Annotated in this window: 44 protein-coding genes, 1 tRNA gene and 1 riboswitch (1 of these 46 running past the window's edge); of the genes, 17 read left to right on the forward strand and 28 right to left on the reverse strand. The window is 45.6% G+C overall.

What is annotated here, in order from left to right; genetic code table 11:
* Positions 1 to 257: 257 nt before the first annotated feature.
* Positions 258 to 1,202, reverse strand: coding sequence for a 23S rRNA pseudouridine(955/2504/2580) synthase RluC (gene rluC / locus QTO06_RS15015; protein ID WP_009707033.1), 945 nt, complete (start codon positions 1,200 to 1,202; stop codon positions 258 to 260).
* A gap of 638 nt (positions 1,203 to 1,840) precedes the next feature.
* Here rluC and rne point away from each other — a divergent pair.
* Together rne and QTO06_RS15025 are read left to right on the forward strand one after the other, a co-directional pair.
* On the forward strand, positions 1,841 to 4,930 hold the full coding sequence (gene rne, locus QTO06_RS15020) for a ribonuclease E (protein WP_331408736.1): 3,090 nt from the start codon (positions 1,841 to 1,843) through the stop codon (positions 4,928 to 4,930).
* 324 nt (positions 4,931 to 5,254) lie between these two features.
* Positions 5,255 to 6,814, forward strand: coding sequence for a SulP family inorganic anion transporter (locus QTO06_RS15025; RefSeq protein WP_005439600.1), 1,560 nt, complete (start codon positions 5,255 to 5,257; stop codon positions 6,812 to 6,814).
* Positions 6,815 to 6,894: 80 nt separating this feature from the next.
* Here the strand turns inward: QTO06_RS15025 and QTO06_RS15030 are convergent, their stop codons facing one another.
* Entirely contained in the window at positions 6,895 to 7,344 is a 450-nt protein-coding gene (locus QTO06_RS15030) for a low molecular weight protein-tyrosine-phosphatase (RefSeq protein WP_331408737.1), read from the reverse strand.
* 117 nt (positions 7,345 to 7,461) lie between these two features.
* On the opposite strand from QTO06_RS15030, the gene cobO reads away from it, so the two are divergent.
* The gene (cobO, locus tag QTO06_RS15035) at positions 7,462 to 8,067 is read left to right on the forward strand and encodes a cob(I)yrinic acid a,c-diamide adenosyltransferase (RefSeq protein WP_331408738.1); all 606 of its coding nucleotides are present in this window, start codon (positions 7,462 to 7,464) and stop codon (positions 8,065 to 8,067) included.
* 123 nt (positions 8,068 to 8,190) lie between these two features.
* Here the strand turns inward: cobO and QTO06_RS15040 are convergent, their stop codons facing one another.
* The 3 genes from QTO06_RS15040 to apbC all read right to left on the reverse strand — a co-directional run bounded on the left by QTO06_RS15040 (position 8,191) and on the right by apbC (position 12,367).
* Entirely contained in the window at positions 8,191 to 10,278 is a 2,088-nt protein-coding gene (locus tag QTO06_RS15040) for an AsmA family protein (protein WP_331408739.1), read from the reverse strand.
* Between the two features lie 189 nt (positions 10,279 to 10,467).
* Complete coding sequence (gene udk, locus QTO06_RS15045) at positions 10,468 to 11,109, reverse strand: uridine kinase (protein WP_005439612.1); 642 nt, start codon at positions 11,107 to 11,109, stop codon at positions 10,468 to 10,470.
* Between the two features lie 181 nt (positions 11,110 to 11,290).
* Complete coding sequence (gene apbC / locus QTO06_RS15050) at positions 11,291 to 12,367, reverse strand: iron-sulfur cluster carrier protein ApbC (RefSeq protein WP_331408741.1); 1,077 nt, start codon at positions 12,365 to 12,367, stop codon at positions 11,291 to 11,293.
* Positions 12,368 to 12,583: 216 nt separating this feature from the next.
* Between apbC and metG the strand changes: the two genes are divergently transcribed.
* Positions 12,584 to 14,644 carry a methionine--tRNA ligase gene (metG, locus tag QTO06_RS15055; protein WP_331408743.1) on the forward strand — a complete coding sequence of 687 codons (2,061 nt, stop codon included), beginning with the start codon at positions 12,584 to 12,586 and terminating at the stop codon, positions 14,642 to 14,644.
* 214 nt (positions 14,645 to 14,858) lie between these two features.
* On the forward strand, positions 14,859 to 15,665 hold the full coding sequence (locus tag QTO06_RS15060) for a hypothetical protein (protein ID WP_331408745.1): 807 nt from the start codon (positions 14,859 to 14,861) through the stop codon (positions 15,663 to 15,665).
* 87 nt (positions 15,666 to 15,752) lie between these two features.
* Here the strand turns inward: QTO06_RS15060 and fadR are convergent, their stop codons facing one another.
* Complete coding sequence (fadR, locus tag QTO06_RS15065; RefSeq protein WP_331408746.1) at positions 15,753 to 16,592, reverse strand: fatty acid metabolism transcriptional regulator FadR; 840 nt, start codon at positions 16,590 to 16,592, stop codon at positions 15,753 to 15,755.
* A 639-nt stretch (positions 16,593 to 17,231) separates the two neighbouring features.
* Between fadR and nhaB the strand changes: the two genes are divergently transcribed.
* Both nhaB and dsbB read left to right on the forward strand, forming a co-directional pair.
* Positions 17,232 to 18,818: a Na(+)/H(+) antiporter NhaB gene (nhaB, locus tag QTO06_RS15070; protein WP_199460083.1), complete on the forward strand. Its 1,587-nt coding sequence runs from the start codon at positions 17,232 to 17,234 to the stop codon at positions 18,816 to 18,818.
* An 86-nt stretch (positions 18,819 to 18,904) separates the two neighbouring features.
* The gene (dsbB, locus tag QTO06_RS15075; protein ID WP_331408747.1) at positions 18,905 to 19,441 is read left to right on the forward strand and encodes a disulfide bond formation protein DsbB; all 537 of its coding nucleotides are present in this window, start codon (positions 18,905 to 18,907) and stop codon (positions 19,439 to 19,441) included.
* Positions 19,442 to 19,524: 83 nt separating this feature from the next.
* Here the strand turns inward: dsbB and QTO06_RS15080 are convergent, their stop codons facing one another.
* Entirely contained in the window at positions 19,525 to 20,133 is a 609-nt protein-coding gene (locus tag QTO06_RS15080; RefSeq protein WP_331408748.1) for an SEC-C metal-binding domain-containing protein, read from the reverse strand.
* Positions 20,134 to 20,586: 453 nt separating this feature from the next.
* On the opposite strand from QTO06_RS15080, the gene dusC reads away from it, so the two are divergent.
* The gene (dusC, locus tag QTO06_RS15085) at positions 20,587 to 21,546 is read left to right on the forward strand and encodes a tRNA dihydrouridine(16) synthase DusC (RefSeq protein WP_331408749.1); all 960 of its coding nucleotides are present in this window, start codon (positions 20,587 to 20,589) and stop codon (positions 21,544 to 21,546) included.
* A gap of 88 nt (positions 21,547 to 21,634) precedes the next feature.
* Here dusC and QTO06_RS15090 read toward each other — a convergent pair whose 3' ends face one another.
* From QTO06_RS15090 to yfbV, 6 genes are all read right to left on the reverse strand, one after another.
* Entirely contained in the window at positions 21,635 to 23,095 is a 1,461-nt protein-coding gene (locus QTO06_RS15090; protein WP_038889862.1) for a diguanylate cyclase, read from the reverse strand.
* A gap of 113 nt (positions 23,096 to 23,208) precedes the next feature.
* On the reverse strand, positions 23,209 to 25,035 hold the full coding sequence (gene malZ / locus QTO06_RS15095; RefSeq protein WP_331408751.1) for a maltodextrin glucosidase: 1,827 nt from the start codon (positions 25,033 to 25,035) through the stop codon (positions 23,209 to 23,211).
* A gap of 140 nt (positions 25,036 to 25,175) precedes the next feature.
* The gene (locus QTO06_RS15100; RefSeq protein WP_331408752.1) at positions 25,176 to 25,970 is read right to left on the reverse strand and encodes an ABC transporter ATP-binding protein; all 795 of its coding nucleotides are present in this window, start codon (positions 25,968 to 25,970) and stop codon (positions 25,176 to 25,178) included.
* Complete coding sequence (locus QTO06_RS15105; protein WP_009707270.1) at positions 25,967 to 26,902, reverse strand: ABC transporter permease; 936 nt, start codon at positions 26,900 to 26,902, stop codon at positions 25,967 to 25,969. Before QTO06_RS15105 ends, QTO06_RS15100 begins: the two co-directional genes overlap by 4 nt.
* 55 nt (positions 26,903 to 26,957) lie before the next feature.
* The gene (locus tag QTO06_RS15110) at positions 26,958 to 27,923 is read right to left on the reverse strand and encodes an ABC transporter substrate-binding protein (protein ID WP_331408781.1); all 966 of its coding nucleotides are present in this window, start codon (positions 27,921 to 27,923) and stop codon (positions 26,958 to 26,960) included.
* 315 nt (positions 27,924 to 28,238) lie between these two features.
* The gene (yfbV, locus tag QTO06_RS15115; RefSeq protein ID WP_005439638.1) at positions 28,239 to 28,691 is read right to left on the reverse strand and encodes a terminus macrodomain insulation protein YfbV; all 453 of its coding nucleotides are present in this window, start codon (positions 28,689 to 28,691) and stop codon (positions 28,239 to 28,241) included.
* 345 nt (positions 28,692 to 29,036) lie between these two features.
* On the opposite strand from yfbV, the gene QTO06_RS15120 reads away from it, so the two are divergent.
* Both QTO06_RS15120 and pta read left to right on the forward strand, forming a co-directional pair.
* On the forward strand, positions 29,037 to 30,233 hold the full coding sequence (locus QTO06_RS15120) for an acetate kinase (protein WP_005439639.1): 1,197 nt from the start codon (positions 29,037 to 29,039) through the stop codon (positions 30,231 to 30,233).
* 139 nt (positions 30,234 to 30,372) lie between these two features.
* Positions 30,373 to 32,538 (forward strand): phosphate acetyltransferase, encoded by a 2,166-nt coding sequence (gene pta / locus QTO06_RS15125; protein WP_199435853.1) that lies wholly within the window; start codon positions 30,373 to 30,375, stop codon positions 32,536 to 32,538.
* A gap of 71 nt (positions 32,539 to 32,609) precedes the next feature.
* Here the strand turns inward: pta and QTO06_RS15130 are convergent, their stop codons facing one another.
* From QTO06_RS15130 to moaA, 12 genes are all read right to left on the reverse strand, one after another.
* Complete coding sequence (locus QTO06_RS15130) at positions 32,610 to 33,884, reverse strand: MgtC/SapB family protein (RefSeq protein WP_331408756.1); 1,275 nt, start codon at positions 33,882 to 33,884, stop codon at positions 32,610 to 32,612.
* 136 nt (positions 33,885 to 34,020) lie between these two features.
* Positions 34,021 to 34,965 carry a glutathione S-transferase family protein gene (locus QTO06_RS15135; RefSeq protein ID WP_331408758.1) on the reverse strand — a complete coding sequence of 315 codons (945 nt, stop codon included), beginning with the start codon at positions 34,963 to 34,965 and terminating at the stop codon, positions 34,021 to 34,023.
* A gap of 185 nt (positions 34,966 to 35,150) precedes the next feature.
* The gene (gene oppF, locus QTO06_RS15140; protein WP_038889854.1) at positions 35,151 to 36,143 is read right to left on the reverse strand and encodes a murein tripeptide/oligopeptide ABC transporter ATP binding protein OppF; all 993 of its coding nucleotides are present in this window, start codon (positions 36,141 to 36,143) and stop codon (positions 35,151 to 35,153) included.
* The gene (locus QTO06_RS15145; RefSeq protein WP_010449362.1) at positions 36,140 to 37,111 is read right to left on the reverse strand and encodes an ABC transporter ATP-binding protein; all 972 of its coding nucleotides are present in this window, start codon (positions 37,109 to 37,111) and stop codon (positions 36,140 to 36,142) included. The genes oppF and QTO06_RS15145 overlap by 4 nt, the downstream gene beginning before the upstream one ends.
* Before the next feature lie 30 nt (positions 37,112 to 37,141).
* The gene (gene oppC / locus QTO06_RS15150) at positions 37,142 to 38,044 is read right to left on the reverse strand and encodes an oligopeptide ABC transporter permease OppC (RefSeq protein ID WP_020196374.1); all 903 of its coding nucleotides are present in this window, start codon (positions 38,042 to 38,044) and stop codon (positions 37,142 to 37,144) included.
* A 15-nt stretch (positions 38,045 to 38,059) separates the two neighbouring features.
* Positions 38,060 to 38,980, reverse strand: coding sequence for an oligopeptide ABC transporter permease OppB (gene oppB, locus QTO06_RS15155; RefSeq protein WP_005433208.1), 921 nt, complete (start codon positions 38,978 to 38,980; stop codon positions 38,060 to 38,062).
* 108 nt (positions 38,981 to 39,088) lie between these two features.
* The gene (locus QTO06_RS15160) at positions 39,089 to 40,720 is read right to left on the reverse strand and encodes an ABC transporter substrate-binding protein (RefSeq protein ID WP_009707278.1); all 1,632 of its coding nucleotides are present in this window, start codon (positions 40,718 to 40,720) and stop codon (positions 39,089 to 39,091) included.
* Between the two features lie 561 nt (positions 40,721 to 41,281).
* Positions 41,282 to 41,737, reverse strand: a complete 456-nt coding sequence (moaE, locus tag QTO06_RS15165; RefSeq protein WP_331408759.1) for a molybdopterin synthase catalytic subunit MoaE — start codon at positions 41,735 to 41,737, stop codon at positions 41,282 to 41,284.
* Between the two features lies 1 nt (position 41,738).
* Positions 41,739 to 41,996, reverse strand: a complete 258-nt coding sequence (gene moaD, locus QTO06_RS15170) for a molybdopterin synthase sulfur carrier subunit (RefSeq protein WP_331408761.1) — start codon at positions 41,994 to 41,996, stop codon at positions 41,739 to 41,741.
* Positions 41,996 to 42,472 (reverse strand): cyclic pyranopterin monophosphate synthase MoaC, encoded by a 477-nt coding sequence (gene moaC / locus QTO06_RS15175; protein ID WP_005439664.1) that lies wholly within the window; start codon positions 42,470 to 42,472, stop codon positions 41,996 to 41,998. Before moaC ends, moaD begins: the two co-directional genes overlap by 1 nt.
* Positions 42,473 to 42,498: 26 nt before the next feature.
* The gene (gene moaB, locus QTO06_RS15180; RefSeq protein WP_005433210.1) at positions 42,499 to 43,011 is read right to left on the reverse strand and encodes a molybdenum cofactor biosynthesis protein B; all 513 of its coding nucleotides are present in this window, start codon (positions 43,009 to 43,011) and stop codon (positions 42,499 to 42,501) included.
* Between the two features lie 101 nt (positions 43,012 to 43,112).
* Complete coding sequence (gene moaA / locus QTO06_RS15185; protein ID WP_331408763.1) at positions 43,113 to 44,102, reverse strand: GTP 3',8-cyclase MoaA; 990 nt, start codon at positions 44,100 to 44,102, stop codon at positions 43,113 to 43,115.
* A riboswitch (molybdenum cofactor riboswitch) is annotated at positions 44,091 to 44,224 on the reverse strand. Its footprint overlaps the gene before it by 12 nt.
* A 175-nt stretch (positions 44,225 to 44,399) precedes the next feature.
* On the opposite strand from moaA, the gene QTO06_RS15190 reads away from it, so the two are divergent.
* Entirely contained in the window at positions 44,400 to 45,293 is an 894-nt protein-coding gene (locus tag QTO06_RS15190; protein ID WP_005439666.1) for a YvcK family protein, read from the forward strand.
* Positions 45,294 to 45,390: 97 nt separating this feature from the next.
* Here the strand turns inward: QTO06_RS15190 and luxU are convergent, their stop codons facing one another.
* From luxU to uvrB, 3 genes are all read right to left on the reverse strand, one after another.
* Entirely contained in the window at positions 45,391 to 45,735 is a 345-nt protein-coding gene (gene luxU / locus QTO06_RS15195) for a quorum-sensing phosphorelay protein LuxU (protein WP_331408764.1), read from the reverse strand.
* A complete protein-coding gene (gene luxO, locus QTO06_RS15200) occupies positions 45,732 to 47,135 on the reverse strand; it encodes a quorum-sensing sigma-54 dependent transcriptional regulator LuxO (protein ID WP_005439670.1) in 1,404 nt (467 codons plus the stop codon). Before luxO ends, luxU begins: the two co-directional genes overlap by 4 nt.
* Before the next feature lie 325 nt (positions 47,136 to 47,460).
* On the reverse strand, positions 47,461 to 49,491 hold the full coding sequence (gene uvrB / locus QTO06_RS15205; protein ID WP_331408765.1) for an excinuclease ABC subunit UvrB: 2,031 nt from the start codon (positions 49,489 to 49,491) through the stop codon (positions 47,461 to 47,463).
* Between the two features lie 559 nt (positions 49,492 to 50,050).
* Between uvrB and QTO06_RS15210 the strand changes: the two genes are divergently transcribed.
* The 6 genes from QTO06_RS15210 to rsxD all read left to right on the forward strand — a co-directional run.
* Positions 50,051 to 50,126 (forward strand) — tRNA-Asn (locus QTO06_RS15210).
* 374 nt (positions 50,127 to 50,500) lie between these two features.
* Positions 50,501 to 52,798, forward strand: a complete 2,298-nt coding sequence (gene pflB / locus QTO06_RS15215; RefSeq protein ID WP_331408766.1) for a formate C-acetyltransferase — start codon at positions 50,501 to 50,503, stop codon at positions 52,796 to 52,798.
* Between the two features lie 312 nt (positions 52,799 to 53,110).
* A complete protein-coding gene (gene rsxA, locus QTO06_RS15220) occupies positions 53,111 to 53,689 on the forward strand; it encodes an electron transport complex subunit RsxA (protein ID WP_331408767.1) in 579 nt (192 codons plus the stop codon).
* A 3-nt stretch (positions 53,690 to 53,692) separates the two neighbouring features.
* Complete coding sequence (gene rsxB, locus QTO06_RS15225; RefSeq protein ID WP_005439677.1) at positions 53,693 to 54,286, forward strand: electron transport complex subunit RsxB; 594 nt, start codon at positions 53,693 to 53,695, stop codon at positions 54,284 to 54,286.
* A gap of 8 nt (positions 54,287 to 54,294) precedes the next feature.
* Positions 54,295 to 56,937, forward strand: a complete 2,643-nt coding sequence (rsxC, locus tag QTO06_RS15230; protein WP_331408768.1) for an electron transport complex subunit RsxC — start codon at positions 54,295 to 54,297, stop codon at positions 56,935 to 56,937.
* Positions 56,937 to 57,671 carry the 5' portion of an electron transport complex subunit RsxD gene (gene rsxD / locus QTO06_RS15235; RefSeq protein ID WP_331408769.1) on the forward strand. 312 nt of this gene lie beyond the right edge of the window, so the window shows 735 of its 1,047 coding nt (coding positions 1-735); it begins with the start codon at positions 56,937 to 56,939; the stop codon falls past the right edge of the window. The genes rsxC and rsxD overlap by 1 nt, the downstream gene beginning before the upstream one ends.

The raw sequence follows: 57,671 nt of genomic DNA on the forward strand, positions 1-57,671 counted from the left end.
ATCGGGAATCGGGAATCGGGAATCGGGAATCGGGAATCGGGAATCGGCTTCATTTTGTCTTTCTAGAGACCAACTCTGTCAACTCCGGTTAGAACTTAGTTTCTTTAACTTGCCCTACAACGAAGCGCTTCCGAGTATTAGAGCGCTGCATTCCGAACGCCCTTGCACTTCAACTCGACGATCAAAAAAGCCGATGTCTTAACATCGGCTTTTACATAGCTTTTTGTAGCCCCCTAAGGATGTAGATACGCTTGCCTCTACTTTTTACGTAAACCCGCTAAGACTTTCTCTAATTTCGCTTCCATCGGCGCGTTGATTTCCATCCACTCATCATTCGACGGGTGCTGGAACTTGATGTTCGCTGCGTGTAGGAACAAACGGTTCAAACCAACCTGACCTGTGTACGCATCAAAACGGCGATCGCCATAACGGTCATCCCATGCAATCGGATGTCCCGTGTATTGAGTGTGCACACGAATCTGGTGAGTACGTCCAGTAATTGGACTTGCTTGAATTAACGTTGCTTGTTCGAATTTCTCCAATACTTTAAAACGCGTCTCAGACGGTTTGCCGTTTGGGTTCACTCGTACAATGCTGTTCACTTCGTTTTTAAGCAGTGGCGCATTAACGACTTTGCAGCTGTTTTTCCACTCACCCATGACAAGCGCGAAGTAGAACTTCTTCACTGTCTTTTCACGGAACTGTGCTTGTAAATGACGTAACGCAGAACGCTTCTTCGCAACCAGCAATATGCCAGATGTATCACGGTCGATACGGTGAACGAGTTCAAGAAAGCGAGCTTGTGGTCGTAATGCTCGAAGTGCTTCAATCGCACCAAACTTTAATCCACTGCCGCCGTGCACTGCTGTGCCAGATGGCTTGTTGAGAATCAATAGATGATCATCTTCAAAAATGATCTTGTCTTCCAACTCTGCCACTTTGTTTAGCTTCGTGCTCGGCGCGACGTCGTCCTCTTTCTTTTCTACCGTAACCGGAGGAATACGGACAAGATCGCCTGCTTTTAGTTTGTACTCTGCCTTAATGCGCTTTTTGTTTACGCGCACTTCCCCCTTGCGCACGATTCGGTAAATCATGCTCTTTGGGATGTCTTTTAATTGGTTACGCAAGAAATTATCAATGCGTTGACCCGCCATATCTTCGTCGATATCAACGAACTGGACTTGTGTTCTTATTTCGCTCATGGGCGGTATTGTAAACTCAAATCTGTACGACTTCACATTATTCTTGCTGCAAAAGAAACACTTGTTGTCATAAATAGTTCCAAAACACGCCAAGCTTTTGTTTAGATTATTAAAAGTCTTTATCAACTTCTCTATTTGTTTCTCGTCTTTCTCAGTTTGCGAGACTCAAGTGCTTATGAAACAGCCAGTTATAAATTACAAAATTTGAATTTAGCGCCAAATTTTCCATCGTTTGCGCTAAAGCAGATTGCTGATATCAACCTGCGCTGCTATAGTTCACAGCTGCTAAGGAAGGTTTGGTTACATTTTGTTCATTACCAATCATTTATCCCCAAGCAATGTGAGTAGGTTGTTGAATGTCAGGTGCAGCATTGGCGTAAGACACATTGAGTTCAACACACTTGTCACTCTACTCCTCGCATATTCACGTTGAGTATCTACCGCCCGACATAGCGGGTCACAAGTTTCCGTTTCCAACGAAACCCAAAAGAATTTGTGATGACTGAAGTGCCCTAGAGCATCCCCTTCCAGCCGGGAGGCTGCAAAATATAAGCCATGGGATCAGGCACCGTGAAAGAGCGAAACAAAAGTGACAAGTTACAAAGAAATATAAAAGAAAAGACAACGAGAAATTTTCAATGAAAAGAATGTTAATTAACGCAACTCAAAAAGAAGAGTTGCGTGTCGCTCTGGTTGATGGCCAGCGACTTTTCGATCTTGATATCGAGAGTCCAGGTCATGAATCTAAAAAAGCGAATATCTACAAAGGACGTATCACACGTATCGAACCAAGCTTAGAAGCCGCATTTGTTGATTACGGTGCTGAGCGTCACGGTTTCCTCCCTCTCAAAGAAATTGCCCGCGAATACTTCCCAGAAGGTTACACGTATCAAGGTCGCCCAAGCATTAAAGAAGTGCTGACTGAAGGTCAAGAAGTAATCGTACAAGTGGAAAAAGAAGAACGTGGTAGCAAGGGCGCAGCTCTTACTACTTTCATCTCTCTTGCGGGTAGCTATCTTGTTCTTATGCCTAATAACCCTCGTGCCGGCGGTATTTCTCGTCGTATCGAAGGTGATGAGCGCACTCAACTAAAAGCCGCTTTAAGCACGCTAGAACTGCCGCAAGGTATGGGTCTAATCGTACGTACTGCTGGCGTAGGTAAGAGTGCAGAAGAACTTGAGTGGGACTTGAACGTACTACTTAACCACTGGGGTGCGATTAAGGGCGCGGCAGATTCTAACCCTGCTCCTTTCCTAATCCACCAAGAAAGTAACGTTATCGTTCGTGCGATCCGTGACTATCTACGTCGTGATATCGGTGAAATCCTAATCGACAGCAACACCATCTATGAGCGTGCACGAGAGCACATTCAATTGGTACGCCCAGATTTCATCAGCCGCGTTAAAAAATACGAAGGCGAAGTACCGCTATTTAGCCACTACCAAATCGAAAGCCAAATTGAATCAGCTTTCCAACGTGAAGTGCGCCTACCATCAGGCGGTTCTATCGTAATCGACCCAACAGAAGCTCTAACTTCTATCGATATCAACTCTGCTCGTGCAACAAAAGGCGGCGATATCGAAGAAACAGCGCTTAATACTAACTTAGAAGCAGCAGACGAAATCGCTCGTCAATTGCGTCTACGTGACCTTGGTGGTCTGGTTGTTATCGACTTTATCGATATGACGCCAGTTCGTCACCAACGTGAGGTAGAAAACCGTCTACGTGAGGCCGTTCGTTTAGACCGTGCTCGCGTTCAGATTGGGCGCATTTCTCGCTTTGGTCTTCTAGAAATGTCTCGTCAGCGTTTGAGCCCTTCTCTAGCAGAAGCAAGCCACCATATTTGTCCTCGTTGTACGGGTACAGGTGTGGTTCGTGACAACGAGTCTCTAGCACTTTCTGTTCTTCGTTTAATTGAAGAAGAAGCACTTAAGGACAACACAGCACAAGTACTTGCTGTAGTACCTGTGCCAATCGCGTCTTACCTTCTAAACGAAAAACGTCGCTCTGTGAACCACATTGAACGCACTCAAGAAGTGAAGATCACGGTTGTTCCTAACTCTGATATGGAAACACCACACTTCGAAGTGATTCGCGTACGTGAAGGTGAAGAGTTCGATCTGCTTTCTTACCTACTTCCTAAGAAACTGGAAGCAATGAAAGAAGCAGAAGGCAAAGAGCCTGCAGAAGCTGACATCAAACCTAAACGTATTGAAGAACCAGTTCTAAAAGGTTTCGCTGCACCAGCTCAAACTGCGCCAGCTCCTAGTGCGACTTCTAAGCCTGCTCCGGCAGCGAAGAAGAAAGAAGTGGTTCAAGAAGAAAAGCCTGGTCTATTTAGTCGTCTATTTAAAGCGATTGGTAGTTTCCTATTCGGTGGTTCTGAAGAAGTAAAAGAAGAGCCTAAGAAAGAAGAAGAGAAGAAACCAAACCGCGATAACAAACGCAACAAACGTGACCGCAACGACCGTCGTCGTAACAACAACCAACGCGATAATCGCGAAGGTCGTGACAACCGCGACAACAAGCGTCGTCGTAAGCCACGTGAAGAGCAAGCGACTGAGCAAAACGAAGCGCAGCAACAACCTAACAAGCAGCAAAATCGTAACCAGAAGCGTAAGCCAAAAGCTCAGCAAGCTGAAAAAGCACAAGAGCCAAAAGCAAATGCTAAGGTAGCGGAAAAAGGCCTGCAGCTTGCTGCTGAAGCACGCACTGGTTCAGAAGCGAAGCCTGAAGAAAGCAAAGCGAAGCCAAACGCAAAAGCAGAGAAAGTGAAAGAGCGTCGTCAACGTCGCAAACTAAACAAATCTGTACGTGTGAAAGACCAGCAAGCGGCTGAGCAAGCTGAACAGGAAACACCAGTACAAGCAATTGAAGCGGTTGAAGCACCTGTTGAGAAGCCAGTAGAGGCGGCAGCAGAAGCGCAACAAGACAAAGCTGAATCGAAACAACGTCGCAACCGTCGTTCACCACGTCACCTACGTGCAAGTGGTCAACGTCGTCGTCGTGGTCGCGATCGTCGCCCTAACCCATTCCGCCTGCGTAAAGGTGGTGTAGCCTCTCCTGAGATGGCTATGGGTAAAGTGATGCCACGCTACATTCCAAAACCAGCGCCTAAAAAGGAAGAGCGAGTGAAGGAAGAAGTGGCAGTAGCAGCGACATCTGTGCCTGCAATGCAAGGTGGTTTTGCTTGTCCAGAAATGGCGATGGGTAAAGTGATCATTCGCCGCGAGCAACCAGCAGTAGTTGAAGCGCCAGTGGTTGAAACCCCAGTGGTTGAACCAAAAGCTCAACAACCTGCAGAAACAAAAGTTGAAGCTCCAGTTGTAGAAACACCAGTAGTTGAAACAGCAGTAGTCGAGCAAGCTGAAACTGTAGCAGCAGAATCGACACCAGTTGAGCCAATCATTGAACCGGTTGAAGCACCTGTCGTTGAAGTTACAGAAGCAGCTCAGGAGCCAGTAGTTGAAGCGGTAGAAGAAACTGTAGAGCAAGTTGCAGTAGAAGCACCAATCGCTACACCAGCTCCTAAAGCAGAAGTTATCAAAGTAGCTGCTAAGCCTCGCGCTAGCGCTCCGATGACTAAAGCACCAGGTCCTCAAGAGCTTCGTGAAATCACGGTTTCAGCAGCGCCGTTTAAAGCAGACCGCTACGCTCCAAAAGGCGCAGGTAGTCAAGTTGCAACAAACCGTGCATCAGCACAGATGACAAAACCAAACTTTAGCTAAGCTAGAATTTGTCCTCGCGAACGCGAGAGTGAAACGAAAGGCTGCCAATTGGCAGCCTTTTTTGTTGCTGTGAGTGTTAACTATAATTGTTCATATTAATATCAACGACTGATCACATTTGTGCGTCAATATCCCCTTCATTGTTGAACTTAATCACACTTTTCGGTAGCATTCGCCGACTTAAGTTTTCGACACCATTCTGCTGCTGCTCTTTTTTACTACTGTTTGTGCTGATAAAAGTGAAGACACTTTACCCATCAGCGCTCGTGCAAATACGAATATGTGTCGGGAGAAATTCATCGCCAAGAGAACTCAATACAAAACATGTTCGAATTTCCTCAATTTTCTAAGCACTCCGTAAAAAACGATGTGCTATCAGGTCTTACGGTTGCGCTAGCACTGGTTCCTGAAGCTGTAGCATTTGCATTCGTTGCTGGTGTAGACCCTATGGTTGGTCTGTACGCAGCCTTTATCGTCGGTCTTATCACCTCTATCTTCGGTGGCCGTCCAGGTATGATTTCTGGTGCAACAGGCGCTATGGCTGTTGTAATGGTGTCACTTGTTGCGACTCACGGAGTTCAGTACCTATTCGCGGCGATCATGTTAGCCGGTATTCTTCAGGTCGCAGCGGGTCTATTCAAGCTGGGTAAGTTCATTCGAATCGTCCCTCATCCAGTAATGATCGGTTTTGTAAACGGTCTGGCTATCGTTATCTTCCTAGCTCAGTTAGGTCAGTTTAAGGCACCAGACATCAACGGCATGCTGACTTGGCTACCACAAGACCAAATGCTACTAATGCTGGGCCTAGTTGCGCTGACAATGGGTATCATTCACTTTTTACCAAAAATCACCACAGCTGTGCCATCTTCACTGGTTGCGATCGTAACAGTAACGGCTCTAGTGGTTGGTTTAGATCTAGAAACACGTACGGTAGTCGATTTCCTACGTACTATGTCTGGTGACGAAGCAGCGACTTTGGCGGGCTCTCTTCCGACCTTCTCAATTCCAGCCGTTCCTTTCACTCTTGAAACACTGCAGATTATCTTGCCTTACGCAATCATTCTTGCAGCTATCGGTCTGATTGAGTCTCTACTGACGCTAACGGTACTAGATGAAATGACCAACACTCGTGGTCAATCAAACCGTGAATGTATCGGTCAAGGTATGGCAAACATGACATGTTCAGTGTTTGGTGCAATGGGTGGTTGTGCGATGATTGGTCAGTCAATGATCAACGTAAACTCAGGTGGTCGTGGCCGTCTATCAGGTATCGTTGCAGCTATCGCACTATTGATGTTCATCCTGTTTGCATCTTCTCTGATTGAAATGATTCCACTTGCTGCGCTTGTTGGTGTGATGTTCATGGTGGTTATCGGTACGTTCGAATGGGCAACGTTCAAACTTGCACGTCGTGTACCTAAACAAGATTTCTTCGTTATCGTTCTCGTAACGGTCGTAACTGTACTGACTGACCTAGCGGTTGCTGTAGCGGTTGGTGTTATTGCCTCGGCACTTATGTTCGCATGGCAACACGCTAAACACATCTACGCTGACACGCGCCTAAATGAAGAAGGCTCAAAAGAGTACAAAATCCACGGTCCTATCTTCTTTGGTTCTGCGGCTAACTTCTTAGAATTGTTCAACGCACACGACGATCCTAAAGACATTATCGTCGATTTCGCGGACTCTCGTGTAACAGACCACTCTGCAATCGAAGCGATCGAAACACTGGCTGAACGTTACGCTGCACTAGGTAAAACGCTTCACCTACGTCACTTGAGCCCAGACTGCCGTAAGCTACTAGACAAAGCAGGCAGCTTGGTTGAAATCAACGTGAAAGAAGACCCAAGCTACAAGGTTGCGACTGACATACTTGCTGGCTAATAAAACTAAAAAGGGATGAGCATGACTCATCCCTTTTACTATCCAGCTTTCGGGCTCTTCGCCCTATCCAAACTATTTGACTAAAGCTTCTTTAAAATCGTTTCCGACGCGTCTTCCATCAAATCCAGTACCAATTCAAAACCTGCATCACCGCCATAGTATGGGTCTGGGATCTCGTCATAGTCTGAATCACCATGACTTAAGAATAACGACACTTTGTGGCGATGCTCTGTCGGACATATATCCAATAGATCGGCAAGATTCGCTTTGTCGGCCGCTAACACCATATCAAATTCATCAAAGTCCCCTACCGTTACCTTACGAGAACGCATTCCTTTAAACGAATAGCCTCGTTGCTTTCCTGCTTGCATAGAGCGTGCATCGGGGGGATTTCCTGCGTGGTAACCAATAGTCCCTGCGGAGTCCACTTCCACTGAAATACCCAGTTCTTTAGCTTTCGCTCTTAATACTGCTTCACCTGTTGGCGAACGACAAATGTTTCCCATACAAACAACGAGTAGTTTCTTCATTTTATTCCCTGAATTATCGATGGTTTTTCTTCACCAACTGTTGGTCTATCATAACGAGATAATTCGATGAACCCAAGTAACCACGGGCAAAGCACACAACGGAATTGAGGAAGTATTATGTCTATCGAAGAAAACAAAGAAGCACGCCATAAGGCTCGCCAACAGAAAGTAAAAGAGCAGGTAGACGCTAAAATCGCCGCTGCCCAAGAAGAAAAAGGCCTACTACTTATCATCACTGGTAATGGTAAAGGTAAATCGACATCTGGTTTTGGCACCATAGCGCGTGCCGTTGGCCATGGATTGAAATGTTCCGTTGCTCAGTTTATCAAAGGTACATGGAATAATGGCGAGCGCAACCTACTAGAGAAGCTCGGCGTTGAGTTTCAAGTGATGGCAACGGGCTTTACTTGGGAAACGCAAAATAAAACCGCCGATACACAGGCCGCTCAATTGGTGTGGCAAGAGTGTAAGCGTATGCTTAAAGATGAATCGATTGATGTGATTCTGTTTGATGAGCTGACGTACATGGTGAGTTATGGCTATATCGACTTAGACGAAGTGGTCGAAGCGCTGAACAACCGCCCGAAGATGCAATCTGTTGTGATTACTGGTCGCGGTGCACACCGCACCTTGATTGAGATGGCTGATACCGTTTCCGAAGTGAAGAATGTTAAGCACGCCTTCGAATCTGGTGTAAAAGCCCTAAAAGGTGTCGATTGGTAAGTGTTTAAAGATTTCTCTGAGCGAATAAAGCTCCAAAGAATTCGAATAATGCACAAACTAAAAAAGGGTTGGCTCAGGCCAACCCTTTTGCTTTAACGATATATAGCTAGGAAGCTTGGTTCGTTATTTAAATAAGTTCTTCAACAAACCATCAACGGCTTCTTTAGTCTTCTCATCTTTGATCTTGTCCGTTAGCTTCTCTACGCCACGATCAATTTCTTTCTGTGCTTTTTGCTTCAACACATCATCAAAGACCAACTTAAATTTAGGCTCAGCCCATTTGCCAGAAACGTTGATAGGAATAGTGATGTCTTTAAGCTCATCGATATTCTTACCGCCCTGACCTTCCAGTGAACCTACAATCGAGGTGCTGATGGTAAAGTCAACCGTTTCGTTTAGGTAGTTCGCTTGACCTTTACCACGAACGCGAAGAAGTGGAGACTGCGCTTTCATGTTATCTGTAGAAACCACACCTTTGTTCAACTTCAAGGTCGCTGTCATCGCGCTGAAGTCCGTTTTCTTGACTTCATCAGTGCCATCTACGCTCTGGCCTTTGAATCGTGCGTAGTTTTCACGGATAAGCTGAGCGACGTTAATGCCATTAACAGCGCCATCCGCAAAGTTAATCACAACCGTGCCTGTTAGATTTTTCTTGATGCCTGTTGGCGTTAGGCTCTTACCACTAACGTTCACATCAATGTTGCCTGTGCCTTCTAGCATGTCGTTATTTGCTACATCAACAAGTAACGGTTGGACTTGTACGCCTTTGATTGATTTCTTCGCAGAGTAAGTGGCAGGCGATTTACGCGCATCCAGTTTGGCTGTTGCAGTGATCGTGCCTTGGTACAACTTAGAGCTGAATGAAGTGAGATCAAAGACACCACGATTAACAGAGAAGCTTGCTTTTACTGCTTCCATCTTCGCGTTAGCTGCTTTGAACTTATCAATCGTAATATCACCTTTCACATCAAGCGTTTTTAGTGCCGATAAGTCTGGTTCAACTTCTGGCCCTGCTGGTGCTTTGCTACCACCTGATGCTGGTTTATTATCCGCAGAAGCTTGTTTGTTCAAGCCAAGGAATTCATCCAAATCGATATTAGGACTATGCACTGCAAAACGTACTTTCGGAATATCACCCAGAGTGACATCCGCTTTACCATCTAGTGCGATGGCGTTCGCCGTCAGCTTCTCCAACACAAAGCTCAGGTGGCTCTTAGTTAGGTCGAACGAAAGATCCGAAGCCATATACACTTTCATTGGTGATTGCGGTAGTGCATCCCCCTCAAAAGTTGAGTTGAGCGTCAACTTGTTCAACTGCACTTTGCTGATGGCTTTATCGACCGTTAATTCACCGCCACCCTGCATATCCAGCTTCATACCACCAGCTTCGCCTTTCAATGCATAGCTTAGGTTGTTTACTTTATCGAATTCAAACGTTTCCAAACCAATCGTTGCTGATTCAATCTTGTTTGTCGCATCTGAATAGGTTGCATCGAAGTTGATGTTTTTCAAAGCGTAGCTTGCAAGGCCTTTTGCCAATTTGAAGTCTGCTTTACCTTGCGCGGTGAAGGTTTGCTCATTCATCTCACCTTTCACGCCAAAGTCTGCGGTTGTCCAGTTATCGAAAGCAAACTGAGAAAGGTTTAGTGAGATATCAGAAAGCTTGGTGTAGCTTCCGGCTTGTTTATCTTGGATTTCAACATAACCATTTGAGATGCTGACACCGGCAAGATTGATCGTCCAATCAGAAGCAGCGCTTTGTGAGTCTGCGGCTTGCTCTGGTGCTGCATCCGTCGTTTGTTCTGCTTGTTGAGTTTGTGCTTTGGTTAATGCATCAATGTTCTTGGTGCCATCTTTCAGTGTTTCAAGATAGAACTCTGCACCATCAAGGGTGACGTTACCAATTTCTAGTTGTTTGCTTAATAGCGGGGTAACCGAGACATCAACACCGACCGTTTCAACTTTAAATAGATTTGGCTGACTAAAACCTTGTGGGTTTCTTAGCTCAGTACGACCCAATTCGAAACCAATCGATGGGAAAAACTGCCAACTAATATCCCCTTCAATGACTAATTCCAAACCGGTTTGCTTTTGCGCTTGCTCCACAATAAGTGGTTTAAACTGGTTTGGATTGACAAAAATCACTAACCCTAAAATAACAGCCAAGATCGCCACAATTGGGAGGGCAATGATTAAGAGCAGTTTCTTCATTCGCTTTTTCCTTGCTCGAGTGTTTTTACAATTATAAGCGCAGACTTGTTTTATCGCCGACAGTTCCACAAAAGCGTGAAAAATGTCCGGTTTTCCGTTGCAACTGACTAATTTAAAAACAAAAAAAGAAGTGGCACCTAAGGTGCCACTTCTTCATACAAAAATAAAGCGATATAGCCGTCTAAAGGCTTAAGCTTTCAGAAGTTTTGCAATGTGCGCTTTAAGAACGTCGATTGCGATACGGTTTTTACCACCGCGAGGAACGATGATATCCGCGTATTGCTTAGAAGGTTCGATAAACTGCATAAACATCGGACGAACAGTCTGTTGGTATTGCTTAAGAACAGACTCCATAGTACGACCACGTTCTTCAACGTCACGCTTAACACGGCGTAGTAGACAGATATCAAGTGGTGTATCCATAAATACTGTCGCGTGCATTAGGTCACGTAGACGAGGGTCGGTTAACAGCAAAATACCTTCAAGAATGATTACCTTTTTAGGGGTCATTGGAGTGGTGTTGCTTGTACGAGTGTGCTCTGTGTAGCTGTATTCTGGAACTTCTACAGCTTCTCCACGCACCAATTTCTCTAGGTGTTCGCAGAGTAGGTCGTGGTCCAACGCGCTCGGGTGATCGTAGTTAGTCTTTACACGCTCTTCCATGCTTAGGTTGCTTTGGTCGTTGTAGTAGCAATCTTCCGTGATGACACCGATTTGATGATCGCCCACTTTCTCGCGAAGCTCATTGTAAATTGTGCTCGCGATCAGACTTTTTCCCGAAGCAGAAGCGCCAGCAATACCTACGATGACGCATTGATTATTATCAGACATTAATTTGCACCCGATGATGATTTTCTAGTCACATAAAAAGATAAACTGCCTGATTATAGGGAGTTCACCCCCTCGTGACTAGCTGGAATTAGGGTTTCGTTATAAGTTTCTGTCAGCTCAGAGGATTAACCTCCGAGCAAACGTTTAAATGTGCAATATTCAACCAGCGTTAATATTAAACTCAGTTCACCATAGTAAAACTGATTGCATCCGGCTTGGCTTTACCTTGCCAATACATGGTGCCACAAACTCGGTCAGCAAGCTGTTTGTAGTAGCCCGCATGCTCACTATCAGGGCGTCTCGCCACCGTTGGGATACCGGCATCAATATCTTCTCGCATAGAGATATGAAGCGGAATTTGCCCAAGCAGTGCCAAACCAAATTCTTGTGACATTTTCTCTGCACCACCAGTACCGAAAATATGCTCAACCGCTCCACACTGACTACAAATGTGGTAACTCATGTTCTCAACGACGCCGACAACTGGCACGTTAACTTTATGGAACATAGCCGCACCTTTACGTGCATCCGCTAACGCAAGATCTTGTGGTGTAGTAACAAGGACAGTACCTGTTACTGGAATTTGTTGTGACAACGTCAGCTGAATATCCCCTGTACCCGGTGGCATATCAATCACCAAATAATCGAGTTCTGGCCAATCAGTCTCTGTTAGCAATTGTGACAATGCCTTAGAAGCCATCGGCCCCCGCCATATTGCCGCTTCAGCTTTATCTACTAAGTAACCGATAGAATGAGTATAGATGCCATGGGCTAAAATTGGCTCCATCCATTTCGCGTCACGTACTTCAGGCTTTGTGTCTTCTTGACCCAGCATCATCGGTACCGACGGGCCATAAATGTCGGCATCTAACAAACCCACTTTGGCACCTGATTGCGCAATTGCTAGAGCAAGGTTGACTGCTGTCGTCGACTTCCCTACTCCTCCTTTCGCAGAACTGACTGCGATGATGTTCTTAACACCCTTAACTGCATTCTGAACCTGGGTTTCAAGCGCTTTAACACCGAGCTCAATCTGGAACTCAAACGCAGGGACATCACCTGCTGCTTGCTGTTCTTTGATCCAATCGCTCAGCGCATGTTGAAGCTCGTTGCTCGCGAATGGCAAAGTAATTTGGATGCCGCCTTGCGCTGGAATCGCGACCATCCCATGAATATCTGCCCAGTTTTCCACCAACTGCGGATGTTGGAACTGGTTAAGCCAATGACAAAAGTCTTGTTTTGAAGTGAACTGGTGCATGACGCCTCCTTTATACCTAAATGACCTCAAAGTGCTTAGGCCTTTTCGCATCTTGAAGTCACTTGGGTATAACACTCTAATCGTAGCACCCAGAGACAAGATTCAGAACCCCAAAAAAACTAAGGCAATCCATGGTTTGATGCCTTGGCGTTAGGAAGCTCATGGGGTAGTATTACTCTCTATTTTTTTATACCTATCAAAAAGCGATTATTAAGTATGGCAAACGATCCAAGAAAACTGCTGGTAACTTGTGCCCTTCCGTACGCTAATGGTTCGATTCACCTAGGTCATATGCTTGAACATATTCAAGCTGACATCTGGGTTCGCTACCAACGCCTACGTGGCAACACTGTAAACTTCATCTGTGCTGACGATGCTCACGGCACGCCAATCATGCTAAAAGCACAACAGATGGGTATTACACCAGAAGAGATGATCGCTGCAGTAAGCGAAGAGCATCAAAAAGACTTCGCTGGCTTTGATATTAGCTTTGATAACTACCACAGCACACACTCAGAAGAGAACCGTGAGCTAGCTTCTCACATCTACCTAGAGCTTAAGAAAAACGGTTTTATCTCTAGCCGTACTATCTCTCAGCTGTTTGATCCTGAGAAAGAAATGTTCCTACCGGACCGTTTCGTAAAAGGTACTTGTCCTAAGTGTAAGTCAGAAGACCAATACGGTGACAACTGTGATAACTGTGGTGAGACGTACAGCCCAACTGAGCTGATTGATCCAAAATCAGCAGTATCTGGCGCTACTCCAGTAATGAAAGACTCTGAGCATTTCTTCTTCGACCTACCTCAGTTCGAAAGCATGCTAAAAGAATGGACACGCTCTGGTTCACTACAAGCCGAAACGGCAAATAAAATGCAAGAGTGGTTCGAGTCTGGCCTGCAGCAGTGGGATATCTCACGTGATGCACCTTACTTCGGTTTTGAAATCCCAGGTGAGAAGAACAAATTCTTCTATGTATGGCTAGACGCACCTGTAGGTTACATGGCTTCTTTCAAGAACCTATGTAACAAAACTGAAGGTCTGGACTTCGATGAGTACTGGAAGAAAGACAGCACAACTGAGCTTTACCACTTCATCGGTAAAGACATCGTTTACTTCCACTCTCTATTCTGGCCAGCGATGCTAGAAGGCAGTGGTTTCCGTAAGCCAAACAACGTATTCGTACACGGCTACGTTACGGTAAACGGCGCGAAAATGTCTAAGTCGAAAGGCACGTTCATCAAAGCAGCAACATACCTAGATCACCTAGATCCAGAGTGTCTACGTTACTACTACGCAGCTAAGCTAAACAGCCGTATCGATGACCTAGACCTTAACCTTGAAGACTTCACTCAGCGCGTTAACGCTGACGTAGTAAACAAGATTGTTAACCTAGCATCTCGTAACGCTGGCTTCATCTCTAAGCGCTTTGAAGGCAAACTATCTGCTAACTTCGCAGAAACTGAGCTATATAACGAGTTCACAGCGGCCGCTGACCGTATCGCAGAACTATACGAAACGCGTGAGTTCGGTCGTGCAATCCGTGAAATCACAGCACTGGCTGATAAAGCAAACCAATACGTTGATGAAAAAGCACCGTGGGTTGTTGCTAAAGAAGAAGGTAAAGACCAAGAGCTACAAGACATTTGTTCTGTTGGTATCAACCTATTCCGCGTTCTGATGACTTACCTGAAACCAGTAATGCCAGAGCTTGCTGCACGTACTGAAGCGTTCCTAAACGAAGAACTAACTTGGGAAGGTATCGCTGCGCCGCTAACTGATCACGAGATCACTAAGTTCAAAGCACTATTCAACCGCATCGATCCTAAGAAGGTTGAAGCGATGATTGAAGCATCTAAAGAAGATGCGGCAGCAGAAGTTGCAGCAAAAGAGAAAGCAGAAGCTGAAAAGAACAAAGAGAGCCAAACTGAGCTAGACAAGGATCCAATCGCAGAAGAAATTGAATTTGACGCTTTCGCAGCGGTTGATATGCGTATCGCGCGCATCATCTCGTGTGAAGAAGTGCCAAAAGCAAACAAGCTGCTTAAGTTCCAACTAGACATCGGCGGCGAAACTCGTCAGGTGTTCTCTGGCATTAAGTCAGCGTACAAACCTGAAGAGCTAGAAGGAAAGCTAACCGTAATGGTAGCGAACCTAAAACCTCGTAAGATGAAGTTTGGTATGTCTGAAGGCATGATCCTAGCAGCGGGCCCTGGTGGCAGCGACCTATGGATCCTTGAGCCGCACGAAGGTGCTCAACCAGGTATGCGTGTAATGTAATTCGTTACTTTACGACGTGACTTAGAAATCCTCGCCCAACTCGGCGGGGATTTTTTTTCGACTGAATTCACACTTTTGGTGAAATCGCGCACCAAATTCGGACATTTCATTATTAACGATTTACATAAGCTACTGTTTTAAAATGTTTTAATTATTGGCATCAAAACTGCTCCTTCATCGTTGCTAGGTCAAAAGCACTAACAAGGAGTTGGTTATGTTTGTTTTGATTTCTACTTTGATCTCGATTGCCATTCTGGCAGGGATCTATCACTTGGCTGCGAAGCGAGAAAAGCAACATGCTCGCAAATATCAATTACTCACCTTATTACGCGATGTGGTTCACCTACTGCGCCGTCACCGAGCGGTGACCCACTACTCTATCCAATACCAACAACATCATGAAAAAGAAATAGAGCAAATTCATCAGGAGTTAGGTTATAAACTGCATCAGCTCGTGGAAACTTCTCGCTTTGAGAACAAACCCATGTATCGCGTGCTGCAAATCAAAATCGATAAGTTGATGGAACAATGGCAGGACAACACGGTAGCGCGGAATCAGATGGAGCATGGCAAACTGATCCGTCATAGTTTGTTCTTAATGGATGAAGTTACCATCGCATGGCTCGCTATTGCCCAAAGAGACGAGTTACATGACGAGTACCATATGAACTGGCAAACCGTGATTGATAGCTTAGAAACGCTGACACAGCTCCGTATCAGCATTCAAGACATGCAAGACAGAGGTGGGCCTGAACGGATGAGAAATTACGCCTCGGTAATGATTAGAAGGCTCAATCAATTGGCAGTAATTAGCCCCTTGAGCGTAGCCTCTCCGATGTCTGCTAGGTCGATTCAATCTCTAAATGAATATATAGAAGGTGAAGTATTGTCACTGAGTGAAGAGGAATTGTACGACATTACCTCTGACTTGTCCCTTACGGTGTTCAATACCTATGATCAAATGCTCTCAAACATCATAGAAACCCTTTACCTACCGTTACCCAGACTGTCCTTAGCCTAAACCGAGCTTCGAAAAAGCAAACACAAAAAAAACCGCAGGGTGATACCTGCGGTTTTTGTACTGAAATCGTTGGAATTCAAGGGTTAATTAACTGTCATCTTCTGTGAAGTTCGTTGGCAGCTCTTGCTTCATCTCGTTCCAGATTTGTGCACTTTCCATACCGTAGTGACGAATCACGATTGGTAGTTGATCGCGCTGGCCTGTTTCACACGTTTCTAGAAGCTGACGGTAAAAACTCAGAGCCAAATCACGTGATGCTGGGTTTGAGAAGTAGTAGCTGCCTACGCGATCATAAAGCTTTCTTAGGCCGTTGAAGATCAATCCGTAAATCTGGTTACCAGAATGGAACGCTAAGCGTTGGAACAACATGTAGTCGTAGAAGTTGAATGTCTTAGCAATCAGGATTTCTTGACGCTTCGCTTCATCTTTTTCGTTGTCTTCTTTTACGCTTTGCAGGATCTTGTCGGCGTATGGAGACGCAGCAATAAAGTCATCCCAAGAAGAGGCACTAACAAGCGCTTCACAAGACTCAATCACGTTCTGGATTGTGCGCCCAGACGCCTCTTTGTTTGCTTTAAACGCATAGCGCATGAAGATTGGACTGATGTTAGTACGTGCCGCAAGCAAATCTTCAACGATGTTTGTTGCGTTATCAACGTCTAGCGTCATTAGCGTGTCCAAGATATGCAGACCAGAGGTCTCCATGAATTGGTTAACTTTGGTTGGTTTGCCGTGTTGGATAGTCAACCAACCGTCTCGCGCAAGACGCTGAAGCACTTCGCGTAACGTTGTACGAGTAACACCAATAAGTTCAGATAGCTCACGTTCAGCGGGTAATATTGAGCCAGGTGGAAAACGGCCGTTCCAAATGCTCTCGATTATGTATTTTTCTGCGAAACCCGCAGGGCTTTTAGCCTTAATGACCATTCTGTTTTTATCCAATATTGATTTCTAAGGGTCGATGCGACTCATCATACCACTACTTAACGATTTGCGAAAATTAACGATCAACAAATGAAACGAAATCTCAATATAGAGTTAATACTCTACATATATCCTTAATTTAAAACCCTAATCACTTGGAACCAAACGCGCAAAATTTATATTTTGCAAAAATTGGAACAGCCACAAACTCACGGAAAATAAAGCCTACCCCGTCACATTTTTCTGCTCAAAATATGCAAAATAAATTTGTGTTTTACGATTAATATTCTTTCTTAATTTATCTTTTCTCGTAATTGACTTTGTTTTAAATTCCAAGGTGATTTTTTTTAATCTTTTCGTGGTATAGTAACGCCGTTTTGATCGCGTTATTACAAATAAAAAGCAGTTTTAGTCGGCAGCATCACGTTTTGTTATTGACTATAAAATGCCGAAGTGTAGAGTTGCGGTCGAAAGTGAGCGGTGCTTAAGTTCAGGGGAAGTAACTTGGCAAGACTACAGTGAAACAAGGGATTGTTGTTTTTCTAAGTTATTGTTTTAAAAGGCTAAATAATAAGTCTAACAAACAGATACTTAAGCACTATTGTAGTGTCTATTCATAATTTTGTTATAAAGAGAATTATCATGCCGATGTCGCTCGGAAATGCCTTTATCAAGAACTTTCTTGGTAAAGCGCCTGATTGGTACAAAGTTGCCATTATAGCCTTCCTAATTATTAACCCGATTGTTTTCTTCCTAATTGACCCATTTGTTGCAGGTTGGTTGCTAGTAGCAGAATTTATTTTCACGCTAGCAATGGCGCTGAAGTGTTACCCACTTCAACCAGGCGGCTTGCTTGCAATTGAAGCGGTTGCTATCGGGATGACCAGCCCTGCCCAGGTGAAGCATGAGCTGGTTGCGAATATCGAAGTTCTTCTACTATTGGTATTCATGGTTGCGGGTATCTACTTCATGAAACAGCTTCTGCTGTTCATTTTTACGAAGATCCTGCTTGGTATCCGTTCTAAAACATTACTTTCACTCGCATTCTGTTTCGCAGCAGCGTTTTTGTCAGCATTCTTGGACGCGCTGACCGTTATTGCCGTTGTAATCAGTGTTGCAGTTGGTTTCTACTCGATTTACCACAAAGTGGCTTCTGGAAACCCTATCGGTGACCACGACCACACTCAAGATGACACCATCACCGAGCTAACGCGTGATGACCTAGAGAACTACCGCGCATTCCTACGTTCATTGTTAATGCACGCAGGTGTTGGTACAGCACTAGGTGGCGTTACTACCATGGTTGGTGAACCGCAGAACTTGATCATCGCTGACCAAGCGGGCTGGTTCTTTGGTGAGTTCTTGATTCGTATGTCTCCAGTAACTTTGCCAGTATTCATCTGTGGCTTGATCACGTGTGCGGTTGTAGAGAAGCTAAAAGTGTTTGGCTACGGTGCTCAACTGCCTGACAACGTTCGCCAAATCCTAGTCGATTTCGACCGTGAAGAACGCAAGACTCGTACTAACCAAGACGTAGCGAAACTTTGGGTTCAAAGCCTTATCGCTGTTTGGTTGATTGCCGCACTTGCACTTCACTTAGCAGCTGTTGGTCTGATTGGTCTTTCTGTGATTATCCTAGCGACTTCGTTTACTGGTGTTATCGAAGAGCACTCGATGGGTAAAGCGTTTGAAGAGGCTCTGCCGTTTACAGCACTACTTGCGGTATTCTTCGCAGTGGTTGCTGTTATCATCGACCAAGAGCTATTCAAACCTGTTATCGATGCGGTACTTGCTGTTGAAGATAAGGGCGCTCAACTTGCTCTGTTCTATGTTGCTAACGGTCTGCTTTCGATGGTTTCGGATAACGTATTCGTGGGCACAGTTTACATTAACGAAGTGAAGACAGCGCTTGTTGAAGGCCTTATCACTCGTGAACAGTTCGACCTACTAGCCGTTGCAATCAACACAGGTACTAACCTACCTTCAGTTGCAACGCCAAACGGCCAAGCTGCGTTCCTATTCCTACTGACATCAGCACTAGCACCTTTGATTCGTCTATCATACGGTCGCATGGTTATCATGGCGCTTCCTTACACGGTTGTATTAGCGCTTGTTGGCTTGATGGGCATCATGTTCTTCCTAGAACCAGCAACAGCATTCTTCTACGATGCGGGCTGGATTGTGCCAAGTAGTGGTGATCTAACTCCAGTTGTGTCAGGTGGACACTAAAAATTTGAGTTGATTAGGAAACTTATCCAAGTTAAAAAGCTCTGAGTAATCAGAGCTTTTTTATATTTTCAGACAGGATTGTAACCGTGAGTATTTTTGCATCACTTAATCAGTTTTCGAAAGGACGCTTATCTTGGCTCCTTCTCCTTCTAGCGATTATCTTTTTTGAAGCCTGTGCCCTATTCTTCCAACACGTTATGATGCTAGCACCTTGTGTTATGTGCATTTACGAACGTGTGGCAATGATGGGAATTGGTTTTGCCGCGATGATTGGTCTTATCGCACCAAACAACCCACTCGTTCGCTGGATTGCATTAGCAGCATGGGGCGCAAGTGCTTATAAAGGTTTGATGCTGGCGATGCAGCACGTCGACTATCAGTTCAACCCATCACCGTTCGCAACGTGTGACTTATTCGTGACTTTCCCGAGTTGGGCTCCGCTAAACCAATGGGCTCCTTGGATGTTCGAAGCGTATGGTGACTGTGCGAAGATTGTTTGGCAATTCTTTGGCCTTTCAATGCCTCAGTGGTTAGTTGTCATCTTCGCAGGTAACTTGGTTGCACTTGCATTCATCGTGATTGCTCAGTTCTTTAGTGGTAAGCGTAAAAATCCAATTCAGTAATCGGTAATAATCTTTCGCACTTAGTACCGAGCAAGCAGATCAAAAAAGCCGACTATTAAGTCGGCTTTTTATTTATATTGCAATTACTTACCGCAACACTGTTTGAACTTCTTACCACTTTCACAAGGACAAGGATCGTTACGACCGACATCCTTAAACGGGTTCAAGCTCTTAGATTTCTTGCCTACCATCAGCTCATCAGCACCAAGTGCTACTTCGTTGATCATGAGATCAAGTTGATCAACAAAATCAGCCAACGCTGGCGGGTTCTCAATACCTGCATCACTCATTTGCTGTTGAGTTTGCTCTTCATCAATCGCCAACATCATGGTGGTCAATAATGCTTGCAGCATACGCTCTAGACCATCGTTGAGCACAACCTCATGCCATTGCTCTTCAATCATTGGCCACACAGACATAAAGCCTTCAGCAAAGTCTGCTAGCTGCTCTGCATCACTATTGGTCAGCGCAAGAATCGAGTACTCATTACGCAGAATGTAGTTATGCTGTTTGTGAATCTGCTCTTCAACAGCTGGCTGAATGGCTTTAAAACCTTCACCAAGTAGTGGCTCTAGCCAGCTTTCTGGTGTTAGCGGTTTTGTCATCAGGTTTGCAGCAAATACTGCACCTTCCAAAAACAGTGAAGATTCGTCTAGCTGAACTTCACCTTTCTCAATTAATGTGTATTGCATGACATCTGGTTTCCCATGAATTTGGCGGCATTATACCCCAGAGCTTATACCCAAGTAACCTCGAGATGCTTGGTTCAGCGAGAATGAGTTGGTTTGTAGACGCGGCGCCGATTTAAAGGTCTAGTGGGCCTAAACCAAGAATCGGCAACAAAGTATACAAGCCAAGGCCCTTACTATTTGCAAAGAGTGCCCTTCGGGAGCGTGTCATTGAACTCGCTTTTTTATTAAACCAATGGCTGCGTCAAACAACTTGGAAAGAGCTCGCTATTCCACGGCGTTGTTTTCCTTGACCTCGAATCAATGACAACGCTCTGAATCCAGAATCTTGAAGTCACTTGGGTATATAGGATGCTAGTTGATGTGTGTCCGCGTTGATGAGTCTTTTAATGACAAACTTCACTCACATCGCTACAATCGCCCTCCTTTTTACTACCAAACTGTATTAGGCAAGCTATGCGAGTTGTATTAGGCCCGATGGAAGGCGTTTTGGACCATTTGATGCGCCAAATCCTGACCGAGATAAACGACTATGATCTGTGTGTGACAGAGTTTGTTCGAGTGATCGATCAGCTGTTACCTGATCACGTATTCCATCGTTTGTGTCCTGAGCTGCTTCAAGGCTCACAGACCGCATCTGGCGTGCCTGTTCATGTACAATTGCTTGGCCAAGAGCCGAATTGGATGGCAGAAAACGCAGTCAAAGCCGCGGAACTGGGCGCTCGAGGTATTGATCTTAACTTTGGTTGTCCGGCAAAACTGGTAAACAAAAGTAAAGGTGGCGCGGCGCTTCTTCAGCACCCTGAGTTCATTCACAACATCGTAAAAGCATGTCGTGATGCCGTACCAAGCAATATTCCTGTCACTGCGAAAATTCGTCTCGGTTGGGAAAACCCTGAAGACTGCTTCGAGATTGTAGATGCGATTCAATCTGCTGGAGCAAATGAGCTGACGGTTCACGCTCGTACAAAGCAAGGTGGTTACAAAGCCTCGGAAATCAAATGGGAATACATTACCCAGATCCGTGAGCGTTTTTCTATCCCGCTCATCGCTAATGGTGAGATTTGGAACTACGAAGATGGCCAACGCTGTATTGAGACCACAGGAGTGGATTCTCTGATGGTATGTCGTGGCGCATTCAATATTCCAAACTTGGGTAACATGGTTAAACACAACCAGCAACCAATGGCTTGGTCAGAAGTCGTCGAACTGCTGATCTATTACTCTCAGTTTGAAATGAAAGGCGATAAAGGTTTGTATTATCCGAACCGCGTTAAGCAATGGTTCTCTTACCTACGCCAAGCCTACCCTGAAGCAAATGAGTTGTTCCGCGAAATTCGTACATTCAATAAAGCAGCGCCGATCGTTGAGCACATTCAACGTTACCGCGACGAGCTGCAATCTCGCGTCGCATAGTGGTTGACATAATTTGAGAGTACAGTGAATTAAGAATAAGAAAAAGGGCGATGAATTCGCCCTTTTTTGTTTCTATCGCTCGCTAGTTCTAGTGACAAATTTTGTTTTTGCCCGTGCTTTTCGCTTCATAAAGCTTCTCATCGGCAAGCTTAAACAGCTCATCAAAGCTTTCCAGTTGAGCAGCAGACTTAAACTCCACACCACCAGAAACGGTAAAGCCACCAGCAACCACCTTACGTGAACTCTTAGCGATCGCCTTTCTTACTCGCTCTAAAATTCGAAGCATACTTTCAAAATCTTCGTCGTAGATAGCAAGTACAAATTCTTCACCACCAAAGCGTGATGCGACATCTGAATGACGAATATTATCTCGGATGCATTTTGCCACCAAACGAATCGCATCATCCCCCACATCATGTCCATGGGTATCATTGATTGATTTAAAGTCATCAATATCGAATACCGCCAGCGCGACGTGTTTTTTAGTCATCTTATTGCGCCATACAGCCTGTATGCCACGTCGATTCAATAACCCAGTCATTGGGTCTTTCGCCGCCAATTCTTTGAAATAGCGACGCTCTGTTTGAGTGTTGACTAGGAACAATGCCACTGTGCTCAAAACATAAATAAAGAAAGCCACCGCGACGCTGTACTTCTCAAACGCCAATAGATTCTTCAATTCACTCCAAAGGTCGTATTCATAGAAAATACGGTGATTGGCACTCAAACGCTCATGCTCTATAGGCTTTAAACGCATCACATTGTCAGGAACATCCATTACAGCAGAAATGATGTGTAGCTTACCTGCCAGGTTTTCATTTGCTTTTAGTAACCCATCAACATCGAAATCAATCGATAACACGCCTTGGTGCTCATCTTTTTCATAAATGGGCACGGTTAAACTTACGACTTGGCCATCATGTCTGTCTAACATAGGCGCAGGGCCTGACATGGTCACTTTCATCGTCTCTTGAGCTGTTTTTTGCCAGAATGGTCTCGCCTTTAGCGTCTCCCACAGCTGTTGAGAGAAATATTGAGCATAGGTATCTGGCGAGGAGATGATGTAGCCTCGTTGATCAATGTAGTGAATCGCAACGATATGGGACTCAATGTCATGAAGGAAAGAGAGAGATGGTGCAAAGCCAGCTTTTTTTTCTGCCAACTTAAACAGCTTAGTGCCAGGTTGGCAAAGCGATTTTTGTCCCACGATCATGTAATCCAACTCCACTGCAGGTAACCCACCTGAGTGTTTGTTCTCTAATAGCAGAACATCTATCGGCCACACGTAACATAAGCCATTTTTTTCCATATGGTTATGTTCTTTAAATAGCGGGTGCGCGGGATTCGAGTAGTTAACAAAGCTGTAGTCCAACGCGGTCAATACTTTGATTGCGCGATCGATGGCACGGTCAACTTGAGAGTACTCTAGCGTGATGTAACGATTCATCGCATCGTAGTAGTTCTTTGCTGTCACCAGCATGACAACACAGAATAAAAAGAGTGGGAAGAAGATGACAAACTTGAGGCTAAATCGCCTTTTATTACCCATTGAGCACCATTGTTTCTAATAATATAAACCCTTCGAAAACTTAGATTATCGAAGGGCTGTTTATAGTTTTATATTTATGTATTCATAAATTTTAATAAAGAAGGCGCTCGAAGTCACTCGATCTGCCATATTTTGCAGTTCATTGCTGGGATATTGACAGAAAAATGACGTTCACCACTTACAACTTCACCTTTGTCTAATAATTGATGCAACTGTTTTGCATTTAAGCCAACTTGCCATAATGGAAGGTTAACATTTCGCTCGTATTCATCGAGGTTAAATGCCACAACTATTGCTTCTTCTTTCCATTGTCGAACGAAAACCATGACCTGTTCATCACAGTAAAGCCACTGCAAACTTCCGGACTGTAGAGCCTTGTATTGCTTGCGAATTCCTATCCACTTTTGATAAATCGGCAACCACTCAGAAGCCTCAATCAGCTCCCAAGGAAAGCAACGACGGTTATCAGGATCTTGTCCGCCTTCCAACCCAACTTCACTACCATAATAAAGGCATGGAGTGCCGACATAAGTCATGAGTAAACCCAGTGCAAGGCGCATTTTTTCCTTATCGCCATTCAAAAGCGTCAGAAAACGGGCGGTATCATGACTATCTAATTGATTCAGTTGAGACAGTTGGTTGGCAAATGGCACTTTTGCTCGCGCTTCATCCACCCACTCTTTGAAATCTAGTGCGTTGATGTCGATCGGATCGTACATGATGTCTTGCTTAGCAATCAGGGCACGAACAGGGTGCGCGAACCCGTAGTAGTTCATCGCTCCATCTTCTTGTCCACCTTGCAGCCATTGAGTAGCTTCAAAGAAATGCTCTCCTAACACATAAGCATTAGGGTTGATCGCTTTGGTCGCTTTACGAAACGCTTCTACATAGTGAGCATTGTTTTTTGCTCCCTCGCCTTCTCCCAGCATATGGATTACATCAAAACGCCAACCATCGACAGAATATGGTGGTTTAAGCCAATGCTTAATCACCGCATCCTCACCTTGATAAATATGATCGCGGACTTGTTCGTTCTCAAAGTTCAAAACCGGCAAATTGCCGATTCCTTTCCAGCCAATGTAATTATTGGTTTCTCCCTCGAAGAAGTAATAGTCACGAAAATCTGAATTTGGGTTTCCATACGCCCCAAGACCTTCTTGTTTTATATCGAACCAAGGGTGCTCCACTGAGGTGTGATTAAATACCGCATCCAAAACTACCTTCATTTGCTTGCCATGAATTCGTTCACACAAATCTGCAAACAGTTCATTGCTTCCAAACATTGGATCGATCGTGAAATAATCCGTAGTGTCATATTTATGATTACTTGGTGCAGTAAAAATTGGGTTGAAGTACAACGCTGTCACACCCAACTCATCCAAGTAGTCAAGCTTCTGCTCAACACCTTTTAAATCGCCGCCGAAAAACTCTCTTGCGCCCGTATTTTGGTGAGACCCAACCGCCTCCCCCCAAGGTTTTACTAAAATTTCTGGGTCGTATTGAGCGTAAGCATTTCGAATCGATTGCTCATCTTGGCTAGCCTTAAAGCGATCAGGAAAAATCTGGTAGAAGACCTGTTCTTGCACCCAGCGAGGAGGTTGAGACTGCGTGTTCAACTTAAAGTGGAACTCTTTCGGCGGCATACGCTTATGCACGCCTCTGCCATCAAGCCAAAGCTGGTGGTTGCCTTTGATCAGCTTGAACACATAATGGGTGACGTCACGGTCTCGGTTCGCTGCAAATTGTGCTTGCCACAACTGAAGCTCACCAGCATTACCACAAGGCTTCATCTCTATGAGGTATTCTTCGTTGTCTGGTTCACAGCGCACGTGCACGCTATCAAACTCGATGTTTTCGGTTTTCAAAATGACGGTAAGCCGTTCACCATCAAGAACAAGGCCATCTTCAGTCTGGCTATGGAAGATAAATGGAAGGGTCATGGTAAGCGCTCTTAGTATTGGAATATTCCACTATTTTAATAAAGAGCACCCATCTAAAAATCCTCCTTTTAAAAATACCGTACGGGTCATTTTCTCAAGGAGGATCACATTTGGTAGGCGTAGTCGAAAAACACTCTAAGCTAGTTCAACAACAAGCTGTCATCTGCCAACTCCTCTCCACGCACTTTAGAAAACATTTCCAATAAGTCTGGTACTTGCATATTCGCTCGCTGCTCACCCGCAACATCAAGAACAATTTCTCCTTGGTGCAACATTACTGTCCTGTCACCACAGGCCAGAGCATCCTTCATCGAGTGTGTCACCATCATTACCGTAAGATTAAACTCGGTGACAATGCGCTTAGTCAGTTCAATAACAAAAGCCGCCATACGAGGGTCTAACGCAGCCGTATGTTCATCAAGCAGTAGTAGCTTACTGTCTGATAGTGTTGCCATAACCAGACTAACCGCTTGACGCTGACCACCAGAAAGTAGCCCAATGCTGTCACCAAGGCGATCTTCAAGCCCTAAACCCAGAATGCTGATACGCTCTTGAAACAGCTTGCGACGTTTCGCTGATAGCGCCATCCCCCACCCGCGACGCTGACCCCGCATGTAAGCAAGCGCCATGTTTTCTTCGATGGACAAATCCCCACAAGTACCCGCTAACGGGTCTTGGAATACACGAGCACATTGAGTCGCTCGTTGCGCCACGGTTTTCCGGGTTACGTCTTGCCCATCAATGATCACCTGACCGCCAATCATCGGCGTCTCCCCTGTCACCGCCCCGAGCAAGGTCGATTTCCCTGCCCCATTGGAGCCAATAACGGTGAGAAACTGATGTTCAGGTACTTCTAACGAAACACCTTTCAAGGCTCTGTTTTCCAAAATGGTTCCGGGATTAAAGGTCACTTGGATGTTGTTTAATTCAATCATAACGCCTCCCCCGAACCATTTTTTGATGCGGCTTGTTTCGCACTGGTCGCGCGTTGTTTCGCTTTCATGCTCTGTTTCAGCTTTGGCGCGATCAACGCCACAGCAACGAGCACCGCCGTCACTAAGTTTAGGTCCGATGCTTGTAGACCAAACATGCCGGAGCTCAACGCAAAGGCAACAGCCAGACGGTAAAGTACTGAGCCGATTATTACCGCACAAACCGCAACCCAGATTTTGCGCCCTGGTATCAGAGTTTGGCCGAGGATCACTGCAGCTAAACCAACTACGATCGTACCTACACCAGAAGTGACATCAGCAAAGCTGTTGGTTTGAGCAAACAGAGCGCCAGCAAAACCGACAAAACCATTAGAAAGCGCGAGGCCAAAGTAGGTGTAAAAAGCCGTACTTGCCCCTTGTGCGGCCACCATTCGAGCGTTCACCCCTGTCGCTCTTAGCCCTAAACCAAAGTCACTGTTAAGAAGACGTACGACAAACAAAGCAGAGAGCAATACTAGTACACCGACAACCAACGGCCGGATGTACATAGAATCTCCCATGGCTTCAAACGGAGTGAGAATGGTGTCCTCACCTAGAAGGGCCATATTGGGCTTACCCATGATGCGAATATTGATAGAGAACGCCGCAATCATGGTAAGAATAGAAGCCAATAGGTGGAGAATGCCGCATCGAACCGCAAGAAAAGCGGTCACCCACCCAGTCATCCCACCAGCAATAACAGCCATTCCGGTTGCGATCCAAGGGTTGATGCCGGCGACGATTGCAGTCGCGGCAACGGCGGCGCCCATCGGGAAACTGCCGTCGACACTTAAATCAGGAAAATCAAGAACACGAAACGTAAGGTAAACGCCCAAAGCCACTAAGCCGTAAATAAGGCCAATTTCGAGCGCACCAAAAAAAGCAAATGCAGACATAACTGCTCCTTTCTGCACAAATCAGGTCGGCATTACACCGACCTGAACGTCACTCTTACTGCATGCTCGTCGCACGTTTTACAACTGAACTTGGTAACTGGATACCAAGCTTAGTTGCCGCTCCTTCATTGACAACAAGGTCTGAACCCGTTGCGACTTTTACGTCTAGCTTGCCCGGTTCTTGTCCTTCCAAAATAGCTGCAACATACTCAGCGGTTTGAACACCCACTTGGTAGTAATCAAAGCCCAAGCTTGCTATCGCGCCTTTTTCTACATAAGACGTCGCACCACCAAACACCGGTTTCTTAGCTTGGTTTGCAGCCACGATCATGCCCTCTATCGCACTGGCTACCGTGTTGTCTGTCGGTGCGTAAATCACATCTGATTTAGCAGCAATGGCTTGGGTCGCGGATTGAACATCAGCGCTTTTCAGAGCCGTCGCTTCAACCACTTTAAGTCCATTTGCTTCTGCACTCTCTTTTAACAGTTGCACCAACGTCACTGCATTAGCCTCACCCGGGTTGTAGACCACGCCAATGGATTTCGCTTCTGGCAAGATCTCTTGAATCAAAGCAACATGTTGAGCAACCGGAGACAAATCAGAAAGACCCGTTACGTTTTTGCCCGGCTGATGCATGGATTTCACAAGCTTTGCGCCCACCGGATCCGTTACCGCAGTAAACACCACTGGGATAGAACGTGTTGCAGACACTAAAGCTTGCGCTGACGGTGTTGCAATTCCCACCAGCACATCTGGGCTTTCACCCACATACTGACGCGCAATCTGTACGGCAATAGCTGGGTTACCTTGTGCGGTTTTGTAGTCAAATTCTAGGTTCTTCCCTTGCTCATATCCTTTCGCTTTCAAGCCATCTAATAAGCCTTGGCGAGTCGCGTCGAGCGCTGGGTGCTCCACGATTTGTGAAACAGCAACCGTCGCAGTGTTAGCAAGCACAGTAGCTGAGGAAAAAACCGTGGTCGCGGCAAGAATAGCAGTGGCGAGTAAACGTTTCGTTTTCATCATGACTCCTTGATGTCTCTCCGTCCTTGAACTGAAAGCCTCATCGAAAATGAATGCTTAACAGAAATAATGAGGAAGATGGGATGTTGTGTTTATTGCTGCGCACTTTTTGTGCATCTAATTGTCATTATTAGCGCTAAGTGTTGGGAAAGAAAAGCAAGATTTAACAACAAAGTAACATTTGTGATCTCGCAATCGGTACGAGAGGCGGTTATTGCAAACTGAGATAAGGGGGAAAGTCATGTTGCGGGCATAAAAAATGGAGTGACTAGAAAACACACTCCATTTCAATGAGTTAATTGTAGATTTGAGGAGTTAGAACCAACGCTCTAATGCAGTCTTATCCAACTGGCGGAACGCTCGGTTTAGGATCACTGCAAGTTCTTTGTATCTTGGACGAGCTTTTGCTGGCTCTAGTGCGAATCCTGATTCCGTAATTTTTTGGTGCAGTTCGCGATACCAAGAGGCCAACGCTGGTGGCAATTTGGTGTTGGAACGACTGCCTAACCACCACATACCTTGCAGTGGCATGCTGATTGCGAACAGCGCAACTACGATCGCTTGAGGAAGTGCGTCATAGTTATTAAACGCCATTTGAGTGAGCACACCGATCGCGGCGACCGCTGGCATCACTTTAATGCCAAAGCGCGTTGCTTTAATAATGCGTTGTTCGGGAAAAATGGCGTTCAGCTCTTTACGAACCGGCCAGATCTCCATGTAACTTTGGCCGTCTTTCAGGCTATGGATCAATCCGACTTGTTTGCTCATACCGCTCTCTCACTAAAAAATAGTTGAACATTTCAACTGAAGGCGCAAAAAATTGATGAAAGTTAATATTCTTTCAAAATTTTTTTGTTATCATTGCCTATTATCGCTATCCTTTGCAGACCCTCAATCTCATTGTTGCTGTTATTTACAATTTAAGCAACTCCGAGATTTTATTCTGCACGGATCGCTTCATAGTGGTGGATGGGTTCATCACTATTCATTTATACGGAATTAGAACAATTTTTGACCAAGATTAGTACGCACCCTTGGCGGTATCGTCTATTCTTGTGATTAATTTTTCATCCTTTAACTGATTTTGATCAGACGAATAACAGGTAGTCACACATGTCTAAGCTAGTTTTAGTTTTAAACTGCGGTAGTTCTTCTCTTAAATTTGCTGTTGTTGATGCAGAAACAGGTGCAGAGCACCTATCAGGTCTTGCTGAATGTCTTCACCTTCCTGAAGCACGTATCAAGTGGAAACTTGACGGTAAACATGAAGCTCAACTAGGTAACGGTGCAGCACACGAAGAAGCACTAGCGTTCATGGTTGAAACTATTCTTGCTTCTAAGCCAGAGCTTAAAGCTAACCTAGGCGCTATCGGTCACCGTATCGTACACGGTGGTGAGCAGTTCACTCAATCTGCACTAATCACTGATGACGTACTAAAAGGTATTCAAGACGCTGCGACTTTCGCACCGCTTCACAACCCAGCGCACATCATCGGTATCGAAGCTGCTAAGCACAACTTCCCAGAGCTTCAAAACGTTGCTGTATTCGACACTGCGTTCCACCAAACTATGCCTGAAGAGTCTTTCCTATACGCTCTTCCATACAAACTATACAAAGAGCACGGTATCCGTCGTTACGGCATGCACGGTACTTCACACCTATTCATCACTCGTGAAGTTGCAGGCCTACTAAACAAGCCAGTTGAAGAAGTAAACATCATCAACTGTCACCTAGGTAACGGTGCTTCTGTTTGTGCAATCAAGAACGGTAAATCTGTAGACACTTCTATGGGTCTTACTCCTCTTGAAGGTCTAGTAATGGGTACTCGTTGTGGTGATATCGACCCAGCTATCGTATTCCACCTACACGACGCTCTAGGTTACTCTGTTGAGGAAATCAACAACATGCTAACTAAAGAGTCTGGTCTTGCTGGTCTAACTGAAGTGACTTCTGACTGTCGTTTCGTTGAAGACAACTACGGTGAGAAAGAAGAAGCAACTCGTGCAATGGACGTGTTCTGTCACCGTCTAGCTAAGTACGTAGCTGGTTACACTGCTTCTATGGAAGGTCGTCTAGACGCAATCACTTTCACTGGCGGTATCGGCGAAAACTCTGGCCCTATCCGTGAAATGGTTCTAAACCGTCTAGGTATCTTCGGTATCGAAGTTGATGGTGAAGCTAACCTTAAAGCACGTTTCGGCGGCGAAGGTACTATCACTACAGCTAACAGCCGTATCCCAGCAATGGTTATCTCTACTAACGAAGAGCTAGTAATTGCTGAAGACACTGCACGCCTAGCAGGTCTTTAATAGATTTAACTGGCTAGCCACTCGGCTAGCCAGTTTTTCTTCCAAAAGAATTTCTTAGGGGCTTAACTCCTATTCTCTGAATTATTCATGGAATAAGAGTTGAGCTTTTATCCCCCAAATAGCTAAAGGTACTCTACGAATGTCTCGTACTATTATGCTTATCCCTGCAAGTGCTGGTGTTGGTCTAACTAGCGTAAGCATGGGTGTTCTTCGCGCAATGGAGCGCAAAGGCGTTAAGGTTTCTTTCTACAAACCAATTTCACAGCCACGTTCTGGCGGTGATCAACCTGATCTAACTTCAACTATCGTTGGTTACAACAGCGATATGAAGATCGGTCAACCACTAGCGATGTCTGTTGCTGAAAGCCTAATCGGTAACGACAACATGGACGAGCTGCTAGAAACTGTTGTTGAGCGTTACAACCAAATCAACAAAGATGCAGACGTAACGCTTATCGAAGGTCTAGTACCAACTCGTAAGCACCCATTCGCTAACCAAGTGAACGCGGAAATCGCAGCTACTCTAGGTGCGGAAATCGTTCTTGTTGCTACTCCTGGTACCGATAACCCAGCTCAACTTAAAGAGCGCATCGAAGTAGCATGTTCTAACTTCGGTGGTACTAAGAACAAGAACATCTCTGGCGTAATCATCAACAAGCTAAACGCACCTGTTGACGAAGCTGGCCGTACTCGCCCTGACCTATCTGAAATCTTTGACGATGCAGACAGCGCGAAGCAAAACGAAATGAAAGTGATGGAAATCTTCAACACTTCTCCAATTCGTGTACTAGGTTGCGTGCCATGGAGCATCGATCTGATCGCTACTCGTGCAATCGATATGGCTCAGCACCTAAACGCTGACATCATCAACGAAGGTGACATTGCGACTCGTCGTATCAAGAGCATCACTTTCTGTGCACGTTCTCTGCCAAACATGATTGAGCACTTCAAACCAGGTTCTCTACTTGTTACTTCAGCAGACCGTCCAGACGTAATCGTTGCAGCAGCACTTGCAGCAATGAACGGTGTTGATATCGGTGCAGTTCTATTGACTGGCGGTTACGACATCCCTGAAGAGATCACTGGTCTTTGTAAGCCAGCGTTCGAAACTGGTCTACCGATCTTCAAAGCACAAGGTAACACTTGGCAGACTTCTCTAAACCTACAGAGCTTCTCTATCGAAGTACCTGCAGACGATAAAGAGCGTATCGAGTTCATCAACGAGCACGTTGCTGGTCACATCGACGGTAACTGGATCGAGTCTATGACTGAAGGCACTCAGAAGTCTCGTCGTCTAAGCCCACCAGCATTCCGTTACCAGCTAACTGAGTTCGCTCGTAAAGCTGGCAAGCGTATCGTTCTTCCTGAAGGTGATGAGCCACGTACAGTTAAAGCTGCGGCTATCTGTGCTGAGCGCGGCATCGCTGAATGTGTGCTTCTAGGTAACCCAGACGAAATCCGTCGCGTTGCTGCACAACAAGGCGTTGAGCTAGGTGCTGGCGTAACTATCATCAACTCTGATGAAGTTCGTGAAAACTACGTTGCTCGTCTAGTTGAGCTACGTGGCGCGAAAGGCATGACTGAAGTTGTTGCTCGCGAGAAGCTACAAGATTCAGTATTCCTTGGCACAATGATGCTTGAGAACGACGAAGTAGACGGTCTAGTTTCCGGTGCGGTTCACACCACAGCAAACACTATCGTTCCTCCGTTCCAAATCATCAAGACTGCACCTGATGCGTCTATCGTATCTTCTGTATTCTTCATGCTGCTACCTGACCAAGTATTGGTTTACGGTGACTGTGCGATCAACCCAGATCCAACAGCTGAACAGCTTGCTGAAATCGCTATCCAATCTGCTGACTCTGCAGCGGCATTCGGTATCGACCCTCGCGTTGCTATGATCTCTTACTCTACTGGTGAATCTGGTAAGGGTGCAGACGTAGATAAAGTACGTGAAGCAACTAAGATTGCTCAAGAGAAACGTCCAGATCTAGTTATCGACGGTCCTCTACAGTACGACGCAGCGATCATGGAAAACGTGGCAGCTTCTAAAGCGCCTAACTCTCCAGTAGCAGGTAAAGCGACTGTATTCGTATTCCCAGACCTAAACACTGGTAACACGACTTACAAAGCGGTACAACGTTCAGCAGACCTAGTATCAATCGGTCCAATGCTGCAAGGTATGCGCAAGCCTGTAAACGATCTATCTCGCGGTGCACTAGTAGACGATATCGTGTACACAGTTGCTCTAACTGCGATTCAGGCGGATCAAGCTGACCAAGCTCGCGAAAAAGCAGTTAACTAATTAACTGCACTTTTCTGAATGCAAAAAACCTCGCCACGGCGAGGTTTTTTTTCACTTTGTGTTCGAATAAATCAATACAAAGCCAAAAACAAAATAGCGCCAGAAAGCACGCAGCCAACCATAACGGGCGCAACTCTTCTCCATAATGCCTTATCCCCTATTGCAACAACCATCCCCATTTTTACCACTGTATTGACTGAGGCCGCGATCAGAATACCCAATGCCGCGGTTTCCACGCTCAAGGTTTGGGTACTTTGCCGTCCAAGCGCAAGGGAAATAGCATCGACATCCGTAATACCAGATAACGCAGACAGTATTAGCACACCAGCACTACCAAACAGATCAGACAGTGCATGCGATAACAACATGATCACGGCGAGCACAACCCCAAAGAAAAGCGCCGATTGAAGGGCTAATGGGTTGGTTTGTTTATTCGGTTGTTCTATTTGCTCAACCTCGCTGCGACGCCATATCCACCAAGCAGACAAATAGAGGGCAGCCATCATGACCAAGGCAATGGGTCCCAACAATGTCACTAATTGGGGATTAATCACCGAAAGAACGATCAGCAACCGAGGAAACATAGTCCCGCAACTTAGCAGTATGCCGCTGGCAAGCAAAGGACTGATATTCGCTTGCTCCCGTGAAAGGTGAGAGAACTGCAGTGTAAGTGCAGTAGAAGAACTTAGCCCAGCGAAGACAGACGTAAACAAAATACCCCGCTTCGCACCACCGATCTTAATCGCGAAATAACCGACAAATGAAATACTAGCAATCAGCACCACCATCCACCAAATTTCATAAGGGTTCAAAGCCTTCCATGGGCCGTAAGCTTGGTTGGGTAAAAGAGGTAATAGGACGATAGAAATGAGCAGCAGACGCAAAGCAGCATCAAGCTCGTACTCTTGGAGACGCTGAAGCGCCTGATGAAGCTCTTTCTTGTTATCCAGTACCACCGCAGTGATAACCGCTGCGGCCGCAGCAAGAACAGGCTCCCCAGAAACAGCGAGACTGCCAAGAACAAAGGTGATCACCAAACTAACCACGCCAGTAATGCTGATGTCCTCACTCTTTCTTTGTTGAATAACAAACGCAATACAGGCAAGGATAACCAAAGCAATCAACGCAAAACCAAGCAATAACGGTGTGTAGATGTTGGCAAGAATCCCAACTAAGCCACCCAGCAAACCGACTAAAGAGAAGGTACGAATACCCGCAACGCGACTGCCCTCAATGCTATTACGCATTACCCAGCCACGTTGAGTTCCGACAATTGCACCTAATAACAGTGCAATAAACAGATTCCAAATTAGATGCTCGCCACTGACAAACTCATTGATATCCATACCCCACCTCAGTCCAAGATCGGCCGTTATATCATCAGTTTATGTTATGAGCGGAAAGAAGTTGTGATGATTGGAAGATATTGAGAAAAAAGAAAAAGCGCCACATCAAATGGCGCTTCTCTCGGAGAGCTTGAAGTTAGATTAAATCTCGGTCATGGGGTGAATCCAAATCTAACTCAGGCCCTTTTGGTACGACTTGCGTCGGGTTGATACCCGTATGACTGAAGTAGTAGTGACGCTTAATGTGGTAGAAGTCGGTAGTCTCTGCGACGCCTTCCACTTGATAAAGCTCTTTCAAATAACCCTGAATATTTGGGTAATCCGCAATGCGTTGTTTATTACACTTAAAGTGGCCTACATACACAGCGTCAAAACGAACAAGAGTAGTAAATAGGCGCCAATCCGCTTCGGTGATTTTATTGCCTGCTAGATAACGATGCGTCGCAAGATGTGCATCAACTTTATCCAGAGCAGTAAACAATGAATCAAACGCCTCTTCGTATGCCTCTTGAGTGGTCGCAAACCCGCAGCGGTATACACCGTTATTCACGTTTGGATAAATGTAATCGTTCCATCCATCAATTACGCTTTGAAGTTGCTCTGGATAATAATCATCGTGATTGCCAGTTAACTCATTGAACTCAGAGTTAAACATACGGATGATTTCAGACGATTCATTCGACACTATGGTGTTGGTCTTTTTGTCCCATAAAACCGGAACGGTAACGCGGCCTGTGTAATCGGGCTTAGATTGAGTGTAGATTTGGTGCATACGAGTATGGCCAAACAGTGGCTCAGGTAACCCCATCTGCCAACCTTCGCTGAGCATATCTGGACACACAACGGTGACGTCAATGTGCTTTTCCAAGCCTTTGAGTTTACGGAAGATCAGTGTGCGATGCGCCCACGGACAAGCGAGTGAAACATACAAATGGTAACGGCCCGACTCTGGCTGGAACGTTGCATCAGGTTTGTTCTTTATCCAATTGCGAAAGCCTGCATCTTCACGAACAAACTTACCACCGCTTGATTTAGTTTCGTACCATACGTCGTGCCAAACGCCTTCAACTAACTTACCCATGACTGCTCTCCTCATATTCTGTTTTCTACTATATTAGCGCTTCATGTACAGCTTAGAATCCGACCATTTAGTCCATCTTGTTCAAGAATTTCGAATGAACTAAAACTAAGAGAAATCGTAGGCATAAAAAAAGCGCGACCCTATAAAAAGGAGCCGCGCTTAAGCCCGTCACAGGCCGAATTTAATTACACTGCTACGTGTAGACAAGATACTGCGTGAACATCTGAACCTTCGATGTGTGGCTTAGTCTTCGCACACTCTTCTGTTGCTTGTGGACAACGAGTACGGAACACACAACCAGAAGGAGGACTAATTGGTGATGGTAGATCACCTTCTAGCATCTGAATCTTCTTGCTGCGTTCAATTTTCGGATCCGGAATTGGAACCGCTGACATCAACGCACGTGTGTATGGGTGTTTTGGATCGGCAAACAATGCTTCCGCTTCACCCAACTCAACAGCGTTACCTAGGTACATAACCAGTACGCGGTCTGAGATGTGTTTCACCACTGACAAATCGTGCGCGATGAATACCAATGAAAGACCTAGCTCTTTTTGCAGCTCTTTCAATAAGTTAACTACCTGAGCCTGAATCGATACATCCAGTGCTGAAACCGGTTCGTCACAGATGATCATCTTCGGCTTTAGAATAAGCGCACGAGCGATACCAATACGTTGACACTGACCACCTGAGAACTCGTGTGGGTAACGGTTGATCACGTTTGGCAGTAGACCAACCTTCGCCATCATCTCTTTAACACGGTCTTTCACTTCTTGCTTAGTCAGTTCTGGGTAGAACGTCTCTAGCGGCTCAGCGATGATGTCGCCGACTGTCATACGCGGGTTCAAAGAAGCCAAAGGATCTTGGAAAATCATTTGAATTTCTTTGCGCGTTTCACGGCGTTGGACGTCTTTCATCTTTGTAAGATCTTGGCCTAACCAAACCACTTCGCCATCTGTTGCTTCAACCAAACCAATGATCGCGCGAGCAAACGTCGATTTACCACAACCAGACTCACCTACTACACCAAGAGTCTCACCTTCGTATAGACGAACGTTTACGCCGTCTACCGCTTTTAGGCTTGAAGGTTTTGCCCAAGGCCATGCAGATTTTGATGCAATGCTGAAGTGAACTTTCAGATCAGATACATCCAGAATTAGTTTTTTGTCTGTACTCATTTGCTCCAAGCCTCCCATTCAGAAAAACATGCACGCTGACGGCCATCACCAAACGGCGTCAGAATTGGTGCTTCACGCTTACAACGATCCATCACACGGTGGCAGCGATCTTGGTAAGGACAACCAGGTGGTAGACGAAGCAAGTTAGGCGGGTTGCCTGGAATCGTCGGCAGGATCTCGCCTTCTGTATCCAAACGAGGAATCGCCTTCAATAGACCTTCCGCGTAAGGGTGGCTTGGGTTGTAGAAGATTTCGTTCACCGTGCCGTACTCCATAGTACGACCTGCGTACATCACAAGTACTTTGTCACATGAACCCGCTACGACGCCAAGGTCGTGCGTGATCATGATGATTGCAGTGTTGAACTCAGATTTCAGTTCGTTCAGCAGATCCATGATCTGCGCTTGAACCGTAACGTCCAATGCCGTCGTTGGCTCATCCGCAATAAGCAGTTTTGGACGACACAGTAGCGCCATTGCGATCATTACACGCTGACGCATACCGCCTGAGAACTCGTGTGGGTACATGGTGATACGCTTACGAGCTTCTGGGATTTTTACTGCTTCAAGCATGCGAACAGACTCTTCGAACGCTTCTGCTTTACCCATACCTTTGTGCAGCATCAGTACTTCCATCAGCTGATCGCTCACTTTCATGTATGGGTTAAGAGACGTCATCGGGTCTTGGAAGATCATTGCGATCTGTTCCGCACGAACCTTGTTCAGCTCTTTTTCTGGAAGGTTAAGAATCTCATTACCTTCGAATTTCGCACTACCAGAGATAATACCGTTCTTAGCCAGTAGACCCATGATTGCGAATACAGTTTGTGACTTACCTGAACCAGACTCACCTACGATACCTAGGGTCTCACCTTGATTCAGAGAGAAGTTCAAATCGTTTACTGCGGTTACGATACCATCTTGCGTGGTAAATTCGACGCGCAGATCTTTGACATCTAATAAACTCATCATTGCTTCCTTCATTCTTTCTATTTTTAATTATCTGTCTTTTGGATCCAGCGCATCACGCAGACCGTCACCAACGTAGTTGAAGCAGAATAGAGTCACAACCATGAATGCTGCTGGGAACGCCAGCTGCCAGATTGCCACTTCCATTGTTTGCGAACCTTCTTGTAGAAGTGCGCCCCAACTTGTCATTGGTTCCTGTACACCAAGACCAAGGAATGAAAGGAATGATTCGGTCAGAATCATGCTTGGGATAAGTAGAGTTGAGTAAACCGCTACGATACCCAGTACGTTTGGAACGATGTGGCGAGTGATGATCTTCCACTTGCTCACACCACAAACGTGTGCCGCTTCAATAAACTCTTTACTACGTAGACTTAGCGTTTGACCACGTACGATACGAGCCATATCTAGCCATGCAATAGCGCCGATAGCGACAAAGATAAGAACGATGTTACGGCCGAAGAATGTTACCAGTACGATAACTAGGAACATGAACGGAACCGCGTATAGGATTTCAAGAATACGCATCATGATACGGTCAACTTTACCGCCGATGAAGCCAGAAGCTGCACCGTAAAGCGTACCAATCACAACCGCAACTAATGCACCTAGAACACCAACCATTAGAGAGATACGACCGCCAATCAGCGTACGTACGTAAAGGTCTCGACCTAAGCTGTCAGTACCGAACCAGTGCTCAGCACTTGGACCAACGTGCATTGCGTACCAGTCTGTATCGTCAAATGTGTAAGGTGCCAGCATTGGCAGGAAGATTACCGCAAGGGTCATCAATGCAAGAATGAACAAGCTCACCATTGCCGCTTTGTTACGCATAAAGCGGATGCGGGCGTCTTGCCATAAACTACGGCCTTCAACTTCCAGGTTCTCTGCAAATTTCTCGACCGCTTCAAGATTCTCTTTTTTCGTTAACATAACCATACTTCCCTGTTAGTAGCGAATTTTCGGGTCAATCATTGCTAGCAGAATATCAACGATAGCGTTGAACAAGATGAATAGGAAACCAATCAGAATGGTTACACCCATTACTAGCGAGTAGTCACGGTTGAAGGCTGCGTTTACAAACAGCTTACCAATACCTGGCAGACCAAAGATGGTCTCAACAACTACCGAGCCGGTGATAATGCCAACAAACGCCGGTCCCATGTAAGACACTACAGGAAGCAGGGCTGGTTTTAATGCGTGTTTCAGGATGATGTAACGGTAGCTTAGACCTTTCGCACGGGCAGTACGGATAAAGTTACTGTTCAATGTCTCGATCATCGAACCACGAGTGATACGAGCAAACGTGGCGACATAAAGCAGTGACATTGCAATCACTGGCAGCACCAAATATTGCCATGAGCCATCATGCCAACCGCCTGCAGGGAATAAATTCCAGTGGAGCGAGAACAAGTAAATCAAAGCCGGCGCCAACACGAAGGATGGCATTACTACCCCAAGCATCGCCGTAGACATAATGGTGTAGTCAAGCCACGAGTTTTGTTTGAGCGCGGCTATGGTCCCGATCGTCACCCCCAGGATGACCGTGAAGATAAAGGCAATGAAACCTACCTTCGCCGATACTGGTAGTGCTACCGAGATTAGCTCGTTTACTGTGTAATCTAAGTATTTGAATGAAGGACCAAAGTCGCCTTGGACAACGTTAGTCAAGTACGTGGTGTACTGCTCAAATACTGGCTTATCTAGGCCATATTTGGCTTCAATGTTCGCCATAACTTCTGGCGGTAATGGACGCTCGCTCGAGAATGGGTTACCCGGAGCGAAACGCATAAGAAAGAAAGATACGGTGATCAAAACCAACATTGTTGGGATCGCCTCAAATATCCTTTTTGCGATGAATTTAAGCATAAACTCACTCTTTCAGTCTGTGACAGTTAAAAAAATTGATGATAGGCACCGCACGTCCCTTTATTGGGACGTGTGGGCCTTATTCTTATAGTCTTGAAGCGACTTTAATTAGTCTGCTTTGATGTAAAGATCTTTGGTGTAGATCTTTTCTTCCGCGTTGTTAGCAGGGAAACCACCAACGTGCGGGTTTAGTAGACGAGAACGAACGTACTGGTAGATAGGCGCGATAGGCATATCTTGAGCCATCAGTTGCTCAGCTTCTAGGTAGATCTTGGTACGCTCTTCTTCTGAAGTCGACTTAATCGCTTTGTCGATCAGAGCATCGTACTCTTTGTTACCCCAGTGCTGACCACCAGTTGTGTTCGAACTAACCATAAGGGTTAGGAATGAAGATGCTTCGTTGTAGTCGCCACACCAACCAGCGCGTGCTACTTCGAAATCACCTTGGTCTTTCGTAGATAGGTAAGTTTTCCACTCTTGGTTTTCTAGCGTTACGTCTAGACCTAGAGTTTTCTTCCACATAGAACCAAGCGCTACGGCAAGTTTCTTGTGGTTCTCATCTGTGTTGTATAGAAGAGAGAACTTAAGAGGGTTGTCTTTGCCGTAACCCGCTTCTGCCAATAGGCGTGCCGCTTCTTCGTTACGCTCTTTTTGCGTCATCTTGCCGTAAGCTGGTAGCTCAGGGTTGAAGTGCGCAGTGATTTCAGGCGTCAGGAAGTAAGCAGGCTTCTGACCTTGGCCAAGAATCGCGTTCGCTACGATGTTACGGTCGATAGCGTAAGAAATCGCTTTACGAACGCGAACGTCGTTGAAAGGCTCTTTCTTAGTGTTGAATGAGTAGTAGTAAGTACACAGGCTGCCTTCAACCGATACTGACTCTGGGTGCTCTTTCTTCAGACGCTTAAAGTGCTCAGTCGGCAGTTTAGACGTGAAGTCGATTTCACCAGATAGGAAACGGTTCATTTCAGCAACGCCGTTTTCGATTGGAAGGTACGTTACTTTGTTGATAACAGTTTTGTCGTTATCCCAGTACTGTTCGTTACGAACAAGCTCTAGACGCTCGTTCACAACCCAGTTGTTTACTACATAAGCGCCGTTACCTACGAAGTTTTCTGGTTTCGTCCATTGATCACCAAACTTCTCTACTGTCGCTTTGTGTACTGGTTTCATTGTTGTGTGACCAGCCATCATTACAAAGTAAGGAACCGCTGTGTCTAGCTCAACCACAAGTGTGTGGTCGTCTGTCGCTTTAACACCTAGCTCGCTCTTGTCTTTTTTGCCCGCAACGATGTCTTTCGCGTTTTTCATCTTGGTGTATTCCATGTACCAAGAGTATGGCGAAGCGGTTGCAGGATCGACTGCACGCTGCCAGCTGTATACGAAATCTTGTGCTGTTACAGGATCGCCGTTAGACCATTTAGCGTCTTTACGTAGGTGGAAAGTGAAAGTTTTGTTGTCTGAGGTTTCCCAGCTCTCAGCTACACCAGGGATAGTGTCGCCGTCTGCATTTTGGTTCACTAAGCCTTCAAGGAGATCACGAATCACATGCGACTCAGGAACACCTTGAGATTTGTGCGGGTCAATTGTTGCAACTTCGGTACCGTTACCGCGAACGATTTCTTGTTTCTCAGCAAGTTTAGTGCCTGCTGGAACGTCAGCAGCGAAAGCGGTAGTAGAAGAGGCAGCCACTGCCAGGCCAGCACCTAGAAGAAGGGCTTGGGTGATTTTGTTCTTATACATGCGTAAAACTCCAAGTTTTTCATTAGCATCCATGACTTCTCTGCAAGGGACTGGAACGGTCAGAATTTTAGAACTTTTTAGCGCACTTTTTGAGCACAAAATACTAAAACCTTACAAAGACTGCGGCACACATTAGCAACCATTGAAGTAATTTGCCATAAAAATGTAGCAAAAAAAATAATAATTCTGTAAATAGTGCCTATATTTAGCAATAAATACCGCACAAAAAGTATTGAGTAGAGAAATACAGATTCGCATGGTCATTTGACAGGCAAAACTTTCGATAAATCTAAATTCAAACTCTTTGATAGCATCTTATGCTAGATATACGTACAAAAATTAACATTTATGACACATTGAGTCTAATTAATAATTGCATATATCTCGTTCGATATTTTTTATTGTGAACAAGGTCACCGAGAGGAGAAAGAGAGGAAAAATGGTGGTTTTGACGGCAAGTGAGAGTAGAAAATGAGCTCGCTTTTTACGCTAAAAAAACAAAAAGCCAGACGCTATTAACATCTGGCTTTGAACGATTTGCTAGCAGAATAAAAAACTGCCCTACTTTTCCCAGCGCTGTGCAGCTTGATGATCGGTATCGCGAGACTCAATCCAGCGGTTTTCACTGGTGGTGCGCTCTTTTTTCCAGAATGGTGCTTTAGTCTTTAGAAAGTCCATAATGAACTCGCAAGCATCAAATGCCGCACCACGGTGGGCGCTCGAGACACCAACAAACACAATCTGGTCTCCAGTATCTAGATCACCAACACGATGAATCACGCGGACACCCAATAACGGCCAGCGAGATTCCGCTTCGTCACAGATGTCGATTAGGCTTTTTTCTGTCATGCCCGGATAATGTTCTAAGTGAAGACCAATGACGTTGTCGCCAAGGTTCATATCACGGACTTTACCGATGAAGGTTACGACCGCACCAGAGGCTGTACCTTCTGATAGGCGTTGGTATTCTTGATCAACCGAAAAATCTTCTGCTTGTACAGAAACACGAGAATCCATCTTACCCCCCTGTTACTGGCGGGAAGAAGGCAACTTCATCGCCTGCTTTCACCTCAGTCTCTAAAGGGACGATAGATTGGTTTACCGCTGCCAGTAACTTACCTGGTTCTAGCGCTAAATCCCACTTGCCTTCTTTGTCAGCACCTGACTCAACAAGGTGAGCTCGAATGGCTTCTACACTATCAAACTGGCCTTCAAGTTCTAGACCATCCATACCAACTAGCTCTCGCGTTTGAGCAAAGAAAAGTACTTTAATCATTATTCCGCCTTGAAGTGTCCAGATTTACCGCCCGTCTTCTCTAGGAGACGAACTTGTTCAATAACCATGTCTTTCTGCACCGCTTTACACATATCGTAAATCGTTAATGCCGCCACTGAAGCCGCCGTCAGCGCTTCCATTTCTACGCCTGTTTTACCCGCTAGCTTACATACAGATTCGATACGTACTTTGTTTTCTGCTTCGATAGCTTCCAGTTGAACTTCAACCTTAGAAAGCAACAGAGGATGACAAAGAGGAATCAAATCCCATGTTTTCTTAGCTGCTTGAATACCAGCAATACGAGCCGTCGCAAACACATCACCTTTGTGGTGTTGGCCTGAAACAATAAGTTGCAGTGTTTCTGGAGCCATGTGCACGAACGCTTCAGCACGTGCTTCACGAACGGTTTCCGCTTTTGCTGACACGTCCACCATGTTAGCTTCGCCAGACGCGTTGATATGTGTAAATTGGGTCATTGTTTTTCCTTCGCTTTTAGGAAAGGTTATACAGATAGGTGTGGCATGAAGTTACAAGGACGGTGGCTTGCATCTAGCTGTTGCTTGATGATCTTCGTCCAACCAGTACGACACGCACCAGTAGAACCCGGCATTGCAAAGATAACAGTGTGGTTAGCGAAACCAGCAATCGCACGAGACTGAATGGTTGAAGTACCAATCTCTTCGTAAGAAACCAAACGGAATAGTTCACCAAAACCTTCTACTTCTTTATCAAATAGTGGCTTAAGTGCTTCTGGCGTGCTGTCACGTGAAGTGAATCCCGTACCGCCAGTGATCATGATTGCTTGTACATTTTCGTCAGCAATCCATTGAGAAACGATCGCGCGGATCTTGTACATGTCATCGATAACGATCTGCTTATCTACTACGTTGTGACCCGCTTCTTTTGCGTGTTCAACTAGGTAACCACCAGAAGTGTCGTTTTCTTCAGTACGAGTGTCAGATACCGTCAGAACGGCAATGTTTGCAGGTTGAAATTTGCTTTCAGCGTGACCCATTTGTTCACCTATTCTCTATTTTTGCTTTGATACGCAGAGTATCGATTCTGGAAAAAATCATCGAAAGCCACGTCAGCTCCCGATGTGAAATCTGATTGGAATTAACCGCCGATAGACGCAAGATGTGGCGTCATACCTGTGTTGCCATCGTGCAAGAAGTGACTCACGGATTTCGTTTGCAGCTGCGCTTGAATACGTTCAATCAATTCATTTTCTTGCTCGTCACGCTCTAGTAGGTCACGCAGTTCCACGCCATGTTCACCGAACAGACACAGATGCAGTTTACCCAAAGCGGAGACACGAAGTCGGTTACAGCTCTCACAGAAGTCTTTTTCGTATGGCATGATCAGGCCAATTTCACCCTTGTAATCTGGATGAACAAATACCTGTGCAGGACCATCATTATGAGAACGTACTTTGAGTAACCAACCATTGGCAATTAATTGATTGCGGATAGCGACACCAGAAACATGGTGCTTAGCAAACAGATCATCCATTTCTCCCGTCTGCATTAGCTCGATAAAACGCAGTTGGATAGGACGGTCTTTAATCCAGTTGAGGAAAGCAGGTAGCTCGTTGTGGTTAAGGTCTTTCATTAGTACCACATTAACTTTGACTTGCTCATAACCCACTTCAAATGCACGTTCGATACCATTCATCACTTCAGCGAATTTATTTTCACCTGTGATTTGATGGAACATACGCGGGTCAAGGCTATCCACACTCACGTTGATGTTGGTCAAGCCAGCTTCACGCCAGTCAGCAACTTGTTTCGCCATGCGGTAACCATTGGTCGTTGTCGCTACCTTTTTGATACCCGGCGTGGTTGCTACTGAGTGGATAATGTCAGTAAAGTCTTTGCGTAAACTCGGCTCACCACCTGTGATACGTACCTTTGAGGTACCACAATCTGCAAACGCTTTTACAACACGTTTGATCTCTGGGAGAGAAAGAAATGACGAGTTTTTATTGCCCGATGGCTTGTAGCCGTCAGGAAGGCAATAGGTACATTTAAAATTACAAACGTCAGTCACTGACAGACGCAAGTAATAGAACTTACGATGAAATTTGTCTTCGAATTGTTGCGCCACGGAACACCTTTCCAAACACGGGAGGCATAATCATTTCCAAGTATGCCCTTGTGACAGTATGTCACTGGCTCAAGACGCTTATCCTAGGACTTAGCATAGTGAGCTCGGAGTTATGGCAACCAGAGGAGGTAAACCCCTGATAGCTTTGCCGTGTAAAATACTTAATATTTGTAATGGAATCCAGACTTGAGTGATAAAAAACTCTCTAGAAACACAATTTACCGCTTAGTGAGTACCCCTTTGGCACTCATTAAGTTAAATTGTAGTCGTTTTTTACAAGATTATTAGAAGAACGTAATGAATATCTACACCGATAAGAAAGTGGTCGCAGTTGGCGGTGGTCACGGTTTGGGCCGTATGTTGGCGGCATTAAAAGATTTTGGCAGCAATGCAACGGGCATTGTGGCGACAACCGATAACGGTGGTTCAACAGGCCGTATCCGTCATTGTCAGGGTGGCATTGCTTGGGGTGACACGCGCAACTGTATCAATCAGTTGATCACTGAGCCATCAATCAGTTCTATGATGTTCGAATACCGATTTAAAGGTACAGGTGAACTCGACGGACACAACCTCGGTAACCTAATGCTGACCGCACTGGATAACCTATCGGTACGCCCTCTCGATGCCATCAATCTTATCCGCAATATGCTGAAAGTGGACGTTCACATTCTTCCTATGTCTGAGCACCCTTCCGATCTCACCGCGTTATCAGTGGATGGGCAGTGGGTGACCGGTGAAACCAACGTTGATGAGATGGACACCGATTTACGTCGCCTCGATCTTTCACCAGAAGTTCCTGCAACGAAAGAAGCCGTGACTGCACTGGCAGAAGCAGACGTAATTATTCTTGGCCCTGGCAGCTTCCTAACGAGCATCATGCCGCCACTGCTGTTGCCAGAACTTGGTAAGGCGATTGCCGCTAACCAAAAAGCAAAAGTCATTTTTGTGGCGAACTTAAGCCCAGAATATGGCCCTGCAGGTCGAATGACGATGAAGCAAAAGCTTGAATGGTGTGAGCGCGCTTGCCAAGGCAGAAAAATAGATGTTGTATTAGCAGAAGAGACTGAACAAGAAGTTCTAGATAACTGGAACGTTGTCACTGAATCATTAGCGTCGACTAACCGCGATTGGCGTCACGACCGTGAAAAGCTGAAGCTTGCCATTGAGAGCCAACTGCTCACTGATTAACCGTCATTAAGCAAAGTTCATAAAAAAGCCCTTCCACATCGGAAGGGCTTCTTGTTTATAAACAGCTGTTATTGCTTTATTTGGTTATCTGAGTTGGTCACTTTGTCCAAGAACGGTAAGTATCGCGAGTCACATGCAATAAATCGAGCATCTCACCAACTTCACTCCCTTGCTCTTGCAATTGATTTGCTTTGGCTTGCTTATCAATGGCAATAGCCAGTTCACACAGTCGATCAGCACCAAAACTCGCTGCGCTGCTCTTCAACGCGTGGCTTATCTCTTTTAAGTAAACCAACTGCTCAGTACCTACAAGAGTGGATAGGTTGTTGATGTAGGTGTCCATTTCCCCAAGAAAAATATCAAGCAAAACAGGAACATTATCACGGCCAATTTCGGCAGAGAGTTCTTCAATTTTTTGCTGATTTAATACGTCCGTACTCATACGTTCTGTTTTTCGTCCTTGCTATTCCAAGCTTGCAACTTGCGATAAATCGTCGAAGGGCTGACATCTAGGTAGCCCGCAGCGCGTGGAATGTTGCCGTCACACGCCTGAATCGCCTGCTCGATGGCCATTTTTTCAGTCATCCAAAGCGGCATAATGTCTGACACCGTCATGATTTCAGGTTCAATAAATTTTGAAATCGATTGACGAACCACTGGTTGATTCAGTGGTGGTGGCAGCATGTCCAACGTAATTTCTTTGCCGTTGTTCAGTACCACGATATTACGCAGTACGTTTTGCAACTGACGAACGTTACCCGGCCATTCGTAACTGTTGAAACGTTCAATCACATCTTGTGCAAAACGGATAAAACTTTTGCCTTCCTCGTGAGACATATAGCCCAGTAGCGAATACGCAATTTCAATCACGTCTTCGCCGCGCTCACGCAACGGTGGAAGGTGTAAAGGAATCACGTACAAACGGTAGTACAAGTCTTCACGGAAACGGCCTTCTTGCACTTCTTTCCAAGGGTCGCGGTTGGTCGCACACACGAATCGCACGTCAACACTCTTCATCTTTGAAGAGCCCACTTTTTGGAAAGTACCCGTTTGGATAAAGCGCAATAACTTAGTTTGAAGATCTAAGTCCATTTCACACAATTCATCAAGGAACAGCGTGCCACCATCGGCAAGCTCTGCCGCACCTTGGCGATCATTCGCAGCACCGGTAAACGCACCTTTTACGTGACCAAACAATTCACTTTCAATTAGATCTTTTGGGATCGCAGCACAGTTAATAGCGATAAACGGCTTATCACCACGTTTGCTTGCTGCGTGAATGGCTTCGGCACACACTTCTTTACCGGTACCACTTTCACCCGTGATGAAAATACTCGCTTTACTACTCGCAGCGGAGTCAATGGTGCGGTAAACCTGCTGCATGGTTTGGCTACTGCCGATAAAGCCTTGGTAATTTTGGTTACCTGGGTTATCCGCTTCATTCTTAAGCTTGGTTGCTTTGCGAATTGCGTTGTTCACCGTGACACGAAGACGGTCGGCTTCACATGGTTTGATTAAGAAGTCTTGAGAACCATGACGCATCGCTTCTACCGCAGTATCGATAGAGCCATGAGCAGTCATAAAGATGATTGGCACGTCTGGGTGGCTTTTCTTCACCGCGTGCAATACGTCCATCCCCGTCATATCAGGTAAGCGGAGATCGAGCAGAATAAGATCGGGAATTCGATGGTTCAGGCTTTCGATGGCGTCTCTGCCTGTTCCAACAATATTAATATCGATGCCGAGAGGCGTCAGGTAAGAACGATACAATGCCGCTACGGATGCGGTGTCTTCTACCATTAGTAGATAACGAGACTTTTGACCTTCTGTTATTTGTTGCATAGCCTAGCCGATTTTTCGTTGTGTTTTAAATAATAATCGCATTACGCTTTGCATTTTGCAAATAATCATTTGTTAGACTGTGGGTATTCTAAACAAAGTAAACCGAATATCAACAGGTTAAATTATGGCACAAACCATGCTGTATACTCTTTGACCCCTCGGGTCACCTAGCCAACTGACGTTGTTAGTGAACGACATGTTCACAAAACGAGCCAATAGACCCGACTGCCTATTGGCTTCTTTTTTGTCTATTGAACAGGGAATAATAAAATGCCCAAGCACCGTCTGTAGACACAAGCACTTGGGCATTATAAGGCGCGTTGAATTAGCTATTGGCAATGAACTGAGCGCGCAACTTCTCTATCTCATCACGTTTTTGGGCTGCCAACTCAAACTCTAGATCTTGGGCGTGTTGGTACATCGCTGCTTCCAAGCGACTGATCTCTTTCTCCAACTGCTGCGGAGACATAACCTCATAGGTTTGCGAAGGTTCTGCCACTTTCGATAGCGGCACTTGCTTAGTATTGCGCTGACGCTTCGACTTAGTGATATCACCCAATTCCATGATGTCTTTAATATTGCGCTTCAAGGCCTGAGGCTCAATACCCATCTCTGCGTTATACGCTTTTTGCTTCTCACGACGACGGTCAGTTTCGTCCATCGCTTTCTTCATCGACTTAGTGATCGAATCCGCGTACAGAATCGCTTTACCCTCGATGTTACGAGCCGCACGACCAATGGTCTGAATCAGCGAGCGTTCGGAGCGCAAGAAACCTTCTTTATCCGCATCCAGAATTGCTACCAGTGAAACTTCTGGCATGTCCAAACCTTCTCGTAACAAGTTGATGCCTACCAGTACATCAAACTCACCTAAACGAAGGTCGCGAATGATTTCAACACGTTCTACCGTATCAATATCTGAGTGAAGGTAACGAACTCTCACATCGTGCTCATGTAGGTATTCGGTCAAGTCTTCCGCCATGCGCTTGGTTAACGTCGTTACCAGAACACGCTCATCTTTCGCCGCTCGAATTCGAATTTCAGACAACAAATCATCAACCTGGGTCGCTACCGGGCGTACTTCCAACTCTGGGTCAAGCAGACCTGTCGGACGTACCACCTGATCAGCAATTTCATCGGCTGATTTTTCAAGCTCGTAGTTACCCGGTGTCGCCGAGACAAATATCGTCTGCGGAGAAATCGCTTCAAACTCTTCGAACTTCATCGGACGGTTATCCAATGCAGAAGGCAGGCGGAAACCAAACTCCACCAGCGTCTCTTTACGTGAACGGTCACCTTTGTACATGGCACCAATTTGCGGAACTGTCACGTGGGACTCATCGATGATCAGCAAACCATCGTGAGGCAAATAATCAAACAGTGTCGGTGGTGGCTCACCCTCCGCTCGTCCACTCAAGTAACGAGAGTAGTTTTCGATACCTGAACAGAAGCCCAATTCGTTCATCATTTCAATATCGAACTGAGTTCGTTGGCTGATGCGTTGTTCTTCTAGAAGCTTGTTGTTATCCAGAAGCTGCTTCTTACGTACTTCAAGCTCGTCTTTAATGCTTTCAATGGCATCAAGAATACGCTCACGTGGCGTAACATAGTGCGTCTTCGGGTAAATAGTATAACGTGGCAAGTCGCGCTGCTTGACCACACCAGTCAATGGGTCGAATACGCTGATGCAATCAACTTCATCGTCAAACATCTCTACGCGCACAGCATCTTGGTCTGATTCGGCTGGGAAGATGTCAATCACTTCACCTCGAACACGGAACTGGCCACGTTCAAATGCGACGTCATTGCGCGAGTATTGCAACTCTGCAAGACGACGTAGCATATCGCGCTGATCAATCACATCACCGCGACGTAAGTGCAACATCATTTGTAGATACGATTCGGGGTCACCCAAACCATAGATAGCCGATACCGACGCGACAATAATGGCATCTTTACGTTCTAGTAGTGCTTTTGTAGCGGACAAACGCATTTGTTCAATATGCGCGTTAACTGAAGCGTCTTTCTCTATAAAGGTATCCGTGGTCGGAACGTACGCTTCTGGCTGGTAGTAGTCGTAGTACGACACAAAGTATTCCACCGCGTTATTGGGGAAGAAAGACTTCATTTCGCCGTACAATTGAGCAGCTAAGGTTTTGTTAGGGGCAAGAAGAATCGCTGGTCGCTGTGCTTCTGCGATAACATTTGCCAATGTGAATGTTTTACCAGAGCCAGTTACGCCCAATAATGTCTGATGGGCAAGACCTGCATCTAACCCTTCTAACAACTGCTTAATCGCGGTTGGCTGATCACCGGATGGTTGATATTCAGAGACCAGTTCATAAACTTTACTCATACCCTTCCTTATATTTACTGCACTTTGGCTGTATATATATACACCTTGTTAGATGAAATCTACGTCTATTTTAGATTTATAGCTCATTGTAATTAATTTTTGCGCTTTCTTTACTTTGATCTAGCCTTACTCAGGCGACTCTGTTATAGTCTTTCGCCCTAGTTGATGAACGTCCCCAAATCATCACAATTTAGTTTCCACAACTTTTCCCCAGAAACACCCAATATTATCCTTTATCCCCAAAAGACCAAATCTTATCCACTTTAAGCAATTTTGCGTCGATTTAAATAAATCACTGTTTTATATGATTATTCAGTGCATATTTTTGATTAAAAATTCAAAACAAATCAGCACTGTTGCATATAAAAGATCTTTACTCAGATCTCATCAACATACTTATCCACAATTTTGGTGGATAACTAACTCCAGCCCTTTACTGATAAGGCATACAAAAAAGTAAAGAAAAAAAAGCACTATTTTTTGCTAGAAATGTGTATTTTTGGTGTTGACAGAAATATAGGTGCTCGGTAAGATTCGACCCGCTTTCAAGCAAAGCAATTCCTCCTTAGCTCAGTCGGTAGAGCGACGGACTGTTAATCCGCAGGTCGCTGGTTCGAATCCAGCAGGAGGAGCCAAATTCCCGAAAAGCCCAGTTGAAAGACTGGGCTTTTTTCGTATCTGCCCTTCTTGAACGTTAACATCAAGATAAGCGCTGTATCGTTTCATCAATACGTCTCTTTGTAAGTCCGGCTGCCTTAAGCTCTTTCGTCAGCAGTTTGTACTATCAATTCGCCCACAAGTTCACTGTATCCACAATAAATTTGCATCTCTCAAGGCAATTTAAATACATAAGCCATTGAATTTTAGATTAATGCAAATTAATCATTCAAAAAATGAAAAGCATTCATTTTACTCATAGATAGTAAATCCATACGATTGACAGGGTTAAGAATGGTTCCGTCCTACTCGTCGCCTCCATTCTATTTATCAATAATTTAGGGATTTACTAATGACTATTCCGACGACTGATATGCTAGACGCATGGACTGGATTCACCGCTGGTGAGTGGCAAAACTCTGTCAACACTCGTGACTTCATCCAAAAAAACTACACACCCTATGAGGGAGACGAGTCCTTCTTAGCCGAGGTTAGCGAATCCACTTCAGCATTATGGAACCAAGTGCTTGAAGGTATTAAACAAGAAAGCCGCACACACGCTCCTGTTGATTTCGATACCGATCTGCCATCAACGATTACTTCTCACGATGCGGGTTACATCAACAAAGCTCTGGAAAAGATCGTGGGCTTACAAACCGATCAGCCTCTAAAACGTGCAATCATCGCTAATGGTGGTATTCGCATGGTGAAAAACTCGTGCGAAGTTTATGGCCGCGAGTTGGATCCAACGGTTGAAAAGATCTTCACTGAATACCGTAAAACTCACAACAAAGCGTGTTTCGATCTTTACACCAAAGAAATCCTAGCGTGTCGTAAATCAGGCATCATCACTGGCCTTCCTGATGCCTATGGTCGTGGTCGTATTATTGGTGACTACCGTCGTATCGCCCTTTACGGTATCGACTTCTTAAAAGCGGACAAAAAAGAGCAATACAACTCGACACAAACTTTCCTAGAGCGCGGTGGCGATCTTGAGAAAACGCTTCGTCTACGTGAAGAAATTGCAGACCAAGTTCAAGCACTTGAAGACATTCGTCAAATGGGTTTGAAATACGGCATTGATATGTCGCTACCTTCAAAAACAGCGCAAGAAGCGATTCAATTTACCTACTTTGGTTACTTGGCCGCAGTTAAATCACAAAATGGCGCAGCAATGTCATTGGGTCGTACATCGACTTTCCTAGATGTTTACCTAGAACGTGATATCGCAAATGGCTTGATTGATGAATCACAAGCGCAAGAGATGATCGACCACTTCATCATGAAACTGCGCATGGTTCGCTTCCTTCGTACACCAGAATACGATTCATTGTTCTCTGGCGACCCTATCTGGGCAACAGAAGCGATGGCTGGTATGGGGGTTGATGGCCGTACGCTAGTATCTAAGACGACATTCCGATACTTACATACGCTACATACTATGGGTCCTGCTCCTGAACCAAACATGACGATTCTTTGGTCAGAGCAATTACCTGAAGCGTTCAAGCAATACGCGGCAAAAGTGTCAATTGATACCTCTTCTGTTCAATACGAAAACGACGATCTAATGCGTCCTGATTTCGACAATGACGACTACGCGATTGCATGTTGTGTGAGCCCACAGATTGTTGGTCAGCATATGCAGTTCTTTGGTGCACGTGCCAACCTTGCAAAAGCGCTGCTTTACACTATCAATGGTGGTATCGACGAAAAATCGAAAGCGCAAGTGGGTCCGGTAGTGGACAAAGTTCAAGATGAAATTCTCGACTTTGACGCTTTGATGCCACGCTTCGACAACATGTTGGAATGGCTTGCAACACAATACGTCACAGCGTTGAACATCATCCATTACTCACATGACCGTTACAGCTACGAAGCATCGCTGATGGCATTAATGGATCGCGACGTGCACCGCACTATGGCGTGTGGTATTGCTGGTCTGTCTGTTGTCGCTGACTCTTTGGCGGCAATTAAATACGCGACCGTGAAGCCTGTTCGTGATGAAGATGGCATCGCCGTTGATTTTGAAATCGAAGGTGATTATCCAAAATTTGGTAACAACGATGTCCGTGTTGATGACATCGCTTGTGATCTGGTTGAGCGCTTCATGAAGAAAATTCAGAAGATGCACACCTACCGCGAAGCAGTGCCAACTCAATCGATCCTAACGATCACATCTAACGTGGTTTACGGCAAAAAAACGGGTAATACACCAGATGGCCGTCGCGCAGGTATGCCTTTTGGCCCGGGTGCAAACCCAATGCACGGTCGTGATGAAAAAGGGGCGGTTGCGTCTTTGGCATCGGTATCTAAACTGCCGTTTGCTTACGCGAAAGATGGTATTTCTTACACCTTCTCAATTGTGCCTAACGCACTGGGTAAAGATGAATTAAGTCAGAAGAAAAACCTAGCCGCCCTAATGGATGGTTACTTCCATCACGAAGCAAGCAACGAGGGGATTGCAGTTGAAGGTGGTCAACACCTTAACGTCAACGTTCTGAACCGAGAGATGTTATTGGATGCGGTTGAACATCCAGAGAAATACCCTCAGTTGACGATTCGAGTGTCTGGTTACGCGGTACGTTTTAACTCGCTAACTCGAGAGCAACAACAAGACGTGATCAGCCGAACTTTCACAGAAAAACTGTAATCGCGAGATTGTAAAATAATCAAAGCTCATGCCTCTAACTCATTAGGGGTATGAGCTTTTGTCGTTTCTGGCGAACCATACGAAGTGATACCAAAACCATCAACAACGCGTGCGTTAAATCAGTGGCGGTAATTGCGTTTTTCTTTGTTAACAATCATTCACCAAACTTTTCAATTTCTTATTAATTCATCTGCTCACATCACATACACGTATAATTTTCCATCGGGTGCATAAAACCACACCGTTCTCTGGTTGTTATTGGTGTCACAAAACACGATAATATTGGGATCGGATTTTAAGAACGTAATAACTATGACCGAATATATTATGTTGTTGGTCGGCACTGTGCTGGTGAACAACTTTGTACTGGTGAAGTTTTTAGGCTTGTGTCCTTTTATGGGCGTGTCTAAAAAACTGGAAACAGCAATTGGCATGGGCTTAGCTACAACTTTTGTACTAACGCTCGCGTCTGTGTGTGCATACTTGGTGGAAAGCTATGTTTTGCGTCCACTGGGCATCGAATATTTACGAACCATGAGCTTTATTTTGGTGATCGCTGTTGTTGTACAGTTCACCGAAATGGTCGTGCACAAAACCAGCCCGACGCTTTATCGTCTGTTGGGCATCTTCCTACCTCTGATCACAACGAACTGTGCGGTTCTGGGTGTTGCTCTGCTTAACATCAACGAGAACCACAACTTTATCGAATCGATCATTTACGGTTTTGGCGCAGCGGTTGGCTTCTCTTTGGTACTGATCCTATTTGCGTCAATGCGTGAACGTATTGCTGCAGCTGATGTACCTGTGCCATTTAAAGGCGCATCGATTGCGATGATCACCGCAGGCCTTATGTCTCTTGCCTTTATGGGCTTTACTGGTTTGGTGAAGTAAACGATGAGTACGATTTTAATTGCGATCATCGCTCTTGCTGCCCTCGCCGCTGTCTTCGGGGCCATACTCGGTTTTGCATCGATTCGCTTCAAAGTCGAAGCGGATCCAATTGTCGATCAAATCGACTCTATTCTCCCGCAAACTCAGTGTGGTCAGTGCGGCTACCCAGGTTGTCGTCCATACGCTGAAGCGATCGCTAACGGCGACAAAATCAATAAATGTCCTCCAGGTGGTCAAGCGACGATCGAGAAACTAGCAGATCTGATGGGCGTTGAAGCGGAAGAGTCGGCACACGATCTCGACAGCAAAGTCAAAACCGTTGCTTTCATCCATGAAGACATGTGTATCGGTTGTACCAAATGTATTCAAGCGTGCCCTGTCGATGCGATTGTTGGTGGTACTAAAGCCCTTCATACCGTGATCAAAGACGAATGTACCGGTTGTGACTTGTGCGTTGCTCCTTGTCCAACTGACTGTATTGAAATGATTCCTGTGGAAACCACCACAGAGAGCTGGAAATGGAAACTTAACGCCATTCCAGTCGTTAACATTACGGATGCTGCCAATGCAGCGAACGTGACTGATTCAATTAAATAAGGTTTCGTATGTTGTCTTTGATTGAACAAATTCGTACTGGTTCGCTATGGGATTTCCCAGGCGGCGTGCATCCGGCAGAAAACAAAAAGCAATCCAACAAAACTGAATTGGTTCATGCAGCCATTCCGTCGGAAATCGTCCTACCTCTGAAACAACACATCGGCAAAGCAGGTAATCTATTGATTGCTGTTGGTGACACAGTGTTGAAAGGTCAACAGCTAACGGCGTCAGACAGTGGTTTTACCGTTCCTGTTCATGCTCCAACTTCTGGGCAAGTAACAGCTATCGAGCCACGAACCGTAGCTCACCCATCGGGGTTAAGTGAACTGTGCGCAGTTATTACACCTGATGGTAATGATACTTGGTGTGAGAAAACGCCGGTTGCCGATTACGCTCAAGAATCTGCAGATGCGTTAATCGATGTGATTCGCCTTGCTGGTATCTCTGGCATGGGTGGCGCAGGCTTCCCAACCGCTAAGAAGATCCAATCGGGTATTGCACGTACCGAAATTCTTATCGTTAACGCGGCTGAATGTGAACCTTACATCACCGCCGATGACAAACTCATGCAGGAACATGCGGACGAACTGATCCAAGGTATCGAGATCGTCGAGCATATCCTTAAGCCAAAACTGACCATCATTGGTATTGAAGATAACAAGCCAGCAGCAATCAAAGCGCTGGAACTAGCGGCGATGAACAAAGACATCGTGATCCGCGTTATCCCAACCAAGTACCCTTCTGGTGGTGAGAAGCAGCTCATCAAGATTTTGACCAACAAAGAAGTTCCTAGCGGCGCTATCCCTGCGGATATTGGCATCCTGGTTCAAAACGTTGGTTCTCTCTACTCAATTAAACGTGCAGTGATCGATGGCGAACCTGTGGTAAATCGCATCGTGACTCTAACGGGTAAAACCTTCAAGCAACCACGTAACGTTTGGACGCTACTTGGTACGCCAGTACAAGCACTGTTAGACGAGTTTGGCTACAAAGCAGATAAGAAACTGCAGCGCCTGATCATGGGTGGTCCAATGATGGGCTTTACCCTCCCCCACGCTCAGGTTCCTATCACTAAAACGGCAAACTGTATTCTGGCACCGAAGCGTCGAGAGATCGCTTCCGACCAATACGAAATGCAATGTATCCGTTGTAGCCAATGTGCGGAAGCGTGCCCTGCATCGCTATTGCCACAGCAGCTTCAGTGGTATGCAAAAAGCCAAGAATACGAAAAGCTCGAAGAGCTGAACTTAAAAGACTGTATTGAATGTGGCGCGTGCGCGTTTGTGTGCCCAAGTGAAATTCCACTGGTTCAATACTATCGTCAAGCGAAAGCTGAAATCCGTACGCGCGCTCAAGAAGCGGCAGCAGCTGAACGAGCTAAGCTGCGCTTTGAAGAGAAGAAAGCGCGTATGGAACGCGAAAAAGCAGAACGTGAAAATCGCTTTAAGAAAGCCGCGGATGATCGTCGTAAAGACATGAAAGCCTCTGGCGGTGACGATGCGATTGCCGCAGCCATCGCTCGCGTGAAAGCACAAAAAGAGAATACCGAAGCGAAAGCCGAGCCAGCAGTGAAACCAGCGGTTGCAGCCGCGATTGCCAAAGCAAAAGCGAAACAAGCTGCAGCGGCTCAATCTGGAGCAGCCGAGCCTGATAACTCAGAAATGGCGAAATTGCGTGAAGAACGCAAACGTCTCGCTCGTGAACGTAAGGCAGAAAAAGAACAAAGCAAAGCACCTGTAGACAATGCCGACGATAAGAAGTCAGCTGTTGCTGCAGCGATTGCCCGAGCTAAAGCGAAAAAAGCACAACAAGAAGATTCAACCGAATCTATAGATTCAGAAACGTCTGCACAGCAAGCCGGTGATCCGAAGAAAGCCGCTGTTGCCGCTGCCATTGCTCGTGCAAAAGCGCGCAAAGCTCAGCAAGAAGACTCTACGGAATCTGCAGAAGCGGAAACACCAGCAGAGCAAGCTGAAGATCCAAAGAAAGCTGCTGTTGCCGCTGCCATTGCTCGCGCTAAGGCACGCAAAGCTAAGCAAGAAGACTCTACGGAATCTGCAGAAACGGAAACACCAGCAGAACAAGCGGAAGATCCGAAGAAAGCTGCTGTTGCTGCTGCCATTGATCGTGCTAAAGCGCGTAAAGCTCAACAAGAAGGCTCTACTGAATCTGCAGAAGCGGAAACACCTGCTGAACAAGCTGAAGATCCAAAGAAAGCCGCTGTTGCTGCTGCCATTGCTCGTGCCAAAGCATGTAAAGCTCAGCAAGAATCGCAAACAGAATCTGTTGAAGCGGAAGCTCCTTCTGAAGAACTAGAAGTCGCCCCAAAGAAAGCCGCTGTTGCCGCAGCTATTGCTCGTGCTAAAGCACGTAAAGCGCAGCAAGAGGCACAAACAGAATCTGTTGAAGCAGAAGCTCCTTCTGAAGAAACAGAAGTGGATCCTAAGAAAGCCGCGGTTGCCGCAGCCATTGTTCGTGCCAAAGCACGTAAAGCGCAGCAAGAGGCTCAAACAGAATCTGTTGAAGAAACGCCTTCTGAAGAACCAGAAGAGGATCCGAAGAAAGCCGCTGTTGCCGCTGCCATTGCTCGCGCTAAAGCACGTAAAGCTCAGCAAGAAGCGAATAAGAACAATACTGAGGAGAACGAGTAATGTCGTTTTTTATTGCCAGTTCACCACACGCTCACAGCCGTCGCAGCACGCCTGATTTGATGAAATGGGTAGCCCTGTGCGCTATTCCTGGCTTAGTGGCTCAAACCTACTTCTTTGGTTGGGGCACCATTATTCAACTTGTGTTCGCTATCGCGGTCGCAGTGTCACTTGAAGCATTAGTCATGCTTGTGCGTAAGCGTTCTCCAATGCGTGCGCTGCGTGATAACAGTGCCATCGTGACAGCATGGTTATTGGCTGTGGCAATCCCACCATGGTCCCCTTGGTGGATCATGGTTATCGGTTTGATTTTTGCCATCGTTATTGCAAAGCACTTATACGGTGGTATTGGTCAAAACCTATTTAACCCAGCGATGGTCGCTTACGTTGTGTTACTTATCTCCTTCCCTGTCCAAATGACAAGTTGGAGCGCGCCTGTTTCATTGATGTCTGAGCACGTGACTTTTGCAGATGCGTTGTCTCTGATCTTCACTGGTTATGATTTTGATGGCTTGTCACTACAACAAGTTCGCGCTGGAGTGGATGGCGTGACAATGGCAACCCCATTAGACGCATTTAAAACCGGTATCCACACTGGTGCGACACCAAGTGAAGTGCTATCACAACCTATGTTTGGTGGTCTTGCTGGTATCGGTTGGCAATGGGTAAACCTTGCTTACTTAGTCGGTGGACTGGTTATGATCAAAAAGCGCATCATCCAATGGTACATTCCTGTT

Origin of the sequence: Vibrio sp. M260121, from assembly GCF_036533715.1 — a bacterium.
Taxonomy (GTDB): Bacteria; Pseudomonadota; Gammaproteobacteria; order Enterobacterales; family Vibrionaceae; genus Vibrio.

What these genes read in the sequence shown, in the direction of transcription:
- rluC (WP_009707033.1), bottom strand. Translation starts at nt 1,202, where the DNA reads ATGAGCGAAATAAGAACACAAGTCCAGTTCGTTGATATCGACGAAGAT.
- rne (WP_331408736.1), top strand. Translation starts at nt 1,841, where the DNA reads ATGAAAAGAATGTTAATTAACGCAACTCAAAAAGAAGAGTTGCGTGTC.
- QTO06_RS15025 (WP_005439600.1), top strand. Translation starts at nt 5,255, where the DNA reads ATGTTCGAATTTCCTCAATTTTCTAAGCACTCCGTAAAAAACGATGTG.
- QTO06_RS15030 (WP_331408737.1), bottom strand. Translation starts at nt 7,344, where the DNA reads ATGAAGAAACTACTCGTTGTTTGTATGGGAAACATTTGTCGTTCGCCA.
- cobO (WP_331408738.1), top strand. Translation starts at nt 7,462, where the DNA reads ATGTCTATCGAAGAAAACAAAGAAGCACGCCATAAGGCTCGCCAACAG.
- QTO06_RS15040 (WP_331408739.1), bottom strand. Translation starts at nt 10,278, where the DNA reads ATGAAGAAACTGCTCTTAATCATTGCCCTCCCAATTGTGGCGATCTTG.
- udk (WP_005439612.1), bottom strand. Translation starts at nt 11,109, where the DNA reads ATGTCTGATAATAATCAATGCGTCATCGTAGGTATTGCTGGCGCTTCT.
- apbC (WP_331408741.1), bottom strand. Translation starts at nt 12,367, where the DNA reads ATGCACCAGTTCACTTCAAAACAAGACTTTTGTCATTGGCTTAACCAG.
- metG (WP_331408743.1), top strand. Translation starts at nt 12,584, where the DNA reads ATGGCAAACGATCCAAGAAAACTGCTGGTAACTTGTGCCCTTCCGTAC.
- QTO06_RS15060 (WP_331408745.1), top strand. Translation starts at nt 14,859, where the DNA reads ATGTTTGTTTTGATTTCTACTTTGATCTCGATTGCCATTCTGGCAGGG.
- fadR (WP_331408746.1), bottom strand. Translation starts at nt 16,592, where the DNA reads ATGGTCATTAAGGCTAAAAGCCCTGCGGGTTTCGCAGAAAAATACATA.
- nhaB (WP_199460083.1), top strand. Translation starts at nt 17,232, where the DNA reads ATGCCGATGTCGCTCGGAAATGCCTTTATCAAGAACTTTCTTGGTAAA.
- QTO06_RS15080 (WP_331408748.1), bottom strand. Translation starts at nt 20,133, where the DNA reads ATGCAATACACATTAATTGAGAAAGGTGAAGTTCAGCTAGACGAATCT.
- dusC (WP_331408749.1), top strand. Translation starts at nt 20,587, where the DNA reads ATGCGAGTTGTATTAGGCCCGATGGAAGGCGTTTTGGACCATTTGATG.
- QTO06_RS15090 (WP_038889862.1), bottom strand. Translation starts at nt 23,095, where the DNA reads ATGGGTAATAAAAGGCGATTTAGCCTCAAGTTTGTCATCTTCTTCCCA.
- malZ (WP_331408751.1), bottom strand. Translation starts at nt 25,035, where the DNA reads ATGACCCTTCCATTTATCTTCCATAGCCAGACTGAAGATGGCCTTGTT.
- QTO06_RS15100 (WP_331408752.1), bottom strand. Translation starts at nt 25,970, where the DNA reads ATGATTGAATTAAACAACATCCAAGTGACCTTTAATCCCGGAACCATT.
- QTO06_RS15105 (WP_009707270.1), bottom strand. Translation starts at nt 26,902, where the DNA reads ATGTCTGCATTTGCTTTTTTTGGTGCGCTCGAAATTGGCCTTATTTAC.
- QTO06_RS15110 (WP_331408781.1), bottom strand. Translation starts at nt 27,923, where the DNA reads ATGAAAACGAAACGTTTACTCGCCACTGCTATTCTTGCCGCGACCACG.
- yfbV (WP_005439638.1), bottom strand. Translation starts at nt 28,691, where the DNA reads ATGAGCAAACAAGTCGGATTGATCCATAGCCTGAAAGACGGCCAAAGT.
- QTO06_RS15120 (WP_005439639.1), top strand. Translation starts at nt 29,037, where the DNA reads ATGTCTAAGCTAGTTTTAGTTTTAAACTGCGGTAGTTCTTCTCTTAAA.
- pta (WP_199435853.1), top strand. Translation starts at nt 30,373, where the DNA reads ATGTCTCGTACTATTATGCTTATCCCTGCAAGTGCTGGTGTTGGTCTA.
- QTO06_RS15130 (WP_331408756.1), bottom strand. Translation starts at nt 33,884, where the DNA reads ATGGATATCAATGAGTTTGTCAGTGGCGAGCATCTAATTTGGAATCTG.
- QTO06_RS15135 (WP_331408758.1), bottom strand. Translation starts at nt 34,965, where the DNA reads ATGGGTAAGTTAGTTGAAGGCGTTTGGCACGACGTATGGTACGAAACT.
- oppF (WP_038889854.1), bottom strand. Translation starts at nt 36,143, where the DNA reads ATGAGTACAGACAAAAAACTAATTCTGGATGTATCTGATCTGAAAGTT.
- QTO06_RS15145 (WP_010449362.1), bottom strand. Translation starts at nt 37,111, where the DNA reads ATGAGTTTATTAGATGTCAAAGATCTGCGCGTCGAATTTACCACGCAA.
- oppC (WP_020196374.1), bottom strand. Translation starts at nt 38,044, where the DNA reads ATGTTAACGAAAAAAGAGAATCTTGAAGCGGTCGAGAAATTTGCAGAG.
- oppB (WP_005433208.1), bottom strand. Translation starts at nt 38,980, where the DNA reads ATGCTTAAATTCATCGCAAAAAGGATATTTGAGGCGATCCCAACAATG.
- QTO06_RS15160 (WP_009707278.1), bottom strand. Translation starts at nt 40,720, where the DNA reads ATGTATAAGAACAAAATCACCCAAGCCCTTCTTCTAGGTGCTGGCCTG.
- moaE (WP_331408759.1), bottom strand. Translation starts at nt 41,737, where the DNA reads ATGGATTCTCGTGTTTCTGTACAAGCAGAAGATTTTTCGGTTGATCAA.
- moaD (WP_331408761.1), bottom strand. Translation starts at nt 41,996, where the DNA reads ATGATTAAAGTACTTTTCTTTGCTCAAACGCGAGAGCTAGTTGGTATG.
- moaC (WP_005439664.1), bottom strand. Translation starts at nt 42,472, where the DNA reads ATGACCCAATTTACACATATCAACGCGTCTGGCGAAGCTAACATGGTG.
- moaB (WP_005433210.1), bottom strand. Translation starts at nt 43,011, where the DNA reads ATGGGTCACGCTGAAAGCAAATTTCAACCTGCAAACATTGCCGTTCTG.
- QTO06_RS15190 (WP_005439666.1), top strand. Translation starts at nt 44,400, where the DNA reads ATGAATATCTACACCGATAAGAAAGTGGTCGCAGTTGGCGGTGGTCAC.
- luxU (WP_331408764.1), bottom strand. Translation starts at nt 45,735, where the DNA reads ATGAGTACGGACGTATTAAATCAGCAAAAAATTGAAGAACTCTCTGCC.
- luxO (WP_005439670.1), bottom strand. Translation starts at nt 47,135, where the DNA reads ATGCAACAAATAACAGAAGGTCAAAAGTCTCGTTATCTACTAATGGTA.
- uvrB (WP_331408765.1), bottom strand. Translation starts at nt 49,491, where the DNA reads ATGAGTAAAGTTTATGAACTGGTCTCTGAATATCAACCATCCGGTGAT.
- pflB (WP_331408766.1), top strand. Translation starts at nt 50,501, where the DNA reads ATGACTATTCCGACGACTGATATGCTAGACGCATGGACTGGATTCACC.
- rsxA (WP_331408767.1), top strand. Translation starts at nt 53,111, where the DNA reads ATGACCGAATATATTATGTTGTTGGTCGGCACTGTGCTGGTGAACAAC.
- rsxB (WP_005439677.1), top strand. Translation starts at nt 53,693, where the DNA reads ATGAGTACGATTTTAATTGCGATCATCGCTCTTGCTGCCCTCGCCGCT.
- rsxC (WP_331408768.1), top strand. Translation starts at nt 54,295, where the DNA reads ATGTTGTCTTTGATTGAACAAATTCGTACTGGTTCGCTATGGGATTTC.